This is a genomic window from Azotobacter beijerinckii (assembly GCF_900110885.1).
Taxonomy (GTDB): domain Bacteria; phylum Pseudomonadota; class Gammaproteobacteria; order Pseudomonadales; family Pseudomonadaceae; genus Azotobacter; species Azotobacter beijerinckii.
In genome coordinates this window covers 171,832-218,848 of the sequence record NZ_FOFJ01000002.1, presented here as the reverse complement: position 1 = coordinate 218,848, position 47,017 = coordinate 171,832, and the positions used below count along the sequence as shown (strand labels likewise).

Sequence of the window (47,017 nt, the reverse complement as noted above, 5' to 3'; positions counted from 1 at the left end):
GTCGGAGCGCAGGATCGGCAGCACCGGCGACCATTCGCCGGCCTTCACCTCGGTCTTGGAAAAGCGCAGCTTGCCGGCCAGCGCCAGGCGACCGAACTGGTCGGCCGGGTCGCCGTCCTTGTCGACCGGCAGTAGCTGGGTGCCGCTGGTGCCCCGGCCGCCGTCGAGCTTGACCGACCAGAGGCCGAGCATGTCGATGCCGAAGCCGACGGGGCCTTCGGTGTAGCCCGACTGCAGGTCGAAGATGAAGCTCTGGGTCCATTCCTCGGCCTTGCTGCGGGTGGCGCTGTCGTCGACGAAGTTGCGGTGGATGTAGAAGTTGCGCAGGGTCAGGGTGCCCTTGGCGTCGTCGAGGAATTCGGCCTGGACGGCCGCGCCGGGCAGCAGGAGCGACAGGGCCAGGGTGGGAGCGGCAGCGTGGTGGTAGCGCTGTCCGGGACGTTTCTTGTTGTTGTGCATGTTTATCGTGGTCCTTGATGGCAAAGATCTCTCTCACGCCCGGGCGTCCCCGCCGCGAGCGCGGCAGGGATACCTGGGGTGGGAGAGGTGTTTGCGGTCGAGTCGGTGCAGCGGATCAGCCCGTGGTCCGGGCGACCTCCAGGGCCGGCGGGTTGACCAGGTTGGCCGGACGCTGGCCGGCCAGCGCGGCGAGCAGGTTGTCGACCGCGCAGCGCGCCATGGCCTCGCGGGTCTCGTGGGTGGCCGAGCCGATGTGCGGGGTCGCCACCACGTTGTCCAGGCGCAACAGCGGCGAGTCGGCGGGCAGCGGCTCGCGCTCGAACACGTCGAGCCCGGCGCCGCGCAGGCGCCCGGCCTGCAGGGCGGCGATCAGCGCCGGCTCGTCGACCACCTTGCCGCGGGAGATGTTGATCAGGATGCTCTCCGGGCGCATCCGCGCCAGCTCCCGCGCGCCGATCAGGCCTTCGGTGGCGGCGCTCAGCGGCACCGTCAGGCAGACGAAGTCGGATTCCTCCAGCAGCGCCTCCAGCGAGCGGTAGCCGGCGCCGTAGCGCTGCTCGACCTCCGGCTTGGGCGCCTGGCTGTGGTAGAGGATCGGCATGCCGAAGCCGAAATGCCCGCGCCGCGCCAGCGCCTCGCCGATACGCCCCATGCCGACGATGCCGAGGGTCTTGCCGTGCACGTCGCTGCCGAACTGCGCCGGGCCGATGCTCTTCTGCCACTGCCCGGCGCGCACCCAGGCAGCCAGCTCGGTAACCCGTCGGGCGGTCGCCAGGATCAGCGCGAAGCCGGTGTCGGCAGTGGTTTCGGTGAGCACGTCGGGGGTGTTGGTGAGCAGGATGCCGCGCCCGGTCAGGTAGTCGAGGTCGTAGTTGTCGATGCCCACCGAGACGCTGGCGACGGCCTCCAGGCGCGGCGCGAGGTCGAGCAGCCCGGCGTCCAGCCTGAGGCTGGCGCCGAGCAGGCCGTGGGCCTCGGGCAGGGCGTCGCGCAGGCGGGCCAGGCCGTCGGCGTCGAGCCGCTCGATGCAGGTGACCTGCGCCTGCTGCTGCAGGCGGGCCATCAGGGGGGCGGAGAGTTTCTTGTAGAGCACGACGTTCTTCATGTGCGGTACTTCCTCAGGGATTGGTCGCCGGCTGCAGCGAGCGGCCGGACAGCGGTGCGGGGCGGTCGCCGTTGGTGGGGTTGAGCAGCAGGGTCAGCACCACCGCGATCAGCAGCGCGCCGCTCATCAGCAGGAAGGAGGCGCCGGGGTTGCCGGTGGCGCTGTTCAGGTAGCCGACCAGCCAGGAGCCGGCGAACGAGCCCAGGGCGCCCATGCTGTTGATCAGCGCCATGGCGCCGCCGGCGACGTTGACCGGCAGCACTTCGGGGACGATGGCGAAGAACGGCCCGTAGGGGGCGTACATGCAGCCGCCGGCCACCACCAGCAGGGCGTAGGACAGCCAGAAGTGCTCGCTGCCCAGGGCGTAGGAACCGTAGAAGGCCAGCGAGGCGATCAGCAGCGGCGGCCAGACGAAGGCCTTGCGCTGCTGGAAGCGGTCGGAGGCCCAGGACACCCCGAGCATGCCGATCACCGCCGCCAGGTAGGGCAGCGACGACAGCCAGCCGGCCTGGACGATGTCCAGGTTGGCCGCGTCCTTGAGGATCGACGGCAGCCAGAGGACCAGGCCGTAGACGCCGATGCTCCAGCAGAAGTACTGCACCGAGAGCAGGATCACCTTGGGCGAGCGGAACGCCTCGCGGTAGTTCTTCACCGGCTTCAGGCCCTGCTGCTCGGCGGCCAGCGCCTGCTGCAGGTCGTCTTTCTCCCGCTCGGTGAGCCAGTTGGCCTCGGACGGGCGGTCGTCGGCCAGGCGCCACCAGACGAAGGCCCAGAGCACCGCCGGCAGGCCCTCGATGATGAACATCCAGCGCCAGTCGAACTGCTCGACCAGGTAGCCGGAGACCACCGACATCCAGAGGATGGTCACCGGGTTGCCGAGGATCAGGAAGGTGTTGGCCCGCGAGCGTTCGGCACGGGTGAACCAGTGGCAGAGGTAGATCAGCATCGCCGGCATCACCGCGGCCTCGACCACCCCGAGCAGGAAGCGGATGACGATCAGCAGGTAGACGTTGGGGATGATCCCGGTGAGGGTCGCCAGGCTGCCCCAGAGGATCAGGCTGACGAAGATCAGCTTCTTCACGCTGCGCCGCTGCGCATAGATCGCGCCGGGCACCTGGAAGAAGAAGTAGCCGAGAAAGAACAGCGCGCCGAGCAGCGAGGACAGGCCGGGGGTGATGTTCAGGTCCTTGGCCATCCCCGAGGCGGCGGCGAAGCCGTAGTTGGCGCGGTCCAGGTAGGCCAGGCTGTAGGTGATGAAGATGATCGGGATGAGATACCACCAGCGACGGCTGGCGAGACGAGTGTTTTGCATGGATGTCTCCTGGGCTTTTTGTTTTTGTGCTAGCAGGTGCCGGCGGCGCCGGCGGTCGTTCGTCAGGCGTTCTGGGGTTGGGACTCCTCCGGCAGTTCGTGGCGATGGGGCAGGCCTTCCATGTCGCCGATGTGTTGCACGGCGCGGCTGCCGAGGGCGTTGCCGCGCTTCAGCGCCTGCGGAAGGCTTCGCCCTTCGAGCAGGGCGCTGACCACCCCGACGGCGAAGGCGTCTCCGGCGCCGACGGTGTCGACCACCTGGGCGACCGGCACGCCATTGATGCGCCCTTCGGCTTCGGCGGTGCGGTAATAGGCCCCTTCGGGACCGAGCTTGATCACCACCGCCTCGGCGCCGCGCTCCAGGTAGAAGGCGGCGATGTCGGCGGGGCTGTCGTAGCCGGTCAGCAGGCGGCCTTCCTCGAGGCCCGGCAGCACCCAGTGGGCGAGGGCTGCCAGATCGTTGATCTCGGCGATCATCCGCGCCTGGCTCGGCCACAGCGACGGGCGCAGGTTGGGGTCGAAGGACAGAGTGCGCCCGGCGCTGCGCATGCATTCCATCAGCTCGCGGGACAGCGCGCGGCAGCTCTCCGAGAGCGCCGGAGGAATGCCGGTGGCGTGCAGGTGGCGGGCCTTGAGCAGGCCGGGCACCAGGTCGGTGATCGACAGGTGGCTGGCCGCCGAGCCGCGGCGGAAATACTCGACCTTCGGGTCGCTGCCGTCGGTTTCCCGGGACTTCATCTGGAAGCCGGTGGGATGCGCCGGGTCGACCTGCACGTGGCGGCAGTCGAGGCCTTCGCGGGTCAGGCTGTCGAGCACGAAGCGGCCGAGGGAGTCGTCGCCGACCCGGCTCAGCCAGGCGACCTTGAAGCCCAGCCGGGAGAGGCCGATGGCCACGTTGCTGTCGGCGCCGGCGATGCGCTTGCCGAAGTGCTCCACCCGGGCCAGGTCGCCGCTTTCCTCGGCGACGAACATGGCCATGGTTTCGCCGAAACAGAGAATGTCGAGATCAGGCATGGCTGTGCTCCTCCTGGGGCTGGCCGAGGCGGGCGAGGGCCTCGATGTGCTGTTGCGTGACCGCCAGCAGGTCCTCGCCCTGCAGGGGAAACTCGATGGCGCGGGGGACGCCCGGGGGGAACTCGCGCAGCAGGCGCTGCCAGTGCTGCAGGTCGACGGGCTCGGGGGGGAGCGCCACCCGCTTGCCGTCGGCGTTGCGCCCGACCGCCTTGCAGTGCACGTAGCGCACGTAGCGGCCGAGACGGCGGGCGGCCTCGTCGACCGGCTGTTCCTGCCAGAGCCAGTTGCCGATGTCGAAGGTCATGCCGATGTCGAGAGCCCGAGCCTCGGCGGCGGCGAAGAACGCCTGCAGCGCCTCGATGCGCCCGCCCTGGACGGTCTGGTCGTTCTCCACCAGCAACTGCACGGGCTCGCCGGCCAGCTGCAGCGCCAGCTCGGACAGATCGTTGCCGGCGCGGTAATGGCCGAGGGAGACCTTCAGCCAGCGCGCGCCGCAGGCGCCGGCGAGCGCCAGGGTCGGTGCGAGGGCATCGGCGAGCCGGCCCTCTTCGGTCCACAGCTCGAGCGGCGCGGAATACAGGCAGTCGAGTCCCAGCTCGCGGACCGCGCCGGCCAGGGCCTGCGGGTCCGGCGGGGCGGCGAACAGCTCCTCGCGCAGTTCGGCGCGGACCGCGCCGGCCAGGGCCAGCAGCGGCAGGAAGCTGGCCTGGCCGCGCTCGCGCACCTGGCTGGCGCCATAGCTGGAAAGACTCACGGAGACGGGGTAGAGGGGCATTATCGTTATTCCTCTGAAACCGGTTTCATTTTTGACCGAACGACCCGCCGACAGCCTGCCGGCGAGCTGTCAGCCGCGGGGGTGGGTGGAACCTCGGACGATCAGTCGGGCCTTGAAATCGACCTGGCGGGGCGGCTCCCGGTCGCCCTGCAGGCGCCCGAGCAGACACTCGAGGGCGGCCGTGCCGATGCGCTCGGTCGGCTGGGCGAGGGCGGTGATGCCGCTGCCCACCAGGGGGTACCAGTCGAGGTCGTCGAGGGCGATCAGGCCGATCTCCTCGAACAGCCGGCAGCCGAGTTCGCGTAGCTGCCGGGTGGCGGCCAGGGCCGCCACGCCGTTGGCGGCGAACAGCGCCTTGGGGCCGGGGCCGGGGGCGGCGAGGAAGTCCCGCAGGGCAGCGCCGAAGGCGTCGCCGGTCTGCAGCGCCTGGCCCTTGAGCAGGGGGCGCCGGGCGATCTCGGCCTTGAAGGCCTCGACGCGCTCCTGGCGCGAGCTGGTGCCGTCCAGCGGCTCGCTGACCAGCAGCAGGTCGCGGTAGCCGCGCTGCTGCAGATGATCGAGGGCCTGGCGCACCGCGTCGCGGTTGTCCAGCCCGACCAGGTCGACCTCCAGCGCCTCGACCTTGCGGTCGACCAGCACCATCGGCAGTTCGCTGTGCAGGGACTGCAGCTCGCCGGCGTGGTGGCCGAGGGTGTTCACGATCAGGCCCTCGACGTTGTAGGAGCGCAGGGCCGCCAGGTGGTGGATTTCCTGTTCGGTGTCGCGGTCGGTGTTGCACACCACCAGGCTGTAGCCGTGCTGGCGGCAGGCGGTTTCCACGCCATGCATCACGGCCACGGAATAGGGGTTGAGGATGTCGGCGAGGAGCATGCCGATCAGGCGCGTACGGCCGCGCTTCAGGCCGCGGGCCATCTGGTTCGGGCGGTAGTCGAGGCGCTCGATGGCCTGCTCGATGCGCAGGGCGGTGGCGTCGGCGAGCAACTGGCGGTCGCCGCCGATGTAGCGCGACACGCTGGCCTTGGAGACGCCGGCGGCCTCGGCCACTTGGCTGATGGTGACGCGGCTGCGGGCGGGCAGGGACGGACCGTTCACGGACCAGGCACCTCGTTTTCTTGTTGTTCGATTCGGTTTCGTTTGCTTGAAACCGGTTTCATGAAACCTCAAGAACGACTCGCCGTCAAGCACGAATCGATGGCGGCCGCTTTCAGCCGTGCGCGTCGAGCAGGACCTGCTGCCGTTTGGTCGGGGCGTCGGTGGGGAACAGCGGCTCGCCCGGCCGCAGGCGCGCGAGGGCGACGGCGGCCGCGTTGCGCTGGCGCTGCCGGCCGCGGCACAGGACCTGCCGGCACTGCGCCTCGTCGAGCGGTCTGCCGAGCAGATGGCGCCGGCCGGTTTCGAGGCTCGCCCCGTTGGCCTGCCACCAGGCGGCGATCCGCGCGGGATCGGGCCAGGGCAGGTCTTCGTCGGGGTCCATGGCGACCCGCGGGTCGCGGGGGTCGTCGGTGGGGCCGGCGTCGAAATCCGGGATCTCGCTCCGTTCGAGATCGAGCAGGGCGAGGTCGGCGCCGGCGATCAGGCTGAAGGCTTCGCCGGCGATCCGCGCCAGGGGTAATTCGTGCATCTGCCGGATCAGCCAGGGCACGGCGAGCGGATCGCCCAGCAGCCCCGCGCCGAGGATCACCGGGCGCCGCTGGGCGGGGTTATGCGCCAGGGCGCGCAGCCAGGCGACGCTGAAGGCGTGGTCCTGCCAGCCGACCAGCACGGACAGCGCGCGCCACTGGAATTCGCCCGCCTGCCCGGCGAAGCGGCGCAAGGGCTCCAGGGCCTCTTCGTCGCCCATCTGCGCGGTGGCCCAGTTGGCCCAGAAGCGCACGGCCTCGTCGGCATGCCGCCGATGGGCGCGGATCTCCGCCATCAGGTCGCGCCGGCGCAGCTCCCCGGCGCTGCGCGCGGCGCGCGCCACCACGCCCGGCTCGGCATGGGCCAGGCCGGCCGGCAGGGCCGGTCCCGGATCGATGCGGTGCCTGCCGCAGGCCTCGAGGCCCAGGCGGCGAAACAGCGGCTCCGGCGCCGCCAGCAGGCGCTCGACCCAGGGCTCCACCGAGGTCCAGTCCAGCCAGCCGAGGGCGGCGGCGAAACCGCGCCCGGTTTCCGGGAAGGCGCGCAACTGCTCGGCGATCCTGGCGAGCACGGCGGCATCGCCCGACTCGCAGGCCAGCACGGTGGCGGCGAAGACTTCGCCGCTGGCCTGCGCGCCGAGCTGGCGCAGCAGCAGGTCCAGCCCGGCCCGGCCGGCGATCCGCAGGCCGTCGAGGTGGGCTTCGAGGCGTTCGTCGAGGGTGCGCAGGTCGTCCAGGTCGTAGTGGGGCGCGCGCACGGCCTGGGCGCGCAGCTCGGCGAGGAAGCCGGCTTCTTCGGCGTGTTGATAGACAACTAAAGAGGGACCTTCAGATATATGGCGCATGCTCATCGATCATGGCTAGAGGACTTTGATCCAGTTTGTTCCGTTATTGACCCACGCATCATTCGCTCCGACCGACCAAAGAGATCCTCCGCCGACCACCAACCGATAGCATGTTGTAGGTCTTTGAACTCCCCAGTTAATAGGGGTCAGGTTGTCATCTTTGAGTATATATACTTCGCTCATGGTTGATGCATATATAGATCCTTGGTGCTCGGTAATGCTCCAAAAGTCATCGTTAAATGGTTCTGGTTCAATATTTTTCCAGATGTCGCCGTGCCCCTTTAATAGTGTTCCGTTGCGGCCGCATATATAAACCTCTCCATGGGTACTGCAGGTTGCTCCTGTTAGTATTTGATTGGTCGGGCTATCGATTTGCCGCCACAGAGCGCCGTTGAAGTGCCAGATTTCACCATGCCATCCTGCAGTGTAAAGATTTTCTTCCGTAAATCCAGCAAGTGCCTCAAATCCAGAAAGTTCGCCTTTCTTGGTCGGCGAGGTGAATATCTGTTGCCATTTCCCATTTATTGACTGGCGGTAAACTTCACGTCTCATTCCGCAGGCGAATATTTTGTTTTCGATCTTGGATGCGGTGCGAAGCAGAAATGGAGTTGGTTCAATTTGGGATTCAGATATTGTCCCGCCTAGTGGGGCAAATGCTATTTCGCCATTCGCTCCTATTGCGAGCATTTCGACTTTTGGCGAATCTTGGATGCATATCCCAGCGCACTCCCAGTTGGTCGTGTCTATTTCTCGCCATCCCCCGGAGTTATATTCAATAAAGACTGAATGCTGGATTTCACTTTCCTCGAGGTCGCGATCTTTCATTAGGAAGAATGCATGTTTGGAGTCATAGGGTGCTATGGCACTAATTGTGTAGTCCTCGAACCATTCTGTGCTCATTGGGTCTTCCTGGCTATCTGTAAGTGACGTGAAAATGAATTAGCCGACCTTTCTTTTTTTGGCGCGGAGTTTTTTTATTTCTGCTGAGGTCAATTTTGATCCGCTTGGCGAGTATTTTACTTTAGGTGCCTGGGCTCTGGTCATCTTCATGTGTCCGTTCATGAGTTGAGCCTCGATGCATCTTTTGTTGCATTTCGACTCGGGGAAAGTGAGTGTTGCGCTCTCGGCAGCTAAAGAGGCTTCATTTTCAAGGGTGTTAATGTCTCCCGGCTCTACTTTGGAGAGGGAGGCATGGGCAGAATGCCTCAAGCCATGACTGCCGTTAGTATTATTTCCACCTTCCGCACATATGCAGGGGGCTTTTCTTGAAGAGTATTTTTTCCACCCTTGCAGACGTGCCCCTCCCTTTACGGATCCTTTATAGAAAGAGCTCTTTGGGATAAGGTGATCTGGTGTTTGAGCGGGACAGCATCCTTTGATACCTTTCTTATCTTTGGGGGAGAAGGGGACTAATTGGCAGCGTCTGGCTGCCAGGCATTTATTGGCGCTTGCCCTCTCGGCAGCGCTTTGTGCGCCTGTTGCTGTTTTAGGGACTCTGTCTCTTAAGACTGCATCTCTGCAGACATTTTTATTCCCATAAGGTTTATAATCTGTACAGGCTGTTTTTTCTTTCAATATATCTTTTTTGCAGGGGCCGCCACCTGCATCTATGGCCATTTGATCCAGATAAGGCCAAGGCGCTGTATTCCCCGGCTGCGACGCATGGTTGTGTGTTGTCAAATCCAGATGCCGCACCACGTTCTCGCCCTCGAACTTCACGTCCATCGACCAGGAGGTGAAGTACACCTTGCCCTTGACCGCGCCGGTGACGACGCCTCTCTTGGGTGCGCAGCCGGCCTCGTCGCCGTAGCTGGTCTTGAAGTAGCTCTTGTCCTTGAGCATCGCCTCCTGGCCGCTGATCCTCACCGTCCGGGTGCCGTGGGTGGTGTCGGTGGCCAGGCCGGTGTTGGGGTAGGGGACAGGCACGCCGGACGGGCTGGGGCCGGGGGTGAAGCAGACGTCGGGGAAGCAGGCGACGGATTTGCCCTCGGCCCTCTTGCAGGAAACCTCCCGGCCGTTGGCATAGACCTCGTTGGCCATCAGGCGGCCCTCGGGATCTGGTAGCCGAGCAGGGCCACGGCGCGCTGGCCGGCGTCGTTGCCGAGGTGGCAGAGGATGTTCGGGCCGTCGCCGTAGCCCTTGCGGCAGGCGGCCAGGGCCACGGCGAAGAGGGCCGGGCCGATGGCGGCGCCGCATTCGCCGATGCAGTCGGCCGGGTGCCGGAGGGGGAACTGCTCCTTGCGCACCCGCAGGGTGCGGCTCAGGGCCAGCGCGGCTTCCTTGAAGTAGTACTGCTCGCCGGAAATATCGGTCAGCCGGTAGTCCAGCCGTTCCAGGCCGACACCGGCCTCGGCCAGGGCGGCGCGCAGGGCGTTGGTCAGACCCTCGGCGCGCAGCGGGCGGTCCTCGCTCTCCACCGTCGCCGGTTCGACGCCAAAGCCCAGGCCGAGGCAGGCCAGTTGCGGCTCCTCGCCGGCCGGCGGGGCGCCGACCAGCACCGCGGCGGCGCCTTCGCCGGGGATGAAACCGTTGGAATTCAGGCTGGTGAGCAGGCGCTCGCGCGCTTCGAAGGCCGCCAGCGTCGGCCCGCAGAGCAAGGAGTCGACCCCGGCGATCAGCACCCGGCGATGAGCGCCCCGGCGGATCAGCGCGCGGGCGTTGAGCAGGGCGACGGCGCCGCTGACCCGGCCGCGGGGGATGACCGCGGAGTCGGGATGGAAACGCAGCCCCAGCGCGCGTTCGATAGCGTGCAACAGGCTGGCGTCGAGACCCGCGAGACGGCCGGGACGCTCGCTTTCGGCCAGTCCGAGCAGCAGCGGAATGGCCGGCGGATCGCTGCCGGGGACGCTGCGCAGCGCCTCGCCGATGGCCCGCGCGGCCATCCGGACCAGCTTGCTGCGGCCGCGCCAGGGCTGCTCCAGCGGCACGCTGGCGGCGATCAGCCATTCGCCGCCCTGGTCGATGAAGCGGGTTTCCCGGAAGTTGTCGAGGGCGCCGCGGATCGCCGCGCAGCTGGACGGCGCGTCGAGGCCGACCGCGCTGACCAGGCCGGCGCCGAGGATGCAGACGGCGGCCATCAGTCGCGCTCCTCGGCGGCCGGCCGGGATTTCGCCAGCGCCGCGAGGGAGGGGTAGTAGTCCTTGCCCTGCTCGCGGGCGCGCCACCAGGCACCGGACAGGCGGCCGACCAGCACCTGGGCGATCTCGAACAGATTGCGCCGCAAGGGTCGGCGGGTACGCCAGACGATTTCCACGCAGCCGGCGTCGGTGTCGACCGCCAGGGTGTCGATCACCGCCCGGACGGTGTCGTGGCCGCCCTTTTTCGCGAAGAAGGTCACCGGGATCTCCAGCGTCGGTACCCGAAAGCCGGCGCGCTCCCGCGCCGTGAGGTTGAGCAGCAGCACCTCCTCGCCGCCGCGCAGGTGCTCGGTCTGCTGGTCGGCGGGCGCCGCCTGGAAGTAGCGCGGGTCGAAGTCCGCCGGCAGCAAGGGGAAGACCTCGGCCTGCCAGCGTTCGTCGTAGGTCCCGGCGAAGGCCGCGCGCGCTGGCCAGGCGCGACCGAGCGGTCCCAGCGCCATCGGCCGGTAGTCGCCGTCGGGCCGCTCGACGGGCCGGCCCGGTTCCTCGGTGGCCGGCAGCGGCAGGCCGACGATCTCCGCGGTGGCCATCTCGCGCGGGAACCAGCCGCGGCCGACCGGGTTGTCCGGGTAGCAGCGCCGGCGCGCGGGCTCGCCGGCGACGGGGTGGCTGCCGCCGAAGGCCTCGGCATAGGAAATCGCCTGCTCGACGAAGGGCTGCGCCCGGCCGGCGCCCGTCCCGTGCCGGCCGCCGGGCTGCCACTGGCGCGGGCCGACCACCGTCAAGGTCTTGCAGACCCGCCCGATGCGGATGCCGGCCTCGATCCGGGTCGCCGGCCGGCCGCCCGGCACATGGGCGCTACCCGACACCAGCACGTCGCAGAAGGGCTTCGGCGGCGCGAAATCCATCTCCCGGCGCGGCGCGGAGAGCCCCGGCTCGCCGTCGTAGGCGTCGGCGATCAGCAGCGGCCGCTGGCGCTCGGCGAGCCGCGCCTCGCCGCCGTCCAGCGGCAGCTCGAAGGTGCCCTTGGCGATCACCACCAGCGCCTCGCGGCCGTCCGCGGCCAGGCCCTGGGTCCAGGCGACGGCCAGGCGGGTGGCGTTGAGCAGTTCCATGGTTAGGCTCCGTTGACGCTTTGGCGCGAGCCGCGTTGCCGCGCTAGTTGATCTGCACCGAGCCGCCCTTGATCCGGTTGACCCCGGAGGAGCGGCTCGACAGGTAGGCGCCGCGGATCAGCACCTTGCCTTCGCGGGTCAGGGTGATGCTGGCCTTGCCGCAGCGCAGGACGATCTCCCGCTCGGCGTAAAGCTCCAGGCATTCCCCGTCGCGCTCGACGGCGAGCGGCGCCGCCGGCGGCGTCAGGAGGCGCCCGATCACCAGCGGGCGGGCCGGGTCGCCGTCCTCGAACATCAGCGCCAGCGGGCAGCCGATCGCCCCGGCGTCCAGCACCGCGGTGGTGCGCGCGGCGAGGCCGGCGGCGGCCGGACAGCCGGGATAGGCCACCTGCGGCGAGCCGTCCGGGGCCAGGCCGAGCAGGACGCCGACGACCACCCCGTCGAGGCGCAGGGCGGGGCGGGGAAGCGGGATCTCGACGCTCATGGTGGGTTCTCCGTTGCCTTCAGTTCTGCAGGATCTTCTGGCCCTTGATGACCACGTTCTGGCCGGCCCGGACGGTGATGGCGCCAGAGCCGTCGAGGGTGATGTCCTTGCCGCGCAGGACGATGGTGCCGTCCTTCTTCAGGGTGATGCTCGCCGCGCCGGTGGTCAGGGTGATGGCGTCGCCGGCGGCGAGGGCGAAGTGCTGGCCGACCTCCAGGCTGTCGCTCTGCCCGACGTCGGTGCGGCGGCCCTGGCCGACGCTGCGGCTTTCGTCGCCGCCGATACGGGCGTCGGCGTCGCCGCCGACCGTTTCCGTGCGGTTCGCGCCGACGCTGACCTCCTGGCTCGCGCCGATGTTCAGCGCCTGGTAGGCGCCGATGGCGATCTCCTGGGCGGCGCCGATGGCGATCGTCTCGTTGATCCCCACCGTGTGGGTGCGCTGCAGGGCTACGGCGGCCGTCTCGCTCTGGCTGACCGAGATGGTCCGGTTGCCGAGGATCGCGATGCTCTCGTTGCCGGCGACGTCCTCGGTGCGGTGGGCGCCGATCGAGAGGGTCTCGTTGAGGCCGACCCGTTCCGTGCGGTGGCGCCCGACCTGCACCGTCTCGTCGTTGCCGATGGTCTTGCTGCGGTCGTGGCCGACCGAATGGCTTTCGTCGTTCTCGACCTCGATGTCCTGGTTCTTCTCGGCATGGATGTAGAGCTGCTCGGCACCCTTGCGGTCCTCCATGCGGATCTCGTTGAAGTTCGCCGGGCCGCCGCCCTTGCTCGAACGGCTCTTGAGGCCGTTCTGGGTGGCGTTGGCCGGCAGCGCGTAGGGCACCGTCTGCTCGGCGTTGTAGACGCGGCCGGTGACGATCGGCCGGTCCGGGTCGCCTTCGAGGAAGCTGACGATCACCTCCTGGCCGATCCGCGGGATCTGGATCGCCCCCCAGTTCTTGCCGGCCCAGGCCTGGGAGACGCGCATCCAGCAGGAGCTGTTCTCGTCGCTGCGGTCGTGGCGGTCCCAGTGGAAATGCACCTTGACCCGGCCGTACTGGTCGGTCCAGATCTCCTCGCCGGCCGGGCCGACCACCCGGGCGGTCTGCGGACCCTGGACGATGGGCCGCGGGGTGCTCGGCAGGGGGCGGAAGGCCTGGTCGGCGTCGAGGCACTCCAGCGCGCTGTCGAACTGCGGGGTGCTCTCCGGCTCGCCGGATTCGTAGCGTTCCTGGACGATCCGGTAGCGGGCGGCGACGATCAGGTATTCGCGGTTGCGGTCGGCGCGGGCGCAGCCGCTCAGCCGGAACAGTTGCCCGCAGCCCAGGCCGCGGGCGTTGCCGCGTAGCCGCAGGCGCTCGAAGGCGGTCTGGATGGCTTCCAGGCGGGTGCGCGCGTAGTGCTCGCCGTCGCCGCTCTGGACATATTCGCCGGGATAGTCGAACAGCGGGTGGGCGCCGCTGGCATGGGCGCGGGGCTGGCTGGCGCGCACTTCCAGGCACGCGCCGGGACGCTGGAAGTCGTAGTCGTTGAGGGTCAGCGAGCCGGGCTGGACTTCCCGCTCCAGGTGCCAGTCGTAGATGTGGTCGCGCTCGCGCTGTTCCCCGGTGGGCGGGTAGTAGGGCACGCTGGCGTAGCCGGGCGCGCTGGTGTGCGCGCCGGCGGCGTCGGCGAGCACCAGCACGTGGCGATTCCGCTCGTGGCGGAAGTAGTAGTAGATGCCCTCCTGCTCCAGCAGCCGGCTGACGAAGTCGAAACTGGTCTCGCGGTACTGCACGCAGTATTCCCACGCGCGGTAGGTCCGGCTCAGGGCGTCCTCGAAGTCGGAGAAGCCGAGGTCGCGAAACACCTGCTTGACGATCTCCGGCACGCTGCGGTTCTGGAAGATCCGGCAGTCGGAGGTGCGGGTGAGCAGCCACAGCCAGGGCCGCAGGCTCACCCGGTAGCCGGCGAACTGGCCGCTGCCGGCGGTCTGGGCGAAGCGGCTGACGATCCCGTGGAACGGCCGCGTGCCGCCGCCGGGCAGCTCCAGGGCGAGGCTCAGCGGCTTGCCCAGCAGCCGGTCGAAGTTCAGCGCCGGGTTTTCCGAGACCAGCTGCAGCTCGTAGAGAAAGGGCCGCCCCAGTTCCTCCTCGCCCTCGAGGGTCTGCAGCGCCAGCACGTCCTCGCCGAGGGGGCTGTCGATCCGTACCAGGCGGGTCCGCTGGGTGATTTCCATCCGCGCGCCCTCAGTCTTCGTCCGCGGCGAAGCGGTAGTGCAGCCGGTTGTCCTGCACGCCGACCTGCACCCCGGCCGGCGGACGGCCTTCCAGCAGGCGGACGAGGAACTCGCGGCTGATCTCCGGCAGCAGGGTGTTGGTCAGGATCGCGTCGACCATCCGCGCGCCGCTCTCCACCTCGCTGCAGCGCGAGACGATCAGCTCGACGACCGCCTCGTCGCAGGCGAACGGCACGCGGTGGCCGGCCTCGATGCGCCGGCCGATGCGCGCCAGCTGCAGGCGGACGATGGCCTTGAGCATCGCGTCGTCGAGCGGGTAGTAGGGGATCGCCACCAGGCGGCCGAGCAGGGCGGGCGGGAACACCCCGAGCAGCGGCTCGCGCAGCGCCCGGGCGAGGGCCTCGGGCTCCGGCCGCAGCAGCGGGTCGGCGCACAGGCCGGCGATCCGCTCGGTGCCGACGTTGGTGGTGAGCAGGATCAGGGTGTTGCGAAAGTCGATCCGCCGGCCCTCGGCATCCTCCATCTCGCCCTTGTCGAAGACCTGGAAAAAGATCTCGTGGACGTCCGGGTGGGCCTTCTCCACCTCGTCGAGCAGCACCACGCTGTAGGGCTTGCGGCGCACCGCCTCGGTCAGCACGCCGCCCTCGCCGTAGCCGACGTAGCCGGGCGGCGCGCCCTTGAGGGTGGAGACGGTGTGGGCCTCCTGGAACTCGCTCATGTTGATCGAGACGAGGTTCTGCTCGCCGCCGTAGAGGGCTTCGGCCAGGGCCAGGGCGGTCTCGGTCTTGCCCACCCCGGAGGGGCCGGCGAGGAGGAACACGCCGATCGGCTTGGCCGGGTTGTCGAGGCCGGCGCGGGCGGTCTGGATGCGCCGGGCGATGCTTTCCAGGGCGTGGTCCTGGCCGACGATGCGCGCCTTCATCCGCTCGGCGAGGTGCAGCACGCCGTCGATCTCGTTGCGCGCCATGCGCCCGACCGGGATGCCGGTCCAGTCGGCGACCACCGCGGCCACCGCCTGGTAGTCCACCTCCGGCAGGATCAGCGGCGTCTCGCCCTGCAGGGCGCGCAGGCGGCCCTGCAACTCGCCGAGGGCGGTGCGCAGCGCCTGGCGCTCGGCCTCGTCCGGCGCCGCTTCGGCCGCGCGGTTGTCCGTCTCGGCGCTCTCCAGTCCGGCTTGCAGGCGGGCGCGGGTGGCCAGCAGCTCGTCGACCAGCGCCTTCTCCTCGGCCCAGCGGGTCTCCAGGGCGGCGAGGCGTTCGCGCTCGGCGGCCAGCGCGGTTTCGGCGTCCGCCTGGCGGCTGCCGGTGGCCACGCCGACGGCCTGTTCGCGACGGACGATGGCCAACTCGGTGTCCAGCGCGGCGATACGCCGGCGGCTGTCGTCGACTTCGGCGGGCACCGCCTGCTGGCCGATGGCGACCCGCGCGCAGGCGGTGTCCAGCAGGCTGACCGCCTTGTCCGGCAGCTGGCGTGCCGGGATGTAGCGGTGCGACAGGCGCACCGCGGCCTCCAGCGCCTCGTCGAGCACCTGCACCCGGTGGTGGCGCTCCAGGCCGGCGGCGATCCCGCGCAGCATCAGCAGCGCCTTGGGCTCGGACGGCTCGTCGATCTGCACCACCTGGAAGCGCCGGGTCAGCGCCGGGTCCTTCTCGATGTGCTTCTTGTATTCGCCCCAGGTGGTCGCCGCCACCGTGCGCAGGGTGCCGCGGGCCAGCGCCGGCTTGAGCAGGTTCGCCGCATCGCCGGTGCCCGCCGCGCCGCCGGCGCCGATCAGCATGTGCGCCTCGTCGATGAACAGGACGACCGGGGCGGGCGAACTCTGCACCTCCTCGATCACCTGGCGCAGGCGCTGCTCGAACTCGCCCTTCATGCTCGCCCCGGCCTGCAGCAGGCCGACATCCAGGCTGCGCAGCTGCACCCCCCGGAGGGCGGGGGGCACCTCGCCGGCGACGATGCGCTGGGCGAAACCCTCGACCACCGCGGTCTTGCCGACCCCGGCCTCGCCGGTGAGCAGCGGGTTGTTCTGCCGGCGGCGCATGAGGATGTCGATCAGCCGGCGGATTTCCTCGTCGCGCCCGACCACCGGGTCGAGCCGGCCTGCGCGGGCCTCCCCGGTGAGATCGAGGGTGAAGCGCCCGAGCGCCTCCTGCTTGCCCAGCGCGCTCGGCGCCAGGGCGCCGCTGGCCTCGCCCGGCGCCGCGGCGACGAAGCCGTCGCTGGCGCGCAGGCGGTTTTCCGGCGAGTCGCCGAGCAGCTCGGCGAAGCGCTCGGTGAGGGCCTCCGGGCGGAGCTTGGCGAACTCGCCGGAGAGCGCCGGCAGGGCGTGGCGCAGGCCGGGGGTCTTGAGCAGGCCGACGATCAGGTGGCCGCTGCGCACCTGGTTTTCGCCGAACAGCAGGGTGGCGTAGACCCAGCCGCGCTCGACGGCTTCCTCGACCTGGGAGGACAGGTCGGTGATCGCGGTCGAGCCGCGCGGCAGGCGGTCCAGGGCCTCGGTGAGATCCCGCGCCAGGTGCGCCGGGTCGAGCTCGAAGGCACGCACCAGTCGGTGCAGGTCGGAGTCCGGGAGCTGGAGGATCTGGTGCAGCCAGTGCGCCAGTTCCACGTAGGGGTTGCCGCGCAGCTTGCAGAACACCGTGGCGGACTCGATGGCCTTGTAGGCCAGGGGGTTCAGCTTGCCGAACAGGGCGACCCGGCCGATCTCGCTCATGCGCACGCCTCCTCGGGGCGGGGCGCGGCGCCCGCCGCCCCGGCGTAGTGGGAAGACAGCCGCAGGTCCGCGGCATCCCGCGGCGGCGCGCCCAGCCAGCTGTCCAGGCCTAGGCGCAGCGCGCCGTCGAGACGCAGCGGCGGCACCTGGTCGCGGCGCAGCACCAGTTCGACCTCCCAGTCGAGTTCCTCGCCCTGGTATTCGGCGATCCAGGCGGCCAGCTCGCGCCAGTGGTCGCCGCCGGGCAGCAGACGGCGGTACTCGGCCAGATCCAGCGGGCCGAGGCGCAGGCGAAAGCCGTGCTGGCGGTCCCAGACGTGGCGGCCCAGGCAGAGGTCCGCGCCGAGGGTCGCGGCGCTCAGGCCCAGGCGGCTGCCGCCGGGCAGCGCCAGCCAGCGGCCGGCGAACTCCTCGAGGGCTACCGGCAGCTCGAAGTGCAGCGCGAGGATCGCCACCAGCCCGTCCGGATAGCGGGTCTGCGCCGCCAGGTGGCCGCTGAAGTGCAGGCGCTCGCGGTCCTCCAGCGGCCCGCGCCCGCGCAGGCTCGGCAGGCCGCGGCCGCACAGGGCGGCGAGGCGCGCCGCCCAGTAGTCGTCGGCCGGGCGGTCGTGGCCGACGGTCGGCCGGGATTCCGCCCAGGCGCGGTAGAACAGGCACAGCAGGCGGTGGTGGAAGAGGTCGAGGAAGCGCTTGAAGGTGGCGTCGCCGTGGTTGCGCTGGCGTTCCCGGGCGTACTCGGTCAGGTGCAGGGGCAGCGGGCCGTTGGGTCCGCCGAGGCCGAAGAAGAACTGTTCCAGGCGCGGCGGCGCGCCGTCGCGGCCGGGCTCGACGCCGGCCAGGGTCGAGGGGGCGAAGGTGCATTCCGGGCGCTGGCCGAGGCGCAGCGGGTCGTCGGCCAGGCGCCGCGAGCGGCCGAGGCGCGGGAGCTGCGGCGCGGCGCACTCGAGACGGCGCAGGGCCTGGAAGAAGTCGTGGTTCCAGGGCTCGGCCGCCATCCCGGCGAGGCCGTTCACAGGGTCGGACGGCGTCCGGGGTTCGTCGGCCATCGCATCACCTCGCCGCGTTCGGCGGTGCGCAGCACCGTCTCGGTAAAACTGTTGATCGACGCATAACGGGCCAGGAAGCGCTCCAGCACGGCGCCGAGGAGGAACACCCCGGTGCCGCGGAAGGCGCTTTCGTCGAATTCCAGGGCGATCTCCAGGCCGCGGCCGAAGGCGATCGGGCCGGGCAGCGGCAGGCGCCGGGTGCAGGGCCGGCAGCGCACCTCGCGCAGGCCGTCGATCTGCAGCGCCAGGGCGGGGTCGCGGGGATCGCCGTAGAGGCGCAGCAGCTCGCGCAGGGCGGCCGCGCCCTGGCCGCCCTCGGTGAGCGACAGGTAGTTCAGCGAGAGCTGGCCGATCAGTTGCCAGGCGGCGGCGTCGTGGGCGCGGCTGGCCCGTGGCCGGCTCGGCCCGGCCAGGCAGCGCACCGCGCGCACCGGCGCGCCTTCCTCGAGGGTGAAGTCGCTCGGCGCGCTGCCCACCGGCATCAACAGCGGCAGGTCGCGGTTGCTGCACAGCGCCTGGATGCCCAGCTGGCGCAGGTCGTGGCGGTAGGGTGCGGCCTGGGCGTCGACCAGCGCGATGAAGGTTTCGCTGCCGGTGTAGGTGGAGCGCGTGCCGCGCCGCTGCTCGTTGCCGGAGAGCCGGCGGGGCTCGCGGCGCAGGCTGTAGTAGGCCTGTTCGCGGCCGTAGCGGGCGGGGTCGCGCACCGCGTAGAAGGGCAAAAAGCGCTGCTCGGGGCCTTCGCCGTAGCCGCTGACCTGGGTCAGCGAGTGGATCTCGAAGTCCAGCGGGCGGGTCCGGTCGGCGATCACCTGGTGCTCGTGGCGGCGCTCGGAGAGGTGGATGCGGTCGACGCGGCGCGGGAAGAGGTTCACCGCCGGGGTGCAGAAGGGCACGAAGTGCCCGGCGCCGACCGTCCCCTCCAGGGCCGGGTCGAGGCGCTCGAAGAGCGCCAGGATCTCCAGCTCCTGGCCGGCGCAGCGCTGCGCCGCGGCGGCCAGCCCGGCGAACTCGACGAACAGGAAGCGCTGCGCCAGGGCGAAGTATTCCTGCAGCAGGCGGTAGCCCTGGAAGGCCCGCGGCACCACCGGCAGCACCGCGTCGGCGTCGTCCAGGCCGCGCGGGCGCGGCGCCGGCAGGCGTTCCAGCCAGTCCTCGCCGGGGCTGCGGGCGAAGAGCGCGCAGCCGTTGCCGAGCAGTTGCTCGTAGAGGCGGAACGGCAGTTCGTCGCCGCCGTGCAGGTAGAGCGGCAGGCGCTCCAGGGCCAGCGCCCGGAAGGGCAGGCCGGCGCCGCTGCGCAGGCGCAGGCGCAGGCCGGCCCGGGCGTGCGGCACGGCGCCGGCCAGGCGGCCGAGGGTCGCCGCCGGGTTGCCGAAGTATTCGGCCTGGGCCACCGCCAGCGGCCAGAGGGTGACCGGCTGGGCGGTGCGGTATTCGCAGGCGGTCTGCCCGTCGGCGCCGAGCAGGCCGCGCAGGGAGGCCTCGCGCGGCACCGTGAAGCCGTCGCCGAGCGCGCCCTCGTCGGGATCGGCCTGCAGCTGCACCACGGCCACCGAGGGGGTCGGCGCGAGGTAGTGGGGATAGGCGATCTCCAGCAGGTGGTGGGTGAAGGTCGGGTATTCGGCATCCAGCTTGAGCTGGATGCGCGCGGTCAGGTAGGCGAAGCCCTCCAGCAGGCGCTCGACGTAGGGGTCGGCGCAGTCGATGCCGTCGAGGCTCAGGCGGCTGGCGATCTTCGGGAACTCGCCGGCGAACTCCGCGGCGCTCTCGCGGATGTGCTGCAGCTCGCGGTTGTAGTAGTCCAGCAGCAGCGGATTCATGCCGGTCTCCGCGGTGCTTCGGACGGGTCGACGCGGACGTGGCCGCTTTCCAGGTCGAGGCGGGTGGTGAGCAGCAGGCGCAGCGGTACCGGCAGCGCCCAGAGGTCGCCCTCGATCTCGAAGGACAGGGCGTTGTGGCTCATCTCCCCGGCGTCCAGGCGCGCGCGGACCTGCAGCGAGCCGCGCAGGATGCGCGGCTCGAAGACCTCGATGGTGTCGATCAGCAGCTTCTCCACCGCCTGGACGTCGATATTCGAGGCGCTGTGACCGGCCAGCGGCGGCAGCCCGTAGTTGAGCACCGAGCGACCGGCTGGCATCCGCGCGGCGCTCTCGTCGAGCGGCGCGGTGGCGTTGAACAGCCAGGCGAGGTCGCGCAGCACCGAGGCCTTGAGCTGGCTCTGGGTCATCGCCCACTGCTCGGGGCGCTCGCCGGGGCTGTCGGGCGCCTCGTCGGTCAGCCGGTCGAGCAGCGAGGGTTGCAGGCGTTCCTGAAGGCCGAGGCGGGGCATCTCAGGGCTCCTGTGCGGCGAAGGTCAGGCGGCGCAGCTCGAACAGCGCGCAGTCGCCGCGGTCGGTGACGAACATCCGCTGGCCCAGCGGCAGGCCGTCGTCCGGCCAGTCGGTCTTGCGCGCCAGGCGCGCCGCGTCGTCGCCGAGGCGCGGGGTGTCGGGGTAGCGGCTGGGGATCAGCGCGACGCTCTCGCCGCCGTTGGCCAGGGTCAGCCGCGCCGGCAGCCAGACCAGGTCGCGCAGGTCGGCGGGAGGCTCGCAGGCGAGGCTCTGCAGGTGCGACAGGGGCAGCCAGGCGTAGCGGCCGTTGACGATCAGCTCGAGCACCGGGCCGAGCCGCGGGTCGGCGTCGGCGCACCAGGCGAAGTCCTCGCCGTTGAGCTGCCCGGCGACCGCCGGCGCGGCGTCCAGGGCCTGCCCGCGCAGCTGCCGGGCGGCCTCGGCGCGGCCCTCGCCGTCCAGGCGCAGCGCCTCGACCAGCAGGGCGACCCAGTCGTCCGGCCGGCCGAGCAGCAGCGGCGTCAGGCGCCCGGCGAACACCTCGACGCGCAGCGCCTCGCACGCCAGCGCGGCGCGGTAGGTCTGCACCATGGCCAGGGTGCCGGCCTCCAGTTCGCCGGCGACCTGCAACTGCTGGTCGGCCCGCGTCCACTGGCCGAGCACGGCCAGCAGCTGGAACAGGAACACCCGCAGCGGGGCGTGGTCCGGCCGGCGGCGCACCTCGTCCTGCAGCGTCGCGAGCGCTGCCTCGAGGCGTCCGGCGCGCAGCAGTTCGTCGGCAGTCATGGCTGTGGCCCCGCTCAGATCTTCACGTTCTCGCGGATGTTCCAGCCGTACTTGATCGGCCCGCCGTCCTTGCTGCCGTCCTCCTTCTGGGCCTGGTACTCGACCTGCACCTGGCCGAAGTTGAGGCTGACGTTCTCGGTCAGGCGGTCCTCGCCGCCGCTGCCGCCGGTGCTCAGGGAGGACACCAGCACCTCCTTGAGGGTGATGGTCAGGTATTCGACGGGATTGTCGCCGCCGGCCTTGCGCACCGTCAGCGTGGCCTGCGGGTAGTGCTTGCCGCTCGAACAGGCGGCCATCAGGTTGGGCGAGGCCTTGTCGACGTACTTGGTCAGCGACAGGTCGGCGATGCTGACCTTGCCGGTGCCGCCGCCGCCGCCGGTGTGCATGGTGCCGGACTGGGCCATGCCCCAGTTCCAGGCGAGGACGTCGATATCGCCCTTGTGGGCCTTGTCCCGGGACTCGCCCTGGATGTCGCCGATCTTGATGAACATGTCTACAGCCATCATGCCTCCCGGGTGGCCTGCGCCACGTCTGCCGGTGTGGGGCGGCCGGCGCCGCGGCGCCGGTCGGTTTGCCGCGCCCGGCCGCTCAGGCCGCCTTCGCCGAGGGCAGCCGGGAGACCAGGCGCAGCGAGACGGTCAGCCCTTCGAGCTGGTAGTGGGGGCGCAGGTAGAAGCGGGCGTTGTAGTAGCCGGGATTGCCCTCGACCTCCTCGACCACCACCTCGGCCGCCGCCAGCGGGTGCTGGGCCTTGGTGGTCTCGCTGGAGTGCGCCGGGTCGCCGTCCACGTAGTTGAGGATCCAGTCCTGCAGCCAGCGCTGCATGTCCTCGCGCTCGCGGAACGAGCCGATCTTGTCGCGGACGATGCACTTCAGGTAATGGGCGAAGCGGCAGGTGGCGAACAGGTAGGGCAGGCGGGCGGCCAGGTTGGCGTTGGCGGTGGCGTCCGGGTCGTCGTACTCGGCGGGTTTTTGCAGCGACTGGGCGCCGATGAAGGCGGCGAAGTCGCTGTTCTTGCGGTGCAGCAGCGGCATGAAGCCGTTCTTCGCCAGCTCCGCCTCGCGGCGGTCGGAGATGGCGATCTCGGTGGGACACTTCATGTCCACCCCGCCGTCGTCGGTGGGGAAGGTATGCACCGGCAGGTTGGTCACCTCGCCGCCGGACTCCACCCCGCGAATCCGCGAGCACCAGCCGTAGAGCTTGAAGGAGCGGTCGATGTTGGCGGCCATCGCGTAGGCCGAGTTGGCCCAGGCGTACTTGCTGCTGTCGGCGCCCTCGGTGTCCTCCTCGAAGGCGAAGGCCTCCACCGGGTCGGTTCGCGCCCCGTAGGGCTGGCGCGCCAGGAAGCGCGGCAGGGTCAGGCCGATGTAGCGGGAGTCCTCGGACTCGCGCAGCGAGCGCCAGGCGGCGTATTCGGGGGTGGTGAAGATCTTGGTCAGGTCGCGCGGGTTGGACAGCTCCTGCCAGGAGTCCATGCCCATCACCCGCGGCGCGGCGGCGGCGATGAAGGGCGCGTGCATCGCCGCGCAGACCTTGGCGATCTCGCCGAGCAGCTCGACGTCCGGCGCCGAGTGGTCGAAGTAGTAGTCGCCGACCAGGCAGCCGTAGGGCTCGCCGCCGAACTGGCCGTACTCCTCCTCGTACATCTTCTTGAACAGCGGGCTCTGGTCCCAGGCGCTGCCCTTGAACTTCTTCAGCGTGCGGTGCAGTTCGCCCTTGGAGACGTTCAGCACGCGGATCTTCAGCATCTCGTCGGTTTCGCTGTTGTCGACCAGGTAGCGCAGCCCGCGCCAGGCGCTTTCCAGGCGCTGGAAGTCCGGGTGGTGGAGGATCAGGTTGATCTGCGCGGTCAGCCGGGCGTCGATGGCGGCGATGATCGACTCGATGGAGCGGATCGCGTCGTCGGAAATCAGCTCGGTGCGCTCCAGGGCCTGCTCGGCGAGGGTGCGCACGGCGCTTTCCACCGCCTCGCGGGCCCGCTCGGTCTGGGGCTTGAACTCGCGCAGCAGGAGGGCGGCGAAGTCGTCGCCGGTCTCGGCGGCGGGTTCCGGCTGTGGCTGCAGCTGTTCGCTGCCGATCGGTTCGGCCATGGCGGCATCCTCCTCAGGCTGGTGTCTCGGGTTCCGGCGGCTTCGGTGCGCTGACCAGCGCCTGCAGCAGGGCCGGGTCGCGGATCGCCTTGAGGACCATCTCCTCGGCGCCGCTCTTGCCGTCCATGTAGGTCAGCAGGTTGGCCAACTGGGTGCGCGCCTTGAGCAGCTGGCCGAGCGCGTCGACCTTGCGGGCGATCGCCGCCGGGCCGAAGTCGTCCATGCTCTCGAAGGTGAGGTCGAGGCTCAGGTTGCCCTCGCCGGTGAGGGCGTTGGGCACGCTGAAGGCGACCCGCGGCTGCATGGCCTTCAGGCGGGCGTCGAAGTTGTCGACGTCGATGGCCAGGAAGCGCCGTTCGTCGACCGGCGCCAGCGGCTCGGCGCTCTTGCCGGCGAGATCGGCGAGCACGCCCATGACGAAGGGCAGCTGCACCTTCTTCTCGGCGCCGTAAAGCTCCACGTCGTACTCGATCTGCACGCGCGGGGCGCGGTTGCGGGCGATGAACTTCTGACTGCTGGTACTGACCATCTCGTCTCCTCCGGGCGTGTGGCGGGCTAGTCGCCGCCGGGGCCCTGCAGCTTCTCGAACTGGGCCAGCCCGTCCGGGATCAGGTTGCGGACGATTTCCGCGAAGTCGGCGTTGACCAAACTCTTGGCCCGGGCCAGCAGCACCGGAACCGGGCTGGACGGCTCGTGCTGGCGGTAATAGCCGAGGATGCGGTCGAGGCTGTGCAGCACCTCGTCGCGGCTGGCGATGGGGACGGCGCCGCGGCCCGGCCGCTCGCTGGCGGACGGCGCGTCCGCGGCCGCCGGCCGGCCGGTTTCGTCGTCGTCCTCTGCTGCGCCGGCGCCGTGGGGCGGCGGCTCGGCGAGCAGCTGCCCGGCCTGGCGCAGCAGGCGGGCGAGGGCGCCGAGGTCGAGGCTGCGCGCGGCGCCGACATGGCCGGCGACCTCCGCCTCGATGGCCGCCAGGCTAGCGCGGGCCTCCTCCAGGGCGGCGCGGTCGCGGGCCAGGCGTTGCGGCTCGCTGTCCTGCAGGGCGCCGGCCAGCTGCTCGCGGCCCAGGCCCTCGGCGCTGCCCGGCGAGAGCCCGGCGGCCTGCAGGGCGGCGCGCAGGCTGAGCGGGCCGAAGGCGCGCGAGTGCAGCAGCGGGGCGTCGCGCAGCAGGCGCAGCAGGGGTTCGCCGGCCAGCTCGGCGAGGGTGTTGAGGCGCAGGGTCGGGTCGTCGCGGTCCTCGTGGTCCAGGCGCGGGTACAGGTCGTCCCAGTAGCGGCCGAGCAGCTCGCGGACCAGCGCCAGGCCCTCGGCCAGGCCCGGCAGCCCGTCGAGGGCGAGGGCGCTGCGCACCAGGTAGTTGGCGATGCGCAGGTCCTTGCCGCGCGCGAACAGGGCGCCGGCGATCTCCCGGGTCTTGCGCCAGTCGGGCGGCTCGGCGGCGAGCACGGCATCGCCCATCCGCCGTTCCGGTTGGCCTTCGGCGGCACGCTGCAACTCCAGAAGTTGGGGATCGTATTCGAGATCGTCGCCGCAGGGCGACGCTTCGGAGATTGCGCAAAGCAGGTGCGGCAGGTCCACGATGGCTCGTCTCGAAAAGCTCCGGATATATCCTCCGATATATATCGGAATATATATTCCGGAGAGTGCCGGGTATTAATCGGCTATTGCCGGGATGAACTCGTTCCGGGCTTTGTTTTGATAGGGGTTTAATCGGTCTGATCGAATAGTGGATGAAGTATCGGTGGGAATAGTGGCTTGTCAAGAATGGGCAAAGTACCTGTGGAAGTTCGATGCAAAACTATCCGGATACTGTTTAAGTGCAAATCGGCATAATGGCTTTTCCCGGTTCCTGCGCATTATCCGGGGGCGCGACTTATACTGATTTTCCCTGTTTCCGATGCCCGCTCGCCCATTTGTCGGAATGGCCCTTTGTCGGAATGGGAAGAGGCGTGCATGCCGCTGCGTTTGACCATCACCAGTTATCACAAGCTCACCCCCGGACAATCCGTGGAAGCCGAGCTGGATCGCGGTGAGCTGCGAATCGGGCGGGCCCCCGACAACGACTGGGTATTGCCCGATCCGGAGCGTCTGGTGTCCAGCCACCATTGCACCATCCAGTCCCGCGACGGCACCTACTACCTGACCGACACCAGCACCAACGGCGTGCTGCTGGCGGACGCGGGCGTGCGCCTGCAGCGCGGCAACAGCGAGCCGCTGCGCGACGGCGAGCACCTGCGCCTGGGCGACTACGAGCTGCTGGTACGGATCGACGCGGCGGCCGGGTCGCTCTCCCGCGAGGGCGGCGGCCTCGACGCCTGGCTGGAGCGGCCGGCGGCGTTCGCCGCGATGGGCACCGCGCCACTGCCCGCGTCTCCCCAGGCCAGCGCGCCGGCGCCGGCCGTCCCGAGTCTTTTCGAGCTGCTCGCCGAGCCGGGCGGGCCGCCGCTGCGCGCCGACCGGGTGCCGGTCGAGCGCGAGGATTTTTGCCCGCCCGAACCTCGGCAGACGCCGCCCGAGGCCGCGGCACCGATCCCGGCGGACTGGGACCCCTTCGCCGAGCCTCCGGCCGCGGTGCCGGCGCCGGCGCCGGCGCCGCTGCCGGCCGTCGCGCCCCCGCTGGCGAGCGGCGAACCCGGCGACGCCCTGGAGGCCTTCCTGCGCGGCGCCGGACTCGCCCAGCTGCGCATCGAGCGAAGCGCGGCGGCCGCGCAGATGGAGGCCATCGGCCGCAGCTACCGGCTGATGGTCGAGGGGCTGCTCGAGGTGCTGCGCGCGCGGGCCAGCCTGAAGGGCGAGTTCCGCCTGGCGCAGACCATGATCCGCCCGATTCGCAACAACCCGCTGAAGTTCTCGCCGAATGCCGACGAGGCGCTGCTGCTGTTGCTGCGTCCCGGCAACCCGGCCTTCATGCCACCCGACCAGGCGGTCGCGGAAAGTTTCGGCGATCTCAAGGCCCATCAACTGGCGGTAATGGCCGGCGTGCAGGCCGCACTTCGCCAGTTGCTCGGGCGCTTCGATCCGCAGGTCTTGAAAACCCGCCTGGGCGAACATCCGGGACTTGCCGGATTGTTGCCCGGCGGACGTCAGGCGAAGTACTGGGCGTTGTTCACGGAACTCTACGGGAGCATTTCCAAAGAGGCCGAGGACGACTTCCAGGCGTTGTTCGGCAAGGAGTTCGCGCGTGCCTACGAGGAATACAGCCTGAAACTGCGCGGCCATTGAGGTGCGCGACAGGAAGTGGCCGGCGGCCGGTTTTCGGGAGGACGAACGCACGAGGGTCTGTTGACGTTTTGGCGTAGGCCGCGACGGCGGTCCGTTTGGTGCAGAACAAGGAACGAGGAGCGAAGTTTGGTTATTCCAAATGAACGACGAGCGACGCCGTGCTGTGCCAAACGGGCCCCGTCCCTTCGGGTTGCGCAGCAGCGCGGCTCACGCCGAAACGTCAACAGACCCTGGATCGAGGTCCAGTTCGGATGCCGAAAATAACCATAACGGCGATCACCCTGACCCTCTGGCTGGGCGCCTGCGGTACCCGGGCGCCCGCGCCGCCGCCGGCTCCGGTCCCACCGCCGCCGCCGGCATCGACCGAACTCGCCGCGGCGCCTGCCGCTCCGGGTGCGCCGCCGGGCGTGGTCCGGCCGGCGCCGACCGTCGTCCTCCTCGACCTGCAGGCGGCGACGGACCTCAATCCCACGCCCGACGGCCGGGCAGCCCCGCTGCGCCTGCGCCTCTACGAGCTGCGCCGCGGCACGGCCTTCGGCCGGGCGGACTACTTCGCCCTGGTCGAATCGCCGCAGGGCAGCCTCGCCGCCGATCTGGTCGACCAGGACGAGCTGCTGATCCAGCCCGGCCAGCACCGCCGCCTGGAGCGCCGTCTCGCCGAGCCGACCCGGCTGCTCGGCCTGGTGGCGGCCTACCGCGACCTGGACGGCGCGGTCTGGCGCCTGCTCATCGAGGTGCCGGCCGGGCAGACCAGCCGCCACACCATCCGTCTCGGCCGCCGGGCGCTGGTCGCCGGGTCCGCGCCCTAGATCCGGGGAGCCGCTATCCATGTCGTGGAGCAACCGGGTACTGTGGTCGGAGGGCATGTTCCTCCGCCCGCAGCATTTCCAGCAGCACGACCGCTACCTGGAGCGCCTGGTGGAGGGCCGCTGCCGGGCGCTGCAGGCCGGCGGCTGGGGCTTTGCCGACCTGCGCCTGGACGAGGCGCTGCTGACCCAGGGCAAGCTGGCGATCCTCGTCGCCCGCGGGGTGCTGCCCGACGGCACGCCCTTCGACATCCCCGCCGCCGATCCGCCGCCGCCGCCGCTGGAGGTGCCCGGCGAGCTGCGCGATGCGCTGATCTACCTGGCGCTGCCGCTGCGCCGCCCCGGCACCCGCGACACCGCGGAGGAGGGCGAGCCGCCGGGCGGCGCCCGCTACCTGGGCCGGGTCTGCGAGGTGCGCGACGACAACGCGCCCTTCGAGAGCCTGGCGCCGGTCGCCGTGGCGGCACCGGCGTTCCGTCTGCTCGCCGGTGCCGACGCGGGACTTGGCGAATACGCCGCGCTCGGCCTGGTCCGGGTGCTGGAAAAGCGCGCCGACCTGGCGCTGCGTCTCGACGAGGGCTACATCCCGCCGCTGCTCGACGTGGCGGCGTCGGCGCCGCTGGCGGCCTTTCGCAACGAGCTGCTCGGCCTGCTCCACCAGCGCGGCGAGGCGCTGGCCGGGCGGGTGGTGGCCTCGGGCGCCGGCGGCGCCGCGGAGATCGCCGACTTCCTGCTGCTCCAGCTGGTCAACCGCGCCGAGCCGCTGGTCGCCCACCTGGCCCGCCTCGCGCCGCTGCACCCGGAGGCGCTGTACCGCGAGCTGGTCGCCCTGGCCGGGGAGTTCGCCACCTTTTCCGCCGCCGGGCGCCGTCCGGCGGAGTTTCCGCCCTACCGCCACGACGACCTGGCCGCAAGCTTCGCCCCGGTGGTCCTCGCCCTGCGCCAGGCCCTGTCGATGGTGCTGGACAGTCGCGCGATCCCCCTCCCGCTGGTCGAGAAGTCCTATGGCGTGCACGTGGCGATGCTCGCCGACCGGACCCTGCTCGAGTCGGCCAGCTTCGTCCTCGCGGTGCGCGCCGAGGTGCCCGCCGAGCAGCTGCGCAGCCACTTTCCGCAGCAGGCCAAGGTCGGCTCGGTGGAGCACATCCGCGACCTGGTCAACCTGCAGCTGCCGGGCATCGCACTGCTGCCGATGCCGGTCGCGCCGCGGCAGATCCCCTATCACGCCGGCGCCTGCTATTTCGAGCTGGACCGCGGCAGCGAGCACTGGAAGCAATTGCGCCAGTCGGGCGGCTTCGCCTTCCACGTCGGCGGCCAGTTTCCCGGCCTGAACCTGGCCTTCTGGGCCATCCGAGGATGACGCGCCATGTCGCCCATCGATGACCCCTTTGCCGGCGGCGGGCCTCCCGGCGAGGGGCCGGCACCGGAGGCCGACCGCACCCGGATCATGCCCCGTCCCGGCGGGCGCCTCCCCGAGCCGCCGCCCGGCGCTCCGCCGGCGGAAGCGTCCGGCGCCGCGCCGCCGGCCCGCGCGCTGGGCCTGAATCCCCTGGAGCGCGCTGCCGGTCCGCTGCTGGGGCTGCTCGCCAGCCTGCGCCGGACCCTCGCCCATCCCCAGCCGGCCGCCCTGCGCGCCCAGCTCCTGGAGTGCCTGCGGCGTTTCGAGGAGGAGGCGCGCGCCGCCGGGGTCGCCGAGGAGGAGGTGCAGCTCGGCCGCTACGTGCTCTGCACGGCGCTCGACGAGGCGGTGCTCAGCACCCCCTGGGGCAGCGCCGGCGACTGGAGCAGGCAGAGCCTGCTGGTCACCCTGCACAACGAGGCCTGGGGCGGCGAGAAGGCCTTCCGGCTGCTCGAACTCTGCCTGCAGAACCCCCGCCAGCGCCTCGACCTGCTGGAACTCCTGTACCTGTGCATGAGCCTCGGCTTCGAGGGCCGCTACCGGGTGATGGGCGACGGGCGCAGCCAGCTGGAAGCCCTGCGCGAGCGCACCGCGGCGACCATCCGCAGCGTCCGCGGCGCCGCCGAGCGCGAGCTGTCGCCCCACTGGCGGGGCCTCGGGCCGCTGCGCGACCGGCTCTCCCGCTACCTGCCGCCCTGGGTCGGCGTGGCGGTCTGCGCGGCGCTGCTGTTGCTGCTGCTGCTGGTCATGCGCCTGCAACTGGCCGGCGAGGCCGAACCGGTGTTCCGGCAGATCCACGCGCTGGGCGAGCGGCCGCTGCCGAGCCTCGAGCGTGCCGCCGCGCCGCCGCGCTTCGTCGAGCGGCCGCGCCTGGCGGTGCTGCTGCGCGAGGACATCGCCGCGCAGCGGGTCGCGGTGGAGGACCGCGCGGACCGCTCGCGGGTGACCCTGCGCAGCGACCAGTTGTTCGCCTCGGGCAGCGCGCGCCTCGCCGACGAGCTGCGCCCGCTGCTGCTGCGCATCGCCGACGCGATCGGCCAGGTCCGCGGGGCGGTGCTGGTCACCGGGCACAGCGACGACCGGCCCATCGCGACCCTGCGCTACCCGTCGAACTGGAGCCTCTCCGAGGACCGCGCCCGCCAGGTGCTGGCGGTACTCGCCGCGCGCAGCGGCCAGCCCGAGCGCTTCCGTGCCGAGGGGCGCAGCGACAGCGAGCCGCTGGCCTCCAACGCCAGCGCCGAGGGCCGCGCGCGCAACCGCCGGGTGGAGATCACGGTGTTCGCCGAGGGCGGCGCACCATGAAGGCCCTGGCCGGTCTGTGCCTGCGCTGGGGCATGCCGCTGCTCGGGCTGCTCGCCCTGAGCCTGCTGGTCTGGTTCCTCGGCCCGCTGCTGGCGCTCGGCGGCTACGCGCCGCTGGAGCCGGCCTGGGCGCGCGCGCTGCTGATCGTCCTGCTCTTCGGCCTGTGGGGCGGCTTGCGCGGGTGGCGCCTGGTGCAGGCGCGGCGCAACGCCGCCAAGGTCATGCAGGGCCTGGCCGGCGAGGCGCCGGACGCGCTCGGCGTGGCCAGCGCCGAGGAGCTGGCGACCCTCAAGCGGCGGATGGACGAGGCGCTGGCGGTGCTCGGCGACGCCCGGCTCGGCGGCGGCGAGCGGCGCAGCCTCTACGAACTGCCCTGGTACGTGATCATCGGCCCGCCCGGCGCCGGCAAGACCACCGCGCTGGTCAACTCCGGGCTGCGCTTTCCCCTCGCCGAACGCCTCGGCGGCGGCGCGGTCCGCGGCCTGGGCGGGACGCGCAACTGCGACTGGTGGTTCGCCGACGAGGCGGTGCTGCTCGATACCGCCGGCCGCTACACCACCCAGGACAGCCAGGCGGCGGTGGACAAGGCGGCCTGGCTGGGTTTTCTCGACCTGCTCCGGAGCCACCGCCGGCGCCGGCCGATCGACGGGGCCTTCGTCGCCCTCAGCCTGGCCGACCTGCTGACGGCCGGCGAGGCCGAGCGCAGCGCCCAGATCCAGGCGATCCGCGCCCGCCTGCAGGAACTCGGCGAGCGCCTCGGGGTGCGCTTCCCGATCTACGTGCTGCTGACCAAGTGCGACCTGCTGCCGGGGTTCATGGAGTTCTTCGACGACCTGAGCCGGGAGGAGCGCGCCCAGGTCTGGGGGATGAGCTTCCCGCTGGACGACGGCAAGAGCCCCCTGGGGCCTTTGGAGCGCTTCGCCGAGGAGTTCGCCGCGCTGGAGCGGCGCCTGCTCGGCCGGCTGGTCGAGCGCCTGCAGCAGGAGCGCGACCCGGCGCGGCGCGACCTGATCTACGGCTTCCCGCAGCAGTTCGCGGCGCTGCGCGAGCGCCTGGCGAGCTTTCTCGACGGGATCTTCCGGCCCAGCCGCTACGAGACGCGGCCGCTGCTGCGCGGGCTGTACTTCACCAGCGGCACCCAGGAGGGCAGCGCCATCGACCGCCTGCTCGGCGCGATGGCGCAGGGCATGCACCTCGACCGCCGCCCGCTGGCGCCGCCGGCCGGCGGCGGGCGCAGCTACTTCATCGAGCGCCTGCTGCGCGAGGTGGCCTTCGCCGAGCGCGGGCTGGTCGGCGCCAATCCGCAGGTCGAGCGTCGTCGCCGCTGGCTGGCGCTCGGCGTGCTGGCGGCCAGCGCCGCGCTGCTGCTCGCCGTCGGCACGCTGTGGATCGCCAGCTACCGGGCCAACCAGCGCTACATCGCCGCGGTCGAGGCGCGCCTCGCGCCGCTCGCCGCGCAGCTCGACGCCCTCGGCCCGCAGCAGCGCGAGGCGCTGGCGGTGCTGCCGCTGCTCGACGGCGTGCGCGATCTGGCCGCCGACCCGCCGCGCTGGGCCAAAGGCTACGGCCTCTACCCGGGGCGGATGCTCGACAGCGAGGCGCAGAGCGTCTACCGCACCTTGCTCCAGGGACTGTTCGCGCCGCGCCTGCTGGCCCGCGTGGAGGACCAGCTGCGCGGCGGCGGCAGTCCCGAGTTCCTCTACGAGGGGCTCAAGGCCTACCTGATGCTGACCGGCCCGGAACACTACGACGCCGGCTTTCTCAAGGCCTGGATCGGCCTGGACTGGGACCGCCAGCTGCCGCGCGACCTGCCCGCCGCCCGCCGCCAGGCCCTCGACGGCCACCTGGCGGCGCTGCTCGACGAGCGCTCGCCGGCGCTGCGTCCCGACGAGGCGCTGGTCGCCGAGGTGCGCGCCCAGTTGCAGCGGCTGTCGCTGGCGCAGCGGGTCTACGCCCGGGTCAGGCGGCAGAAGCTGCCCGAGGGGTTGCCCGACTTTCGCCTCAGCGAGGCCGCCGGGCGCGACGCGCCGCGAGTCTTCGTGCGCAAGAGCGGCCGGCCGCTGAGCGAGCCGCTGAGCGGCTTCTTCACCCGGCGCGGCTACCGCGAGGTGCTGCTCGCCGCCAGCCTGAGCCAGGCCGGCGCGCTGGCCGAGGAGCAGTGGGTGCTGGGCAGCGCCGCGCAGGAGTCCGCGGACGTCGCCGGCCTGGCCCAGGAGGTGCGCCGGCTGTACTTCGAGGACTTCCTGCGCGAGTGGGAGGCGCTGCTCGCCGACCTGGCCTTCGTGCCCGTCGGCAACGCCGCCCAGGCCGTCGACCTGCTGCGGGTGCTTTCCGGGGAGCACTCGCCGCTCAAGCAGCTGCTGCTCGCCGTCGCCCGGGAGACCGACCTGCAGGGCGAGGAGCGCCGGGTCGCCGAGCGAGCGGAGGAGGCGGTCGGGGGCGGTACGGTCGAGCGGCTCCGCCAGCGCCTCGGCGACCTGCTCGGTCTGGCTCCGCCGGCGGGGACGGCGGGCGTCGTCGCCCCGGCCGAGGACCCGGTCGGCGCGCGCTTCGCCGAACTGCGCGCGCTGGTCGCCGCGCCGGAGGGCGGCACGCCGCCCATCGACGCCCTGTTGGCGGAGCTGAACGAGCTGTACGTGCAGCTCGGCGCCAGCCTCGACGCGCCGCCGGGCGCCGAGCAGCGCAGCCGGATCGCCGCCGCCGCGGCACGCCTAGCCCTGGGCGCCGAGCGCCAGCCGGTGCCGCTGCGCGGCCTGCTTGACGCCCTGGCCGAGGCCGCCACCCGCCACCTGCTGGGCAGCCTGCGCAGCCAGCTCAACGCGGCCTGGAACAGCGAGGTGCTGCGGGTCTACCGGCAGTCCCTGGCCGGCCGTTATCCGCTCGAACGGGGCAGCGCCCGCGATGCCAGCCTGGAGGACTTCGGGCTGTTCTTCGGCACCGGCGGGGTGCTCGACACCTATTTCCGCCAGTACCTGCAGCCCTACGTGGACACCACGGCGACCCCCTGGCGCTGGCATCCGGGGGAGGCCGAGCGGCTCGGCATCGGCCCCGGCGTGCTGCAGACCTTCCAGCGCGCCGCGGCGATCCGCGACGCCTTCTTCCGCGCCGGCGGCACCCTGCCGGCGGTGCGCTTCGAACTCAAGGTGCTGACCATGGACCCGGCCATCGAGCAGTTCCTGCTCGATCTGGACGGCCAGCAGCTCGGCTACGACCACGGCCCCAGCCGCCCGGTGGCGATGCAGTGGCCGGGCCCCAACCGCAGCGGCACGGTGCGCCTGTCGATTGCCCCGCCGGGTCCCGCCGGCCGTTCCGGGCTGACCCTGGAAGGGCCCTGGGCCTGGTTCCGCCTGCTCGACCAGGCCGAGCTGAGCCCCGGCGGCGCGGACCGCTTCGGCCTGCGCCTGCGCGTGGACGGCCTGGCGATTGCCTGCGAGCTGCGCGCCGGCAGCGTCTTCAACCCCTTCGGCGGTCGGCTGCTGGCCGGCTTCCGGCTGCCGGAGCGGCTGTGAACGGGCCGGGTTTCTACGGCAAGCTGGCCGGCCGCGGCGATTTCGTCCGCCGCGGCCTGCCGGCCAGCTTCGTCGAGCTCTGGGACGCCTGGCTCGGCGCCGGGCTGGCGGCCAGCCGCACGGCGCTCGGGCCGGCCTGGCTGGAGGCCTACCTGGTCAGCCCGCCCTGGCGCTTCGTGATCGCCCCGGGCTTGCTCGGCGCGGCGCCGGTGGCCGGGGTGATGATGCCCAGCGTCGACCGGGTCGGCCGGCACTTCCCGCTGACCGCCGCCCTGACGCTGCCGGCCGACACCCACCTGGGCGCGCTGGTCGGCTGCGCGGAGCCCTGGTTCGAGCACGTCGAGACGCTGTTGCTCTCCACCCTGCGCCCGGACGCCGATCCGGAGGCCTTCGCCGCGGCGCTGCAGCGGCTCGGCATGCCGCTCTGCCAGCCGCGCCTGCCGGCCTGCCGGGGACCCCTGGGCCAGTGGCGCTTCGCCGTAGCCAGCGCCGAGGGGCGCGGTTGGGCGCTGGCGCAACTGGCCGGCGAGGAGGGCAGCTGCTGGTGGGAGGCCGACGGCGGGCAGGGCGGCGGCAGCCTGCTGTGCTATCCGGGCCTGCCGGCGGCGCAGAGCTTCACGGATTTCCTCAGAGTGCCCTTCGCCGAGACGCAGCCATGAGCGGGCTGCACTACCGCTCGGCCAGCCACAGCCATGTGGGCATGGTCCGCCCGACCAACCAGGACGCCTGCCTGGATGCGCCGCAGGACGGGCTCTGGGTGGTGGCCGACGGCATGGGCGGGCACGCCGGCGGCGAGTTCGTCAGCACGCTGATCGTCGAGACGCTGCGCGCCGTGCCGGCCGCCGCGGTGCTGGCGGACTACCTCCGGGCCCTGCGCGCGGCGCTGGAGCAGGCCCATGCGCTGGTGCGCCGGGAGACCGAGCGGCGCGGCGTCGAGCTGATGGGCAGCACCCTGGTGCTGCTCGCCGCGCGGGGCGCGGAGGCGGCCTGCCTGTGGGCCGGCGACAGCCGCCTGTACCGCTGGCGCGACGGGCAGCTGGAGCGCCTCAGCCACGACCACAGCTACGTCCAGGAGCTGGTGGACGGCGGCCTGCTCGACGAGGCGCAGGCGCGCAGCCATCCGCTGGGCAACATCGTCACCCGCGCGCTGGGCTCCACGGAGTCCCTGGAGCTTGCCGCGCTGAGCCTGGAGGTGCGCGCCGGCGACTGCTTCCTGCTGTGCAGCGACGGCCTGACCCGGACGGTCGAGGACCACGAGCTGGGCCTGATGCTCGGCCATGCCCTGCCCGGCGAGATGGTGCGCAGCCTGATCCATCTGGGCCTGCTGCGCGGCGCCCCGGACAACCTGACGGTGGTGGTGGTCCGGGCGCTGGCCGACGACGGGCAGGCCTGAGCATGGAGATCCCCGGCTACGCCATCGAGCGCGAGCTGGGCGCCGGCGCGATGGCCACCGTCTACCTGGCGACCCAGCGCTCGCTGGAGCGCCGGGTGGCGCTCAAGGTGATGGCCGCCGCGCTGGCCGCCGACCCGGAATTCTGCGAGCGCTTCCTGCGCGAGGGACGGATGCTGGCGCGGCTCTCCCAGCCCAACACGGTGACCATCCACGACATCGGCCATGTCGGCGATCTCTACTACATGGCCATGGAGTACCTGCCCGGCGGCACCCTGAAGGAGCGCATCGCCCGCGGCGTCGCGCCCGCCGAGGCGCTCGACTGGCTGCGCCAGATCGCCCGGGCGCTGGGCTACGCCCATGCCCAGGGGCTGGTCCACCGCGACGTCAAGCCGGCCAACATCCTGTTCCGCGCCGACGGCACCGCGGTGCTCTCCGACTTCGGCATCGCCAAGTCCCGCGACGAACGCACCCGCTTCAGCCAGGCCGGCTTCTCGGTGGGCACGCCCGGCTACATGAGCCCGGAGCAGGCCCGCGGCCAGCCCCTCGACGGCCGCGCCGACCTCTACTCCCTCGGCGTGGTGTTCTACGAGATGCTCACCGGCCAGCCGCCCTACCGCGGCAACGACTCGCTGTCGACGGCGCTCGCCCAGCTCACCGAACCGCTGCCCGAGCTGCCGCCGGTCCACGGCCGCTACCAGGGCATCCTGCGCGGCCTGCTGGCCAAGGAGCCGGGCGAGCGCTTCGCCGATGCCGACGCGCTGCTCGCCGCCCTGGACCGCCTGCCGCCGCCCGCGCCGGCGGAGGAGGCCGGGGCGACGCGGATCATGCCGCTGCCGCCGGCACTCGAACCGCTCGCGAGCGTCCCGTCGGCCGTGCCGGCGCGCGGGACGGCCAGCGCCGCACCGCCGGCGCCGAACGCCGGGACTCGCCGACCGGCGGCCTTGCTCGTCGCGGCCTTGGCCGGGCTGCTGGCACTGGCCGGCGGCGGCTATTGGTGGTTCGGCCGGGCGCCGGAGGCGGAGCCGGGCGCAGCGGCCGGTCCGGCGCTGGCGACACCGGCCAGTCGCGACCGGCCGCTGCGCCTGGAGGGCCGCCAGAGCCTCTTCCAGCGGGTGCTCGGCAAGCCCGGCGCGCGCCTGTCCGCCGCGCCGGGCGCGCCGGCCGAGGGGGAGGCGCCGCCGGCCTTTTCGGTGTTCTACGTTTACCGGCGCCAGGTCCTCGGCGAGGCCCTCTGGCTGGAGGTCGGCGCAGGCAACGACGGACGGCGCGACGGCTGGCTGCCGGCCGCGCAGGTCGTCGAGTGGCGGCACAACCTGGTGCTGCGCTTCGCCGCGCGCAGCGGGCGCGCGCCGGCGCTGTTCCTGCGCGATGCGTCCAGCCTCGAACGGCTCCTCGCCGATCCGCAGCAGGCCCGCGCGATGCGGGAGGCGGCGCGCAGCGGCGGCGCGGGGCCGCTGCTGGGCGTGGAGCCGGTCGAGAGCGCGGTCCCCGCCGAACGCTTCTACCTGCTGCCGATCCTCGAGGCGCGCGCGATCCTCGCCGCCGGCGGGCAGCCGGCGCAGCTGCTCCGGGTGGCCTCCCTCGATCCCGGCGATACGGCGCCGGCCGGGGAGGGCGCAGCGCCCGCCGGCGCCGCCCCGCGCCTCGCCATCGTGCTGGTGGTGGACACCTCGGCGTCCATGCATCCCTATCTGGAGCGCCTGGGCCGGCTCGCCGGGGACTTACCGCGGCGCCTCGCCGAACGGGCCGGGCCGGGTGGGGTCGGCTTCGCCCTGGTCGGCTTCGGCGGCGCGGCGGGTGCGGATGCGCCGGCGCAGGTCCTGGCCGCGCTCGATGCCGGTGGCGACCCGCGGCGCTTCGTCGAGGCGACCGGGCGGCTCGCGGCCGTCGCGACGGACGGTCCCGATGGCCGCGAGGACGCTTTCGCCGGGGTCATGCGGGCGGTCGGCGGGCTGGACTGGTCGGCCTACGACGGACGGCTGATCCTGCTGATTTCCGATGCCGCCGCGCTGCCCGGCCGGGACCCCCAGGGCCACACCGGGCTGGATGCCGCCGAGGTGCGCGAGGCGGCCCGCGCCCGGGGCATCGGACTCTTCGCGCTGCACCTGGGCGGCGCTCCGGGAACGCCGGAGCAGGCCCTCGCCGAGCGCCAGTACCGGACCCTGAGCGGCGATCCCGATCCGCGCCTCGGCGAGTTCTACGTGCCGGCCGGCGCGGCGGCCGGGGCGTTCGAGACGGCCTTCGACGGGCTCGCCACGGCCTTCGACGGGCTGCTGCAGGCGGCGCGCGACGGCTCGCCGAGTCCGCCGGCGCCGGCTGCGGGGACGGACCTGGCAGCCCGTTCCGCCGCCCTCGGTCGCGCCCTGCGCCTGGCGTTTCTCGGCCGCCGCGCCGCCAGCCGGGCGCCGTCGCTGGACAGCGCCTGGACCAGCGACCGCGACCCGAGCGACCCGCTGCGGCCGGCCTTCGAGGTCTGTGTGCTGGTCAGCCGGCAGCAGCTTGGCGACTTCCGGCAGGGCCTCAAGGCCATGGTCGCCGCTCTGCACCAGCGGCGGACGACGCCCGAGGCGTTCTTCCTGGCGCTGGCCGGCAGCAGCGCCCGGCTGCTCCGCGATCCGGCGACGCTGGGGCAGGGGCCGCTCGACGGCGCCCGGCTTGGCGAGTACCTGGAGGGCCTGCCTTATCTCGGCACGGCGCTGGGGATGACCCCGACGCGCTGGCTGTCGCTGAGCGCGGCCGAGCAGGAGGCCTTCGTCGACGAGCTGGAGGCGAAGATCCATCTCTACGAGATCCTCCTCGCCGACCCGGCCAACTGGGTCCGCTTCGGCGCCGCGCCGGCGGACGCGGCGCTGTACCGCCTGCCGCTCTCGGCGCTGCCCTGAGCTGCCTCTGCTAGGCTTTGGGACGGGAGTGCAAGCCACGCCAGGAGGCCTCAACGTCTGCACGAGGGCACCACCATGTTTGCGGCATCTTCTTCCACGCGCGGGCCGCTCCTCTGCGGCGCGCTGTGCGGCGTTCTGCTGGCCCTGTCCGTCGCCGGGCCGGTGCGGGGCGCGGACGACAACGCGCTCTCGGTGGACGAGATGGTGCGCCAGCTCAAGGGCGGGGAGGCCGGGGCGGCGGGCGAGGCGCGGACCCGCGGGCTGCGTCCCGGCGCGGCGGCGAAGGGCGGCAGCGCCGCGGGGCAGGCCGGCCAGGCGCCGAGCGGCTCCCTGTCGATGCGCGTGCAGTTCGACTTCGACTCCGACCGGCTGTCGCCGGCCTCCCATGCGGTGCTGCAGAAGCTGGCCAGCGCCCTGTCCTCCGGCGAGCTGGCGAACTACGCCTTCACGGTCATCGGCCATACCGACGCGGTGGGGTCGGCCCAGTACAACCAGGCCCTCTCCCGGCGCCGCGCCGCCTCGGTCAAGGCCTACCTGATCGACCAGGGCGTCCAGGGCTCGCGGATCGGCGCCGAGGGCCGGGGCTTCGGCGAACTGCTCGACCCGGCCGATCCGCGCAGTGCGGCCAACCGGCGGGTGGAAATTACCGCCACGCCCCGCTGAAGGCGTCCTGCCCGGAGGCTCCGAGATGCCCTTGCTGCCCGCCAATGCCCTGGACCGGGTCCTGACCTGGAACGACTTCAGCCGGCGCACCCTGCCGACGCCGGCGCCCGGCGTCTTCGCCATCGCGGCCCAGACCGCGGTCGGTCTGAACCTCGGGCCGCTGCGTCTGGTGCCGCTGCCGGGCAGCGGCCCGCGACGTTTCCGAATCAGCGCGGAGCCGAGCGTGACGGTGAATTTCGACCGCGCCCGGTCGTGGGTGGCGGCTTTCCTGTTCGGCTGGCCCAGGGCCGAGCAGGACGCCTTGCTCGGCCACGAGCAGACCCACTACCTGATCGGCGCGCTGCTGGCCCGCGACCTCTTCCGCGAACTGGCGGTCCTGCAGCGGCGCGACTATCCCAGCACGGCGGCGGGGCTGCAGGAGATCCGGGCGGTGCAGGCCCACTTCGGCCAGGCGCTGATGCAGGCGGTCCACGACAAGTACGACCGGGATACCCGGCACGATCCGGTGCACCATCCGATGGCCCAGTCGCTGTGGACCGGAACGGTGCAGGCGGCTCGCCAGTTCGACCAGCCGCTGCGCGACTATCTGGGCAGGGCGAGGCTGCTGCCATGAGCCGTGCGCGGCCGGAACGAAGGGGAGGCCCTCGCCGTGCTTGAATCCGCAATCCTCGCCGGCAACGCCCGGCTCGACAGTGCCGCCTCGGGCGGCCCGGTCGTCAAGCGGGCGCCGCCCGCGGACGAGCCGGAGGCGGTGCGGCGCATCCAGCAGGCCCTTGCGGCGCTCGGCTTTGCGCTGCCGCGGTCCTTTCCCGCCGGACCGGCCGGTGCGCCGGACGGCCGGTTCGGTACGGAAACCCACGAGGCGGTGCTCGCCTTCCAGCGCCGGGAGTTTCCGCGCCAGCCCGACCAGTGGGACGGCCGCGTCGGCCGCAACACCCTGGCGCGGCTGGATCGGTTGCTGCCGAGGGTCGCCCCCGAGGAGTCGGTCGAGTTGCAGCCGCTCAGCGTGATGGCCGTGACGAACTGCGCGGTCAGGGCGCCGGCCTGACGGGCGCCCTGGCGGCTACGGCGCCGGCGCGGTTTCCAGGAAGAGGAAGTCGGCGACCAGCGCCGGGTCGTCCCGGCGTGCCTCGAGCAGCTGGCGCAGCTGCGGCAGGTAGGCCGCGGCGGGTTCGAACTCCGCCCGTTCGCCGGGGTAGAGCGGGGTGGCCACGGCGATCGCGCTGATCAGCTCCTGGCCGAACGGCGGACCGATTTCCCAGCCCTCGGGGCTGCGCTCGCCGACCGTGAAGTTTTCGCCGGCGCGGATCTGCCGGCCGCTGTCGGGCTCCCGGCGGTTCGGGTAGAGGTGGATGACGTTGCCGTCGGCGGTGTAGTAGTCGACGTAGAGATAGCCGTCGAAATCCGCCTGCTGCAGCCGGATCACGATCCGCTCGCCCTCGGTGAAGAGCAGCGGGTGGCCGGTGTCCGGCTTGATCGTCAGGCCGTGCCGGCCGTCGAGGTTGCGCTCGCGCCAGGGCTTGAGCAGGGCCAGGGTTTCGCAGTGCGGCCAGATGCGCACGGCCAGCTCGAATTCCGCGACCTTCACGCCGGGCAGCGCCTCGATGGACTGGCGCAGCCGGGGCAGGTCTTCCATGCGCGGCAGGTGGCCCACCACCCGGACCGCGCCGTCCGCGCCGACGTTGGCGACCAGCTCGGCACAGTGATAGCCCTGCAGTTCCTGGTTCAGGCGCTGTTCCAGGGTCGCCGTGTCCTGCGGCGAACCGGACAGCCCCAGCCAGGCGAGGTAGCCGGCGAGGATCGGCAGCGCCAGCAGCGCGACAGCCTTGAGCAGCGACTTCAAGATGTTCTCCGGGAATCAGGGGGGCTCTGGGTAGACAGCGTAGCCGTGCCGGCGCAGGCCTTCGAGCAACCCAGCGGGACCGGTCAGGTGCAGCGCGCCGACGGCGACGAACACCCCGCCCTGGCGCAGCTCGGCGGCCAGCCGGGGCAGCCAGCGGCGGTTGCGCGAGTCCAGCAGGCAGTCGCGGGCGCGGGCCTCCAGCGCCGCCGCCTGGCGGTCCAGGCCGGGGCTGGCGAGTTCCTCGTCGAACCAGGCCGGCAGGTCGCCGGTGCGGTAGTAGCCGAGTACCCGCTCGGCCGCGGCGCGCCCGTCGTCGGCCCGGTCCAGGCGCTGGCGCAGCACCAGGGCCTGCTCCTGTGGCGGCACGCAGTCGAGCGCCGCCAGCTGCTGCTCCAGGGTTTCCAGGGCGCGGACCCGCAGTCCGCGCTGCTCGGCCCAGCGTTGCAGGTGCTCGTCCAGCGGCACCGGCGTGGGGATTTCGCCGCGGCCTTCGAGCAGCGCCAGCACCACCCAGGGACGCAGGCGCGGCAGCTCGGCGCCGGGCAGCGGCAGGCGTTCGGCGAGCCGGGCGAAGCGCCGCGCGCCGATCAGCCCGGGCAACGTGGCGGCGCCGTCGAGCAGGCGGTAGCGCTGCAAGGCCGGGCGCCAGGGCTCGCGGTCGTCCACTTCGCCGATGAAGCCGTGCATCTGGCCGATCCGCTCCTGCAGCCGCGGCGAATCGAGGCCCAGTGCTTCGGGCGAGCCGAAGTGCAGGGTGCCGAGGATCAGGCTGAAGGCCGGTTGCGGTGCGGCGGCGCCGCGCGGCGCGTGGCGGCGGGAGACGACGCGAAACAGCACGCCCCGGTCGGCGCGCCAGCCCTCCGGGGCCGTGGCGGCGGTCGGGCCGGCGGCGATGCCCGGGCCGCCCACGGCCAGACCGGCGAGCAGGGCGCCGAGGGCCAGACACAGACGGATTTCCATGCGCGGCGACTCCGGGCGGGCTGCCGGCATTCTTTCAGGTCGTCGGGAAGCCCGGCCATAGGGCCGTTGTTCTAGGCGGAGTGGCCTATGCTGTGGGTCTGCCGTGTGACGTATGGGAGTCCGGGTGCGGCAGCTTCGGAAAGGCACGGACAACGATGAAGATCCTGATTGCCGACGATCACGCGCTGATCGTCGCGGCGGTGCAAGCCAAGCTGGCGCAACTGGGCGAGGACGTGGAGTTCCGCTGCGCCGGCCGTCTCGACGAACTCTTCGCGGCCGCCGGCGAGGCGCCGGACCTGGCGCTGGTCGACCTGGCGATGCCCGGCGCCCGCGACTGCGAGCACATCGCCCGGCTGCGCGAGCGTCATCCTGCGTTGCCGCTGATCGTGCTCTCCGGCTCCGACGATCCTTCGCTGATCCGCGCGCTGCTCGACCTCGGCGTGCGCGGCTACCTGCCCAAGGCCTACAACGCCGAGATCCTGCTCTCCGCCGTGCGCCTGGTGCTGGTCGGCGGCACCTATATCCCGCCGATCGTCCTCGGCCTGCCCGGCTTCTCCGGCTCCCTGGAGAAGGCCGCGCTCCCGCACGACTCCGCCGATGCGCTGGAGTTGCTGCAGCGCCAGCTCACCGAGCGGCAGATCGAGGTGCTGCGCCTGCTCTCCCAGGGCAAGCCCAACAAGCTCATCGCCCGCGAGCTGGGCATCTGCGAAGGCACGGTGAAGATCCATCTGGCGGCGGTCTTTCGGGTGCTCAAGGTGCACAACCGAACCGAGGCGGTGGTGATGGTCAACAGCCTGGATGGCCTGTACGGCGATGCCGCGCGGGATGCCGCCGCGGCTCGCGGGCATTCGGCGCGCTGAGGGGCGGCGCGTCGGACGGCATGGGTACGGCCTCGACGCCGTGGCGTTTCCGGCACCAGCGTCTACATTCAGAACTCACCCGGCACGGATTGCCCGCCTGCGGCCGGTGCGGTCTTCGGTGGGGTGTGAGCCGGGAGTCCGGTCCATGGACGGCATACCCCATCCTTTGACCTGGCGGAGGCCTTCATGTACTCCCTGCTTCGATACGGCGACCGGCTGCCCAGCGTCGTGGCCGTGCAGATCCTCCTCAACCGAAAGATGCGGCAGGGCGCCTACCTGGTCGTGGACGGCATCTACGGCGCGAAGACCCGCGAGGCGGTGCACGGTTTCCAGCTGGAGAAGGGCTATCTGATCGCCGACGGCGTGGTGGGGCAGAGCACCTGGCGCGCCCTGAGCGAAGGCGAGAACCTTCAGGTGATCGATTCGGTCGACCTGACCCAGTCGAAGGACATGGGCTACGAGGACGCGGCCATTCGCGGTACCGGCGGTGTGCCGGTCGTCAACTTCGGGATGTGCAACGGCGTCCAGGAGGCGATGCGCCAGATCCAGGCGCAGGCCGGTGCGGGCAACGTGGTGCTCCTGCGTTTCCACGGTCACGGCAGTCCGGGGTCGATGGGGGTGACGGTCGGGACGGGCTCGGAGATCAGCTCCGAATTCGGCGTGACGTTCCTCGACAGCCTGGCGCGCTTCGTCGCGCCCCTCGCCGGGATCTTCGCCCCGTTCGGCAGTGCCGAGCTGCACGGCTGTCGGGTGGGCGCCGGCCGCGACGGGCAACGCCTGGTCTCGGCGCTCGCCAGCGCCTGGGGGGTGCCGGTGACGGCCGGGGTGCGCAGACAGCTCGGCGGCGGTCTCACCACCTTCCGCTTCGAAGGCCCCACCTTCACGGGCTTTCCCAGGGGCGGCGACCTGAAGGGCTGGGCGCGTTCGCTACCGGTGCCGGAAGTCCACGGGATGAGCGTCTCTCGATAGCGAAAGGCGGGGCGAAGCGCTGTTGCGCGCGCCGCCCGCGGCACCGGACGCCGGCAACTGCCGGATCTGCTGCCGCGGCCGGAAGGTCATCCCGGGCCGGGCGCCCGCCGCAGCGGCTGCGGAACCCGTTCGGACCGCTTCCGTGTGGCGGCGCCAGCACCGGCCTGTCAGGCCTCGATCACCTGGCCCTGTTCCAGGGCCTTCTGCCGCTTCTGCTTGGCGATGCTGGCGGCCTGAAGCGCGGTGAGGGCGATAGTGAAGACGATGTCGTCCACCAGCGCGCCGCGCGACAGATCGTTCACCGGTTTGGCCAGGCCCTGCAGCATCGGGCCGACGCTGATGCAGTTGGCATTGCGTTGCACCGCCTTGTAGGTGGTGTTGCCGGTGTTCAGGTCGGGGAACACGAACACGGTGGCCTGGCCGGCGACCGGGCTGTTCGGCGCCTTCTGCTTGCCGACGCTGGCCACGGAGGCGGCATCGTACTGCAGCGGGCCGTCGATCGGCAGGCCGGGCGCGCGCTCCTGGGCGATGCGGGTGGCTTCGCGGACCTTGTCCACCTCGGCGCCGCTGCCGGAGTCGCCGGTGGAGTAGCTGATCATCGCCACGCGCGGATGCACGCCGAGGGCCACGGCGGACTCGGCGCTCTGCAGGGCGATTTCGGCCAGCTCGCCGGCGCTCGGATTGGGGTTCACCGCGCAGTCGCCGTAGACCAGCACCTGGTCCGGCAGCAGCATGAAGAACACCGAGGACACCAGGTTGTAGCCCGGGGCGGTCTTGATCAACTGCAGGGCCGGGCGGATGGTGTTGGCGGTGGTGTGCACGGCGCCGGAAACCAGGCCGTCCACTTCGTCCAGCGCCAGCATCATGGTGCCGAGCACCACGGTGTCCTTGAGCTGCTCGTCGGCCATCTCCGGGGTGAGGCCCTTGCCTGTGCGCATTTTCACCATCGGGGCGATGTATTGCGCGCGGATGTCGTCCGGATCGAGGATCTCCAGGCCGGCCGGCAGGGCGATGCCCTGTTCGCGGGCCACGGCCTGGACTTCCTCCGGCTTGGCCAGCAGCACGCAGCGGGCGATGCCGCGCTCCTGGCAGATGGCGGCGGCGCGGATGGTGCGCGGCTCGTTGCCTTCGGGCAGGACGATGCGCTTGTCGGCTTCCTGGGCGCGCTTGACCAACTGGTAGCGGAACGCCGGCGCAGACAGATGCAGCTCGCGCGGCAGGCTGCAGCGGGAGTGCAGGTACTCCGGGTGCAGGTGCCTGGCGATGAAGTCGGTGACGCGGCTGGCGCGCTCGATGTCGTCCGCCGGGGTTTCCTTGTTCAGGGCGAACAGGCTGGTGGCGGTGTCGTAGGAGCCGGTGGTCACGCTCATCACCGGCAGACCGCCGTCCAGGGCCGCCTTGCACAGTTCCATGATGCGCGGGTCCGGCGCGAAGTCGCTGCACAGCAGCAGGCCGGCCAGCCTCACGCCGTTGAGCGAGGCCAGGCTGGCGGCAAGGATGATGTCGTCGCGATCGCCCGGGGTCACCACCAGCACGCCCGGTTGCAGCAGCGGCACGGTGCTGGGCACGGCGCGGGCGCACAGGACGATCTTGTTCACCCGGCGCTGGTCGGCCTCGCCGGCGCTGAGCACCTGGGCGCCGAGCAGCTCGGCCACGTCGCGGGTGCGCAGGGCATTCAGCTCTTCGGCGAAGGGAATGGCGCCGAGCAGCTGGAAGTCGGCGCTGCCGAGCAGCGGCAGATGCTCCTTGAGGCGCTCGACGAACGCCGGGACGCCGTCCTCGCTGTCGATCTTGTTGATGATCGTGCCGAGCACCTTCGGGTCCTTGGCGCCACCGAACAACTGGGCCTGGATCTCGATGCGTTCGGCCAGTTGCTTGAGGCTGTCCTTGCCTTGGGCGGCGATCAGGATGAGCTCGGCGTTCAGGCTCTTGGCCAGCAGGGGGTTGAGGTAGGCGGAGTAGTCGGTATCGCGGGTCGGCACCATGCCCTCGACGATCACCACGTCCTTGCCGGCGGCGGCCTGCTGGTAGCGGCTGACCACGTCCTCCAGCAGCAGGTCGATGTCGCCGTCGGCCAGCTGGCGCTCCACCTGATCCAGCAGCACCGGTTCGGGCGTGCTCCGGCCCAGGGTGCGCTCGACCAGCAGGCAGGAGCGCTCGTGACCCTGGTCGATGGGGAAGGGTTGGGCGATCGGCTTGAAGAAGCCGACCTTCAGGCCGGCCTGCTCGAGGGTGCGGATCAGGCCGAGGCTGATGGAGTTGAGGCCGACGGCGTAACCGGTGGGGGCGAGAAACAGAGTGTGCATGGGTCTCTTGCTCAGACTGTAGAGGGCGTGATGCCGGCGGGAGGTCGGGATGACGAAACCCGACGCCATGAAGGTCGTCGGGTTTCGTTACATCGGTGCTTCCCGTCTGCGCGGGTGTTCGATCAGGCGTCGAGCAGGGCGAGGGTGTCCAGGGCGATCTGGCGTTCCTCGTTGGTCGGCACCACCAGAACCAGCGGGCTGCCGGCCGCCTGGATCTCGCCGGCCACGCCGCGGGTGCAACGGGCATTGGCTTCGGCGTCGAGCTGGAAGCCGAACAGCTTCAGGTGTGCCACGGTGTGCTCGCGCACGGCGGCCGAGTTCTCGCCGATGCCGCCGGTGAAGATCAGGCCGTTCAGCTTGGGCAGGGCGCAGGCCATGCTGGCCAGCGACTTGGCCAGGCGGTAGCAGAACACCTCGAAGGCCAGAATGGCGCCGGGATGGCCGCTCAGACGGGCTTCGGACAGGGTGCGCATGTCGTTGGACAGGCCGGACAGCCCCTTCAGGCCGCTGTCGTTGTTGAGCATGCGGTCGATCTGCTCGACGCTCCAGCCCAGGGCGCGGGCCAGGTAGCTGTGCAGGTTGGGGTCGACGTCGCCGCTGCGGGTGCCCATCACCAGGCCTTCCAGGGGAGTCAGGCCCATGCTGGTGTCGCGGCTCTCGCCGTTGACGATGGCGCAGGTAGAGCAGCCGTTGCCCAGATGGGCGGACAGCCAGGCGCTGTCTTCCACCGGCAGGCCGACCATCTCGGCGGCGCGCTTGCTGACGTAGCGGTGGCTGGTGCCGTGGAAGCCGTAGCGGCGTACGCCGTGTTCCTTGTACAGGAATTCCGGCACGGCATAGCGGTAGGCGTGGGGCGGCATGCTCTGGTGGAAGGCGGTATCGAACACGCTGACCTGCGGCAGGTCGGGGAACAGCGACAGGGTCGCGGCGATGCCGACCAGATGGGCCGGGTTGTGCAGCGGGGCCAGCTGGGCGCTGGTGCGGATGCCTTCGATCACCGACTCGTCGATCAGACGGGCTTCGGTGAAGTGCTCGCCGCCATGCACCACGCGGTGGCCGATGCCGCTGAGCTGGCCACCGGCGGCCTCCTGGGCCAGCGGAAGGATCTTGCACAGCACCGCCTGATGGTCGGCGCCCGGCATATTGAGGGTTTCCTTGGTATCGCCAAACTGCCAGTGGAGGACTGCCTCCGGGCTGCCGAGGCGCTCGGCCAATCCTTGCAGAGGGAAGGTTGTGTGCGCTTCGTTGACCAAGGCGAACTTGATCGACGAGCTACCACAGTTGATTACCAGAATATTGCGGGCGGACATGGCGGACATTGAGACTCCTGAAACTGGTCGATATATGGCCACTACGGGCCACAAATGAACTTTTTATAATTGGATGTGCCCGGCGTTCTTGTGGAACATGGACGAATCAGGGTGTTTCCATCCTGACACGCGGACTGAGGGCCTGCTGTTCTGCTTTAGTCGAAGGTGGCCGGGTGCCCGAGGGCAAGGAGTTGACGCAGGTCAGGGTGGGGTGGGGAGGGGGGCATGCCGGGAAGTCCGGCCCCTCAACGAGCCAATTACGGGACTGATCCAGGAGGCCATGCTCGCGGAGCCGGAAGTGGTTTCCGGCATGGCCGGGGTGAGGACCGAGCAGAGCGAGGACTTCGTCATCGTGCCCTTCCGGACCGCCGTCGCCTGAGCGGACCGCACGGCTCCGGCAGCCGATGATGAGTCCATCCGCTCCCGGATCGCGCCGCGGCGAGTGGCCGTCCGGGTGGCGGACGGGCTCAGCGCGCCTCCGCCAACTGCATGTCGGCGCCCGCCCAGACCTTGCGGAAGCGCTCCATGACGGCCTCCGCTTCCTCGCCGTGGTTCTGCGCGCGCAGGGCCAGGGCTAGCCCGTGCAGCGACCAGCCGTTCTCCGGGAAGCGCTTGAGGTCCTCGCGAAAGGCCTG

General features: G+C 71.3%; 40 protein-coding genes (1 of these 40 cut by a window edge). 13 read left to right on the top strand and 27 right to left on the bottom strand.

Annotated features, from left to right (window positions below; translation table 11 throughout):
• From BMY22_RS01835 to tssA, 22 genes are all read right to left on the bottom strand, one after another.
• On the bottom strand, window positions 1-459 hold a 459-nt coding region (locus BMY22_RS01835), incomplete at its 3' end, for an OprD family outer membrane porin (protein ID WP_143068441.1).
• 115 nt (window positions 460-574) lie between these two features.
• Window positions 575-1,564 carry a 2-hydroxyacid dehydrogenase gene (locus BMY22_RS01830; RefSeq protein ID WP_090619096.1) on the bottom strand — a complete coding sequence of 330 codons (990 nt, stop codon included), beginning with the start codon at window positions 1,562-1,564 and terminating at the stop codon, window positions 575-577.
• 13 nt (window positions 1,565-1,577) lie between these two features.
• Window positions 1,578-2,876 (bottom strand): MFS transporter, encoded by a 1,299-nt coding sequence (locus BMY22_RS01825; protein WP_090619095.1) that lies wholly within the window; start codon window positions 2,874-2,876, stop codon window positions 1,578-1,580.
• 62 nt (window positions 2,877-2,938) lie between these two features.
• Window positions 2,939-3,889, bottom strand: coding sequence for a sugar kinase (locus BMY22_RS01820; RefSeq protein ID WP_090619093.1), 951 nt, complete (start codon window positions 3,887-3,889; stop codon window positions 2,939-2,941).
• Complete coding sequence (locus BMY22_RS01815; protein WP_090619092.1) at window positions 3,882-4,664, bottom strand: sugar phosphate isomerase/epimerase family protein; 783 nt, start codon at window positions 4,662-4,664, stop codon at window positions 3,882-3,884. The genes BMY22_RS01820 and BMY22_RS01815 overlap by 8 nt, the downstream gene beginning before the upstream one ends.
• 69 nt (window positions 4,665-4,733) lie before the next feature.
• Window positions 4,734-5,756 carry a LacI family DNA-binding transcriptional regulator gene (locus BMY22_RS01810; RefSeq protein ID WP_090619090.1) on the bottom strand — a complete coding sequence of 341 codons (1,023 nt, stop codon included), beginning with the start codon at window positions 5,754-5,756 and terminating at the stop codon, window positions 4,734-4,736.
• Window positions 5,757-5,868: 112 nt separating this feature from the next.
• Window positions 5,869-7,128 carry a TIGR02270 family protein gene (locus BMY22_RS01805; RefSeq protein WP_090619114.1) on the bottom strand — a complete coding sequence of 420 codons (1,260 nt, stop codon included), beginning with the start codon at window positions 7,126-7,128 and terminating at the stop codon, window positions 5,869-5,871.
• Between the two features lie 15 nt (window positions 7,129-7,143).
• On the bottom strand, window positions 7,144-8,028 hold the full coding sequence (locus BMY22_RS23580; protein WP_143068440.1) for a hypothetical protein: 885 nt from the start codon (window positions 8,026-8,028) through the stop codon (window positions 7,144-7,146).
• A gap of 39 nt (window positions 8,029-8,067) precedes the next feature.
• The gene (locus BMY22_RS01800) at window positions 8,068-9,168 is read right to left on the bottom strand and encodes a PAAR-like domain-containing protein (RefSeq protein ID WP_090619088.1); all 1,101 of its coding nucleotides are present in this window, start codon (window positions 9,166-9,168) and stop codon (window positions 8,068-8,070) included.
• The gene (locus BMY22_RS01795) at window positions 9,168-10,205 is read right to left on the bottom strand and encodes a 3-oxoacyl-ACP synthase (protein WP_090619087.1); all 1,038 of its coding nucleotides are present in this window, start codon (window positions 10,203-10,205) and stop codon (window positions 9,168-9,170) included. The genes BMY22_RS01800 and BMY22_RS01795 overlap by 1 nt, the downstream gene beginning before the upstream one ends.
• Window positions 10,205-11,320: a DUF2169 family type VI secretion system accessory protein gene (locus tag BMY22_RS01790; RefSeq protein ID WP_090619085.1), complete on the bottom strand. Its 1,116-nt coding sequence runs from the start codon at window positions 11,318-11,320 to the stop codon at window positions 10,205-10,207. The genes BMY22_RS01795 and BMY22_RS01790 overlap by 1 nt, the downstream gene beginning before the upstream one ends.
• Window positions 11,321-11,363: 43 nt before the next feature.
• The gene (locus BMY22_RS01785) at window positions 11,364-11,804 is read right to left on the bottom strand and encodes a DUF6484 domain-containing protein (RefSeq protein ID WP_090619084.1); all 441 of its coding nucleotides are present in this window, start codon (window positions 11,802-11,804) and stop codon (window positions 11,364-11,366) included.
• A gap of 19 nt (window positions 11,805-11,823) precedes the next feature.
• Complete coding sequence (locus BMY22_RS01780) at window positions 11,824-14,001, bottom strand: type VI secretion system Vgr family protein (protein ID WP_090619082.1); 2,178 nt, start codon at window positions 13,999-14,001, stop codon at window positions 11,824-11,826.
• A gap of 10 nt (window positions 14,002-14,011) precedes the next feature.
• A complete protein-coding gene (gene tssH / locus BMY22_RS01775; RefSeq protein WP_090619080.1) occupies window positions 14,012-16,711 on the bottom strand; it encodes a type VI secretion system ATPase TssH in 2,700 nt (899 codons plus the stop codon).
• Window positions 16,708-17,757 carry a type VI secretion system baseplate subunit TssG gene (tssG, locus tag BMY22_RS01770; RefSeq protein ID WP_090619079.1) on the bottom strand — a complete coding sequence of 350 codons (1,050 nt, stop codon included), beginning with the start codon at window positions 17,755-17,757 and terminating at the stop codon, window positions 16,708-16,710. The genes tssH and tssG overlap by 4 nt, the downstream gene beginning before the upstream one ends.
• Window positions 17,721-19,574 carry a type VI secretion system baseplate subunit TssF gene (gene tssF / locus BMY22_RS01765; protein WP_090619077.1) on the bottom strand — a complete coding sequence of 618 codons (1,854 nt, stop codon included), beginning with the start codon at window positions 19,572-19,574 and terminating at the stop codon, window positions 17,721-17,723. The genes tssG and tssF overlap by 37 nt, the downstream gene beginning before the upstream one ends.
• Window positions 19,571-20,083 (bottom strand): type VI secretion system baseplate subunit TssE, encoded by a 513-nt coding sequence (gene tssE, locus BMY22_RS01760; RefSeq protein ID WP_090619075.1) that lies wholly within the window; start codon window positions 20,081-20,083, stop codon window positions 19,571-19,573. The genes tssF and tssE overlap by 4 nt, the downstream gene beginning before the upstream one ends.
• Window position 20,084: 1 nt before the next feature.
• On the bottom strand, window positions 20,085-20,870 hold the full coding sequence (locus BMY22_RS01755; RefSeq protein WP_090619074.1) for a type VI secretion system accessory protein TagJ: 786 nt from the start codon (window positions 20,868-20,870) through the stop codon (window positions 20,085-20,087).
• Between the two features lie 14 nt (window positions 20,871-20,884).
• Window positions 20,885-21,373, bottom strand: coding sequence for an Hcp family type VI secretion system effector (locus BMY22_RS01750; protein WP_090619072.1), 489 nt, complete (start codon window positions 21,371-21,373; stop codon window positions 20,885-20,887).
• An 85-nt stretch (window positions 21,374-21,458) separates the two neighbouring features.
• A complete protein-coding gene (gene tssC, locus BMY22_RS01745; protein ID WP_090619070.1) occupies window positions 21,459-22,961 on the bottom strand; it encodes a type VI secretion system contractile sheath large subunit in 1,503 nt (500 codons plus the stop codon).
• 13 nt (window positions 22,962-22,974) lie between these two features.
• A complete protein-coding gene (gene tssB / locus BMY22_RS01740) occupies window positions 22,975-23,490 on the bottom strand; it encodes a type VI secretion system contractile sheath small subunit (protein WP_090619069.1) in 516 nt (171 codons plus the stop codon).
• Window positions 23,491-23,516: 26 nt separating this feature from the next.
• Window positions 23,517-24,539, bottom strand: coding sequence for a type VI secretion system protein TssA (gene tssA, locus BMY22_RS01735; RefSeq protein ID WP_090619067.1), 1,023 nt, complete (start codon window positions 24,537-24,539; stop codon window positions 23,517-23,519).
• 372 nt (window positions 24,540-24,911) lie between these two features.
• On the opposite strand from tssA, the gene tagH reads away from it, so the two are divergent.
• From tagH to BMY22_RS01680, 11 genes are all read left to right on the top strand, one after another.
• A complete protein-coding gene (gene tagH / locus BMY22_RS01730; protein ID WP_090619065.1) occupies window positions 24,912-26,180 on the top strand; it encodes a type VI secretion system-associated FHA domain protein TagH in 1,269 nt (422 codons plus the stop codon).
• Between the two features lie 251 nt (window positions 26,181-26,431).
• Complete coding sequence (gene tssJ, locus BMY22_RS01725; protein ID WP_090619064.1) at window positions 26,432-26,989, top strand: type VI secretion system lipoprotein TssJ; 558 nt, start codon at window positions 26,432-26,434, stop codon at window positions 26,987-26,989.
• A 19-nt stretch (window positions 26,990-27,008) separates the two neighbouring features.
• Window positions 27,009-28,346 carry a type VI secretion system baseplate subunit TssK gene (gene tssK, locus BMY22_RS01720; RefSeq protein WP_090619062.1) on the top strand — a complete coding sequence of 446 codons (1,338 nt, stop codon included), beginning with the start codon at window positions 27,009-27,011 and terminating at the stop codon, window positions 28,344-28,346.
• Window positions 28,347-28,352: 6 nt separating this feature from the next.
• Window positions 28,353-29,687, top strand: coding sequence for a DotU family type VI secretion system protein (locus BMY22_RS01715; RefSeq protein ID WP_090619060.1), 1,335 nt, complete (start codon window positions 28,353-28,355; stop codon window positions 29,685-29,687).
• The gene (tssM, locus tag BMY22_RS01710; RefSeq protein WP_090619059.1) at window positions 29,684-33,196 is read left to right on the top strand and encodes a type VI secretion system membrane subunit TssM; all 3,513 of its coding nucleotides are present in this window, start codon (window positions 29,684-29,686) and stop codon (window positions 33,194-33,196) included. Before BMY22_RS01715 ends, tssM begins: the two co-directional genes overlap by 4 nt.
• Window positions 33,193-33,855 carry a type VI secretion system-associated protein TagF gene (gene tagF / locus BMY22_RS01705; protein WP_090619057.1) on the top strand — a complete coding sequence of 221 codons (663 nt, stop codon included), beginning with the start codon at window positions 33,193-33,195 and terminating at the stop codon, window positions 33,853-33,855. The genes tssM and tagF overlap by 4 nt, the downstream gene beginning before the upstream one ends.
• Window positions 33,852-34,589, top strand: a complete 738-nt coding sequence (locus BMY22_RS01700; RefSeq protein WP_090619055.1) for a PP2C family protein-serine/threonine phosphatase — start codon at window positions 33,852-33,854, stop codon at window positions 34,587-34,589. Before tagF ends, BMY22_RS01700 begins: the two co-directional genes overlap by 4 nt.
• A gap of 2 nt (window positions 34,590-34,591) precedes the next feature.
• Window positions 34,592-37,471 carry a serine/threonine-protein kinase gene (locus tag BMY22_RS01695; protein WP_090619054.1) on the top strand — a complete coding sequence of 960 codons (2,880 nt, stop codon included), beginning with the start codon at window positions 34,592-34,594 and terminating at the stop codon, window positions 37,469-37,471.
• Window positions 37,472-37,546: 75 nt separating this feature from the next.
• The gene (locus BMY22_RS01690; protein WP_090619052.1) at window positions 37,547-38,134 is read left to right on the top strand and encodes an OmpA family protein; all 588 of its coding nucleotides are present in this window, start codon (window positions 37,547-37,549) and stop codon (window positions 38,132-38,134) included.
• Window positions 38,135-38,159: 25 nt separating this feature from the next.
• On the top strand, window positions 38,160-38,747 hold the full coding sequence (locus BMY22_RS01685; RefSeq protein ID WP_090619051.1) for a hypothetical protein: 588 nt from the start codon (window positions 38,160-38,162) through the stop codon (window positions 38,745-38,747).
• Between the two features lie 36 nt (window positions 38,748-38,783).
• Complete coding sequence (locus BMY22_RS01680) at window positions 38,784-39,182, top strand: peptidoglycan-binding domain-containing protein (protein ID WP_167363686.1); 399 nt, start codon at window positions 38,784-38,786, stop codon at window positions 39,180-39,182.
• A gap of 15 nt (window positions 39,183-39,197) precedes the next feature.
• Here the strand turns inward: BMY22_RS01680 and BMY22_RS01675 are convergent, their stop codons facing one another.
• A complete protein-coding gene (locus BMY22_RS01675) occupies window positions 39,198-39,977 on the bottom strand; it encodes a DUF4384 domain-containing protein (protein ID WP_090619048.1) in 780 nt (259 codons plus the stop codon).
• Between the two features lie 15 nt (window positions 39,978-39,992).
• Window positions 39,993-40,937, bottom strand: coding sequence for a TraB/GumN family protein (locus tag BMY22_RS01670; RefSeq protein WP_143068439.1), 945 nt, complete (start codon window positions 40,935-40,937; stop codon window positions 39,993-39,995).
• 155 nt (window positions 40,938-41,092) lie between these two features.
• Between BMY22_RS01670 and BMY22_RS01665 the strand changes: the two genes are divergently transcribed.
• Window positions 41,093-41,797, top strand: a complete 705-nt coding sequence (locus BMY22_RS01665) for a LuxR C-terminal-related transcriptional regulator (RefSeq protein ID WP_090619044.1) — start codon at window positions 41,093-41,095, stop codon at window positions 41,795-41,797.
• 186 nt (window positions 41,798-41,983) lie between these two features.
• Window positions 41,984-42,766, top strand: a complete 783-nt coding sequence (locus BMY22_RS01660; RefSeq protein WP_090619042.1) for a peptidoglycan-binding protein — start codon at window positions 41,984-41,986, stop codon at window positions 42,764-42,766.
• A 167-nt stretch (window positions 42,767-42,933) separates the two neighbouring features.
• Here BMY22_RS01660 and pta read toward each other — a convergent pair whose 3' ends face one another.
• The 3 genes from pta to BMY22_RS01640 all read right to left on the bottom strand — a co-directional run.
• Window positions 42,934-45,072 carry a phosphate acetyltransferase gene (gene pta, locus BMY22_RS01655; protein WP_090619041.1) on the bottom strand — a complete coding sequence of 713 codons (2,139 nt, stop codon included), beginning with the start codon at window positions 45,070-45,072 and terminating at the stop codon, window positions 42,934-42,936.
• A gap of 122 nt (window positions 45,073-45,194) precedes the next feature.
• Window positions 45,195-46,382, bottom strand: coding sequence for an acetate kinase (locus BMY22_RS01650; RefSeq protein WP_090619113.1), 1,188 nt, complete (start codon window positions 46,380-46,382; stop codon window positions 45,195-45,197).
• Window positions 46,383-46,849: 467 nt separating this feature from the next.
• A protein-coding gene (locus BMY22_RS01640; RefSeq protein ID WP_244158771.1) for a tetratricopeptide repeat protein crosses the window boundary here: on the bottom strand, window positions 46,850-47,017 show its 3' end. It continues 1,542 nt past the right edge of the window; 168 of the gene's 1,710 nt are visible here — the last part of the coding sequence; its start codon lies off the right edge, out of view — the gene reads right to left on this strand; it ends in the stop codon at window positions 46,850-46,852.

Bases quoted from the DNA above. Each gene is read 5' to 3' on its own strand.
- BMY22_RS01785 (WP_090619084.1), bottom strand. From the start codon at position 11,804: ATGAGCGTCGAGATCCCGCTTCCCCGCCCCGCCCTGCGCCTCGACGGG.
- BMY22_RS01685 (WP_090619051.1), top strand. From the start codon at position 38,160: ATGCCCTTGCTGCCCGCCAATGCCCTGGACCGGGTCCTGACCTGGAAC.
- BMY22_RS01670 (WP_143068439.1), bottom strand. From the start codon at position 40,937: ATGGAAATCCGTCTGTGTCTGGCCCTCGGCGCCCTGCTCGCCGGTCTG.
- tssK (WP_090619062.1), top strand. From the start codon at position 27,009: ATGTCGTGGAGCAACCGGGTACTGTGGTCGGAGGGCATGTTCCTCCGC.
- tssG (WP_090619079.1), bottom strand. From the start codon at position 17,757: ATGGCCGACGAACCCCGGACGCCGTCCGACCCTGTGAACGGCCTCGCC.
- tssJ (WP_090619064.1), top strand. From the start codon at position 26,432: ATGCCGAAAATAACCATAACGGCGATCACCCTGACCCTCTGGCTGGGC.
- tagH (WP_090619065.1), top strand. From the start codon at position 24,912: ATGCCGCTGCGTTTGACCATCACCAGTTATCACAAGCTCACCCCCGGA.
- BMY22_RS01715 (WP_090619060.1), top strand. From the start codon at position 28,353: ATGTCGCCCATCGATGACCCCTTTGCCGGCGGCGGGCCTCCCGGCGAG.
- BMY22_RS01690 (WP_090619052.1), top strand. From the start codon at position 37,547: ATGTTTGCGGCATCTTCTTCCACGCGCGGGCCGCTCCTCTGCGGCGCG.
- BMY22_RS23580 (WP_143068440.1), bottom strand. From the start codon at position 8,028: ATGAGCACAGAATGGTTCGAGGACTACACAATTAGTGCCATAGCACCC.
- tssB (WP_090619069.1), bottom strand. From the start codon at position 23,490: ATGGTCAGTACCAGCAGTCAGAAGTTCATCGCCCGCAACCGCGCCCCG.
- BMY22_RS01665 (WP_090619044.1), top strand. From the start codon at position 41,093: ATGAAGATCCTGATTGCCGACGATCACGCGCTGATCGTCGCGGCGGTG.
- tssH (WP_090619080.1), bottom strand. From the start codon at position 16,711: ATGAGCGAGATCGGCCGGGTCGCCCTGTTCGGCAAGCTGAACCCCCTG.
- tssE (WP_090619075.1), bottom strand. From the start codon at position 20,083: ATGCCCCGCCTCGGCCTTCAGGAACGCCTGCAACCCTCGCTGCTCGAC.
- BMY22_RS01700 (WP_090619055.1), top strand. From the start codon at position 33,852: ATGAGCGGGCTGCACTACCGCTCGGCCAGCCACAGCCATGTGGGCATG.
- BMY22_RS01780 (WP_090619082.1), bottom strand. From the start codon at position 14,001: ATGGAAATCACCCAGCGGACCCGCCTGGTACGGATCGACAGCCCCCTC.
- tssF (WP_090619077.1), bottom strand. From the start codon at position 19,574: ATGAATCCGCTGCTGCTGGACTACTACAACCGCGAGCTGCAGCACATC.
- tssC (WP_090619070.1), bottom strand. From the start codon at position 22,961: ATGGCCGAACCGATCGGCAGCGAACAGCTGCAGCCACAGCCGGAACCC.
- BMY22_RS01800 (WP_090619088.1), bottom strand. From the start codon at position 9,168: ATGGCCAACGAGGTCTATGCCAACGGCCGGGAGGTTTCCTGCAAGAGG.
- pta (WP_090619041.1), bottom strand. From the start codon at position 45,072: ATGCACACTCTGTTTCTCGCCCCCACCGGTTACGCCGTCGGCCTCAAC.
- BMY22_RS01660 (WP_090619042.1), top strand. From the start codon at position 41,984: ATGTACTCCCTGCTTCGATACGGCGACCGGCTGCCCAGCGTCGTGGCC.
- BMY22_RS01805 (WP_090619114.1), bottom strand. From the start codon at position 7,128: ATGCGCCATATATCTGAAGGTCCCTCTTTAGTTGTCTATCAACACGCC.
- BMY22_RS01695 (WP_090619054.1), top strand. From the start codon at position 34,592: ATGGAGATCCCCGGCTACGCCATCGAGCGCGAGCTGGGCGCCGGCGCG.
- BMY22_RS01815 (WP_090619092.1), bottom strand. From the start codon at position 4,664: ATGCCCCTCTACCCCGTCTCCGTGAGTCTTTCCAGCTATGGCGCCAGC.
- BMY22_RS01830 (WP_090619096.1), bottom strand. From the start codon at position 1,564: ATGAAGAACGTCGTGCTCTACAAGAAACTCTCCGCCCCCCTGATGGCC.
- BMY22_RS01650 (WP_090619113.1), bottom strand. From the start codon at position 46,382: ATGTCCGCCCGCAATATTCTGGTAATCAACTGTGGTAGCTCGTCGATC.
- BMY22_RS01790 (WP_090619085.1), bottom strand. From the start codon at position 11,320: ATGGAACTGCTCAACGCCACCCGCCTGGCCGTCGCCTGGACCCAGGGC.
- tssM (WP_090619059.1), top strand. From the start codon at position 29,684: ATGAAGGCCCTGGCCGGTCTGTGCCTGCGCTGGGGCATGCCGCTGCTC.
- BMY22_RS01820 (WP_090619093.1), bottom strand. From the start codon at position 3,889: ATGCCTGATCTCGACATTCTCTGTTTCGGCGAAACCATGGCCATGTTC.
- BMY22_RS01750 (WP_090619072.1), bottom strand. From the start codon at position 21,373: ATGGCTGTAGACATGTTCATCAAGATCGGCGACATCCAGGGCGAGTCC.
- BMY22_RS01825 (WP_090619095.1), bottom strand. From the start codon at position 2,876: ATGCAAAACACTCGTCTCGCCAGCCGTCGCTGGTGGTATCTCATCCCG.
- BMY22_RS01795 (WP_090619087.1), bottom strand. From the start codon at position 10,205: ATGGCCGCCGTCTGCATCCTCGGCGCCGGCCTGGTCAGCGCGGTCGGC.
- BMY22_RS01755 (WP_090619074.1), bottom strand. From the start codon at position 20,870: ATGACTGCCGACGAACTGCTGCGCGCCGGACGCCTCGAGGCAGCGCTC.